This is a genomic window from Rhodoferax sp., from assembly GCF_018780565.1.
Taxonomy (GTDB): Bacteria; Pseudomonadota; Gammaproteobacteria; order Burkholderiales; family Burkholderiaceae_C; genus Rhodoferax.
Genome location: NZ_JADMJN010000001.1, coordinates 1 through 57671 on the forward strand (window position 1 = coordinate 1; position 57671 = coordinate 57671).

The 57671-nt window shown below is 55.4% G+C and carries 51 protein-coding genes, 1 pseudogene and 1 riboswitch (1 of these 53 running past the window's edge); of the genes and pseudogenes, 28 read left to right on the forward strand and 24 right to left on the reverse strand.

Going from position 1 to position 57671, the window contains the following annotated elements; translation table 11 throughout:
* Positions 1 to 192 (forward strand): hypothetical protein (locus IV109_RS00005; RefSeq protein WP_296690598.1); only part of this gene is annotated, 192 nt, incomplete at its 5' end.
* Between the two features lie 22 nt (positions 193 to 214).
* On the opposite strand, the gene IV109_RS00010 is transcribed toward IV109_RS00005, so the two are convergent.
* Complete coding sequence (locus IV109_RS00010) at positions 215 to 526, reverse strand: histone protein (protein ID WP_296690600.1); 312 nt, start codon at positions 524 to 526, stop codon at positions 215 to 217.
* A 527-nt stretch (positions 527 to 1053) separates the two neighbouring features.
* Positions 1054 to 2049, reverse strand: a complete 996-nt coding sequence (locus IV109_RS00015; protein ID WP_296690602.1) for a diguanylate cyclase — start codon at positions 2047 to 2049, stop codon at positions 1054 to 1056.
* Between the two features lie 664 nt (positions 2050 to 2713).
* Between IV109_RS00015 and IV109_RS00020 the strand changes: the two genes are divergently transcribed.
* Positions 2714 to 5260 carry an EAL domain-containing protein gene (locus tag IV109_RS00020; RefSeq protein ID WP_296690603.1) on the forward strand — a complete coding sequence of 849 codons (2547 nt, stop codon included), beginning with the start codon at positions 2714 to 2716 and terminating at the stop codon, positions 5258 to 5260.
* A gap of 201 nt (positions 5261 to 5461) precedes the next feature.
* On the opposite strand, the gene cheY is transcribed toward IV109_RS00020, so the two are convergent.
* A complete protein-coding gene (cheY, locus tag IV109_RS00025; protein WP_296690604.1) occupies positions 5462 to 5848 on the reverse strand; it encodes a chemotaxis response regulator CheY in 387 nt (128 codons plus the stop codon).
* A 268-nt stretch (positions 5849 to 6116) separates the two neighbouring features.
* On the opposite strand from cheY, the gene IV109_RS00030 reads away from it, so the two are divergent.
* Entirely contained in the window at positions 6117 to 6755 is a 639-nt protein-coding gene (locus tag IV109_RS00030; protein WP_296690605.1) for a protein phosphatase CheZ, read from the forward strand.
* Between the two features lie 277 nt (positions 6756 to 7032).
* On the opposite strand, the gene IV109_RS00035 is transcribed toward IV109_RS00030, so the two are convergent.
* Positions 7033 to 8694 (reverse strand): methyl-accepting chemotaxis protein, encoded by a 1662-nt coding sequence (locus tag IV109_RS00035; protein ID WP_296690802.1) that lies wholly within the window; start codon positions 8692 to 8694, stop codon positions 7033 to 7035.
* Between the two features lie 340 nt (positions 8695 to 9034).
* Between IV109_RS00035 and IV109_RS00040 the strand changes: the two genes are divergently transcribed.
* Positions 9035 to 9301, forward strand: coding sequence for a DUF2934 domain-containing protein (locus tag IV109_RS00040; RefSeq protein WP_296690607.1), 267 nt, complete (start codon positions 9035 to 9037; stop codon positions 9299 to 9301).
* 46 nt (positions 9302 to 9347) lie between these two features.
* On the forward strand, positions 9348 to 9884 hold the full coding sequence (locus IV109_RS00045) for a flavin reductase family protein (RefSeq protein WP_296690608.1): 537 nt from the start codon (positions 9348 to 9350) through the stop codon (positions 9882 to 9884).
* A gap of 38 nt (positions 9885 to 9922) precedes the next feature.
* On the opposite strand, the gene IV109_RS00050 is transcribed toward IV109_RS00045, so the two are convergent.
* From IV109_RS00050 to IV109_RS00060, 3 genes are all read right to left on the reverse strand, one after another.
* Positions 9923 to 10630: an RES family NAD+ phosphorylase gene (locus IV109_RS00050; protein ID WP_296690609.1), complete on the reverse strand. Its 708-nt coding sequence runs from the start codon at positions 10628 to 10630 to the stop codon at positions 9923 to 9925.
* Positions 10631 to 10632: 2 nt separating this feature from the next.
* On the reverse strand, positions 10633 to 11013 hold the full coding sequence (locus tag IV109_RS00055) for an MbcA/ParS/Xre antitoxin family protein (RefSeq protein ID WP_296690610.1): 381 nt from the start codon (positions 11011 to 11013) through the stop codon (positions 10633 to 10635).
* 167 nt (positions 11014 to 11180) lie between these two features.
* Positions 11181 to 11639, reverse strand: a complete 459-nt coding sequence (locus IV109_RS00060) for a hypothetical protein (protein ID WP_296690612.1) — start codon at positions 11637 to 11639, stop codon at positions 11181 to 11183.
* Positions 11640 to 12018: 379 nt separating this feature from the next.
* Between IV109_RS00060 and IV109_RS00065 the strand changes: the two genes are divergently transcribed.
* The 3 genes from IV109_RS00065 to IV109_RS00075 are packed head-to-tail and all read left to right on the forward strand — an operon-like array spanning position 12019 to position 14426.
* Positions 12019 to 12642 (forward strand): hypothetical protein, encoded by a 624-nt coding sequence (locus tag IV109_RS00065; RefSeq protein WP_296690613.1) that lies wholly within the window; start codon positions 12019 to 12021, stop codon positions 12640 to 12642.
* Positions 12643 to 12648: 6 nt separating this feature from the next.
* On the forward strand, positions 12649 to 13857 hold the full coding sequence (locus IV109_RS00070) for a zeta toxin family protein (RefSeq protein WP_296690614.1): 1209 nt from the start codon (positions 12649 to 12651) through the stop codon (positions 13855 to 13857).
* A 32-nt stretch (positions 13858 to 13889) separates the two neighbouring features.
* Entirely contained in the window at positions 13890 to 14426 is a 537-nt protein-coding gene (locus IV109_RS00075; protein WP_296690807.1) for a thermonuclease family protein, read from the forward strand.
* A 404-nt stretch (positions 14427 to 14830) separates the two neighbouring features.
* On the opposite strand, the gene IV109_RS00080 is transcribed toward IV109_RS00075, so the two are convergent.
* The 9 genes from IV109_RS00080 to IV109_RS00120 form a co-directional block, all read right to left on the reverse strand.
* Positions 14831 to 15451 carry a class I SAM-dependent methyltransferase gene (locus IV109_RS00080; protein ID WP_296690615.1) on the reverse strand — a complete coding sequence of 207 codons (621 nt, stop codon included), beginning with the start codon at positions 15449 to 15451 and terminating at the stop codon, positions 14831 to 14833.
* A 53-nt stretch (positions 15452 to 15504) separates the two neighbouring features.
* Positions 15505 to 16545, reverse strand: coding sequence for a DMT family transporter (locus IV109_RS00085; RefSeq protein WP_296690616.1), 1041 nt, complete (start codon positions 16543 to 16545; stop codon positions 15505 to 15507).
* Positions 16546 to 16566: 21 nt separating this feature from the next.
* Positions 16567 to 17142, reverse strand: coding sequence for a TMEM165/GDT1 family protein (locus IV109_RS00090; RefSeq protein ID WP_296690618.1), 576 nt, complete (start codon positions 17140 to 17142; stop codon positions 16567 to 16569).
* 4 nt (positions 17143 to 17146) lie between these two features.
* Positions 17147 to 17326: riboswitch (yybP-ykoY riboswitch) on the reverse strand.
* A 238-nt stretch (positions 17327 to 17564) separates the two neighbouring features.
* A complete protein-coding gene (locus IV109_RS00095) occupies positions 17565 to 17855 on the reverse strand; it encodes a hypothetical protein (protein ID WP_296690619.1) in 291 nt (96 codons plus the stop codon).
* A 457-nt stretch (positions 17856 to 18312) separates the two neighbouring features.
* Complete coding sequence (locus tag IV109_RS00100) at positions 18313 to 18681, reverse strand: single-stranded DNA-binding protein (protein WP_296690620.1); 369 nt, start codon at positions 18679 to 18681, stop codon at positions 18313 to 18315.
* 34 nt (positions 18682 to 18715) lie between these two features.
* Complete coding sequence (locus tag IV109_RS00105; protein WP_296690621.1) at positions 18716 to 19015, reverse strand: hypothetical protein; 300 nt, start codon at positions 19013 to 19015, stop codon at positions 18716 to 18718.
* Positions 19016 to 19050: 35 nt separating this feature from the next.
* Entirely contained in the window at positions 19051 to 19902 is an 852-nt protein-coding gene (locus tag IV109_RS00110; RefSeq protein WP_296690622.1) for an N-6 DNA methylase, read from the reverse strand.
* Between the two features lie 821 nt (positions 19903 to 20723).
* On the reverse strand, positions 20724 to 21563 hold the full coding sequence (locus IV109_RS00115) for a DUF932 domain-containing protein (RefSeq protein ID WP_296690623.1): 840 nt from the start codon (positions 21561 to 21563) through the stop codon (positions 20724 to 20726).
* Positions 21564 to 21619: 56 nt separating this feature from the next.
* Entirely contained in the window at positions 21620 to 21796 is a 177-nt protein-coding gene (locus IV109_RS00120) for a hypothetical protein (RefSeq protein WP_296690624.1), read from the reverse strand.
* A 759-nt stretch (positions 21797 to 22555) separates the two neighbouring features.
* Between IV109_RS00120 and IV109_RS00125 the strand changes: the two genes are divergently transcribed.
* The 7 genes from IV109_RS00125 (at position 22556) to IV109_RS00155 (ending at position 30566) form a co-directional block, all read left to right on the forward strand.
* Positions 22556 to 23047 carry an RDD family protein gene (locus IV109_RS00125; RefSeq protein WP_296690625.1) on the forward strand — a complete coding sequence of 164 codons (492 nt, stop codon included), beginning with the start codon at positions 22556 to 22558 and terminating at the stop codon, positions 23045 to 23047.
* A gap of 388 nt (positions 23048 to 23435) precedes the next feature.
* The gene (locus IV109_RS00130; RefSeq protein WP_296690626.1) at positions 23436 to 24749 is read left to right on the forward strand and encodes a metallophosphoesterase; all 1314 of its coding nucleotides are present in this window, start codon (positions 23436 to 23438) and stop codon (positions 24747 to 24749) included.
* Complete coding sequence (locus IV109_RS00135) at positions 24734 to 25849, forward strand: GTPase-associated system all-helical protein GASH (protein ID WP_296690628.1); 1116 nt, start codon at positions 24734 to 24736, stop codon at positions 25847 to 25849. Before IV109_RS00130 ends, IV109_RS00135 begins: the two co-directional genes overlap by 16 nt.
* Before the next feature lie 5 nt (positions 25850 to 25854).
* On the forward strand, positions 25855 to 26871 hold the full coding sequence (locus tag IV109_RS00140) for a hypothetical protein (protein WP_296690630.1): 1017 nt from the start codon (positions 25855 to 25857) through the stop codon (positions 26869 to 26871).
* Positions 26868 to 27731 (forward strand): hypothetical protein, encoded by an 864-nt coding sequence (locus IV109_RS00145; protein WP_296690632.1) that lies wholly within the window; start codon positions 26868 to 26870, stop codon positions 27729 to 27731. The genes IV109_RS00140 and IV109_RS00145 overlap by 4 nt, the downstream gene beginning before the upstream one ends.
* Positions 27731 to 29821: a hypothetical protein gene (locus tag IV109_RS00150; RefSeq protein WP_296690654.1), complete on the forward strand. Its 2091-nt coding sequence runs from the start codon at positions 27731 to 27733 to the stop codon at positions 29819 to 29821. The genes IV109_RS00145 and IV109_RS00150 overlap by 1 nt, the downstream gene beginning before the upstream one ends.
* A 460-nt stretch (positions 29822 to 30281) precedes the next feature.
* Complete coding sequence (locus tag IV109_RS00155) at positions 30282 to 30566, forward strand: transposase (protein ID WP_296690656.1); 285 nt, start codon at positions 30282 to 30284, stop codon at positions 30564 to 30566.
* Positions 30567 to 30595: 29 nt separating this feature from the next.
* Here the strand turns inward: IV109_RS00155 and IV109_RS00160 are convergent, their stop codons facing one another.
* The 4 genes from IV109_RS00160 to IV109_RS00175 are packed head-to-tail and all read right to left on the reverse strand — an operon-like array spanning position 30596 to position 37209.
* Positions 30596 to 31465 (reverse strand): hypothetical protein, encoded by an 870-nt coding sequence (locus IV109_RS00160; RefSeq protein WP_296690658.1) that lies wholly within the window; start codon positions 31463 to 31465, stop codon positions 30596 to 30598.
* A gap of 42 nt (positions 31466 to 31507) precedes the next feature.
* Positions 31508 to 34546 carry a Tn3 family transposase gene (locus tag IV109_RS00165; RefSeq protein ID WP_296690662.1) on the reverse strand — a complete coding sequence of 1013 codons (3039 nt, stop codon included), beginning with the start codon at positions 34544 to 34546 and terminating at the stop codon, positions 31508 to 31510.
* A gap of 9 nt (positions 34547 to 34555) precedes the next feature.
* On the reverse strand, positions 34556 to 36385 hold the full coding sequence (locus IV109_RS00170) for a tyrosine-type recombinase/integrase (protein ID WP_296690665.1): 1830 nt from the start codon (positions 36383 to 36385) through the stop codon (positions 34556 to 34558).
* A complete protein-coding gene (locus IV109_RS00175; protein WP_296690668.1) occupies positions 36382 to 37209 on the reverse strand; it encodes a KilA-N domain-containing protein in 828 nt (275 codons plus the stop codon). Before IV109_RS00175 ends, IV109_RS00170 begins: the two co-directional genes overlap by 4 nt.
* 685 nt (positions 37210 to 37894) lie before the next feature.
* Here IV109_RS00175 and IV109_RS00180 point away from each other — a divergent pair.
* From IV109_RS00180 to IV109_RS00205, 6 genes and pseudogenes are all read left to right on the forward strand, one after another.
* On the forward strand, positions 37895 to 38671 hold the full coding sequence (locus tag IV109_RS00180) for a hypothetical protein (RefSeq protein ID WP_296690671.1): 777 nt from the start codon (positions 37895 to 37897) through the stop codon (positions 38669 to 38671).
* Between the two features lie 758 nt (positions 38672 to 39429).
* On the forward strand, positions 39430 to 39867 hold the full coding sequence (locus IV109_RS00185) for a DUF6431 domain-containing protein (RefSeq protein WP_296690673.1): 438 nt from the start codon (positions 39430 to 39432) through the stop codon (positions 39865 to 39867).
* 229 nt (positions 39868 to 40096) lie between these two features.
* Entirely contained in the window at positions 40097 to 41500 is a 1404-nt protein-coding gene (locus IV109_RS00190) for a DDE-type integrase/transposase/recombinase (RefSeq protein WP_296690675.1), read from the forward strand.
* A 1-nt stretch (position 41501) separates the two neighbouring features.
* Complete coding sequence (locus IV109_RS00195; RefSeq protein ID WP_296690677.1) at positions 41502 to 42296, forward strand: ATP-binding protein; 795 nt, start codon at positions 41502 to 41504, stop codon at positions 42294 to 42296.
* Positions 42297 to 42669: 373 nt separating this feature from the next.
* Positions 42670 to 43788 (forward strand): transposase, encoded by a 1119-nt coding sequence (locus tag IV109_RS00200; protein ID WP_296690680.1) that lies wholly within the window; start codon positions 42670 to 42672, stop codon positions 43786 to 43788.
* A pseudogene (locus IV109_RS00205) lies at positions 43706 to 44074 on the forward strand (DDE-type integrase/transposase/recombinase); the annotation flags it as partial. The gene IV109_RS00200 and the pseudogene IV109_RS00205, both read left to right, overlap by 83 nt.
* Positions 44075 to 44462: 388 nt before the next feature.
* On the opposite strand, the gene IV109_RS00210 reads toward IV109_RS00205, so the two are convergent.
* The 3 genes from IV109_RS00210 to IV109_RS00220 form a co-directional block, all read right to left on the reverse strand.
* Entirely contained in the window at positions 44463 to 46400 is a 1938-nt protein-coding gene (locus tag IV109_RS00210) for a caspase family protein (RefSeq protein ID WP_296690685.1), read from the reverse strand.
* A 190-nt stretch (positions 46401 to 46590) separates the two neighbouring features.
* Positions 46591 to 47778, reverse strand: a complete 1188-nt coding sequence (locus IV109_RS00215; RefSeq protein WP_366834189.1) for a Y-family DNA polymerase — start codon at positions 47776 to 47778, stop codon at positions 46591 to 46593.
* Between the two features lie 98 nt (positions 47779 to 47876).
* Positions 47877 to 48272, reverse strand: coding sequence for a MerR family DNA-binding protein (locus tag IV109_RS00220; protein ID WP_296690688.1), 396 nt, complete (start codon positions 48270 to 48272; stop codon positions 47877 to 47879).
* An 83-nt stretch (positions 48273 to 48355) separates the two neighbouring features.
* On the opposite strand from IV109_RS00220, the gene IV109_RS00225 reads away from it, so the two are divergent.
* The 3 genes from IV109_RS00225 to IV109_RS00235 are packed head-to-tail and all read left to right on the forward strand — an operon-like array spanning position 48356 to position 49204.
* Positions 48356 to 48697 carry a mercuric transporter MerT family protein gene (locus IV109_RS00225; protein ID WP_296690689.1) on the forward strand — a complete coding sequence of 114 codons (342 nt, stop codon included), beginning with the start codon at positions 48356 to 48358 and terminating at the stop codon, positions 48695 to 48697.
* Positions 48698 to 48707: 10 nt separating this feature from the next.
* The gene (gene merP / locus IV109_RS00230; protein ID WP_296690691.1) at positions 48708 to 48989 is read left to right on the forward strand and encodes a mercury resistance system periplasmic binding protein MerP; all 282 of its coding nucleotides are present in this window, start codon (positions 48708 to 48710) and stop codon (positions 48987 to 48989) included.
* 8 nt (positions 48990 to 48997) lie between these two features.
* Positions 48998 to 49204 carry a GDCCVxC domain-containing (seleno)protein gene (locus IV109_RS00235; protein ID WP_296690808.1) on the forward strand — a complete coding sequence of 69 codons (207 nt, stop codon included), beginning with the start codon at positions 48998 to 49000 and terminating at the stop codon, positions 49202 to 49204.
* An 18-nt stretch (positions 49205 to 49222) separates the two neighbouring features.
* On the opposite strand, the gene cadR is transcribed toward IV109_RS00235, so the two are convergent.
* Positions 49223 to 49705, reverse strand: a complete 483-nt coding sequence (gene cadR, locus IV109_RS00240; protein ID WP_296690693.1) for a Cd(II)/Pb(II)-responsive transcriptional regulator — start codon at positions 49703 to 49705, stop codon at positions 49223 to 49225.
* An 85-nt stretch (positions 49706 to 49790) separates the two neighbouring features.
* On the opposite strand from cadR, the gene IV109_RS00245 reads away from it, so the two are divergent.
* The 4 genes from IV109_RS00245 to IV109_RS00260 form a co-directional block, all read left to right on the forward strand.
* A complete protein-coding gene (locus tag IV109_RS00245) occupies positions 49791 to 52076 on the forward strand; it encodes a heavy metal translocating P-type ATPase (RefSeq protein WP_296690697.1) in 2286 nt (761 codons plus the stop codon).
* Between the two features lie 630 nt (positions 52077 to 52706).
* Positions 52707 to 53984: a TolC family protein gene (locus IV109_RS00250; protein ID WP_296690700.1), complete on the forward strand. Its 1278-nt coding sequence runs from the start codon at positions 52707 to 52709 to the stop codon at positions 53982 to 53984.
* Between the two features lie 2 nt (positions 53985 to 53986).
* The gene (locus tag IV109_RS00255) at positions 53987 to 55585 is read left to right on the forward strand and encodes an efflux RND transporter periplasmic adaptor subunit (protein ID WP_296690703.1); all 1599 of its coding nucleotides are present in this window, start codon (positions 53987 to 53989) and stop codon (positions 55583 to 55585) included.
* A 16-nt stretch (positions 55586 to 55601) separates the two neighbouring features.
* A protein-coding gene (locus tag IV109_RS00260; RefSeq protein ID WP_296690705.1) for a CusA/CzcA family heavy metal efflux RND transporter crosses the window boundary here: on the forward strand, positions 55602 to 57671 show its 5' portion. The gene runs 1125 nt beyond the window's last position; only the first 2070 of its 3195 coding nucleotides appear in the window; the start codon lies at positions 55602 to 55604; the stop codon falls past the right edge of the window.

Below are 57671 nucleotides of genomic sequence, written 5' to 3' on the forward strand. Positions count from 1 at the left end.
AAAATCGCTTGGATTTCCACTTATCCTACTGTTCAAATTTGTCGGACCACTTCTATACGCCGCTTTGATGAAAGCCGGGAAGTGTTGCGTTCTGATGGAATACTTCCCCGCTTCGCCAACGCTTGGGATATCACTGCAGAAGTCTCCGAGAGACTAAACAAAAAAAGACCCCGAAGGGTCTTTTCTAATTAGCGCACGATGCCGCTAAAGAAGTTCACTTCTTGGCAGCGGGCTTTGCAGCTTTCTTTGGAGCTGCTTTTGGAGCGGACGGTGCAGCAGCGACAGGTGCAGCTTTCAGCGTTGCGCGCTGATCACGCAACGCGTTGATTTCTGCATTAATTTTGTCTTTGCGTTCGGTCAGCTTCGCGATTTTTTCACTGAGCTTGGCAATTGCCTTGGCTGCCTTGGAAACAGGAGCTTTTTTTACCGATGCCTTGGCGACAGGTTTCACCGCTTTGGCAGAAGTTGTCGCTTTCTTTGACGTTGTTGCAGCCTTGGGAGCAGCTTTCTTTTTCGCAGTTGCCATTTTTAAATTTCTTTTTTGTATTTCACTGGTTTAAAAATCAAACCAGTGCGGTATTGTCTCAAGTATTTCCCGTTTACCAAATTCACCCGCGATCGCAACGGGAAACGTCGAGTACGCGTTGAAGAGGCATTCAACTTCAGCGCACGCCTCCCCTGTTCACCGTGACCGAGGCATTGGATACACCTGATCAACGCCGTGAAGAACTATGCCATCACAATTCCTCGCTGAGGATCTGATCGCAATCCATCCCTGTTTGCAAACGACTCAAAAGGAAAGCCGAGCCAATGGCACTTCTCGTTTAGATTGAGCCCCGCGTGCTTCCCGCGAAAGTTACCCCCATTTGCTGTGGTTTAACCTGTGGATAAACTGGTGGATAGCTGGAATATTTGGCGTCGACATTGGATATTCCGGGGTTGCTCATGAAACAAGCAAGAGATCAATATTGATGGCACGCCAAAGTTCAAATTGCGTCTAAAGCGGTCAAGCCTGCGCATGCCTATCAACCGACGCAATGCGGTGCCAATCGACTAGCTCGCGGAAAGCGCAGCGACACGATTGCGTCCAGCGTGCTTGGCTTGGTAGAGAGCGCGATCCGCCCATGCGATGAGGTCCTGATGTTTCATACTAGGCTCAGGGGTGACAGTTGCCACGCCTAGGCTGACAGTTACGATACCGCCTGCTTCACCACCGCCATGAGGGATGGCCAGCTTAGCGACACCCTCACGGATTCTGGAGGCGACAACGGCGGCACCCTGCTCGTCAATGGAGGGCAGAATGAGTGCAAACTCTTCTCCGCCGTATCGCGCCGCCAAGTCATTTGGGCGAAGCGCTGCCTGGGACAGGACTGCTGCTATTCTCTTGAGGCAATCATCCCCGGCCAAATGTCCGTAGGTATCGTTGTAGCGCTTGAAATGATCGACATCAATCATGATCAGAGCCAACGACTGCTTTTCTCGAGATGCGCTGCTCCACTCAACTTGCAGTCGTTCATCAAAGCCACGGCGGTTGACGATGCCAGTTAGACCGTCATGCGTAGCTCTCTCTTCAAGTTCAATTTGCGTCTTCTTTTGGGCGGACATGTCACGCAGGGTTTCGACCACGGCCAATAGCTTGCCCGCCGCATCATAGATAGGGCCGGCGTCGATAGCCAGATAAAGCTGCGTCCCCATGCGGGGCATGACACACCAGTTCTGGGCATGGAGTCCAAAGGACTGCCCAGATGGGTCGTCATGTGTGACATAGAGCGCCGCCATCTCCGCCTCGCGCTTCTGAACAATCAGGTCAGCCAGGCATAAGCGAGGAGTGTCATAGAAGCCTCTCCAGTGTTCAGTGGTGCCAACCACCTCGGCGGCGGGCATACCCGTCAGACGCTCACAGGCCTTGTTCCATATCAGCACCTTTCCATCGGGGTCGAGCACAAACGTCGGCACCACAAGGAACTGCATGAGATTGACGGCGAAACTATAGTCAGCATCAGTCACGCCCCTACCTTCACGGTTGACGGCGCCCTCTTTTCTGCCCATATCCTCATTCCTCTTGTTAGGCGCACGCGATTTGTCTCATCGATGGCGTTAGGCGCACGCGATTTGTCTCATCGATGGCCAGATCTCTTGGGCTATTTTAGTGAACTAGAAAAACTGCGCCATTATGGACGCGCGGTCATCTCCATGCAACAATGTCTGGCTGTCTGCTATTCATAGCGCATATCAGAAGGGTGCGTTGAATGTCTGCCTTGAAAGACTGGATGCGTGAGTTTCAAAGTCTCTACAAAAATCAATGGTCGCGTTGGTTTTCCCACCATTTCGACAGAACCCTTGCAGCAACCAATCTTCACGACAATCAGGGCAATTCAGCTGTCGCTTAGAGGTCTGCTCGATTTGGCATTACCCAGGATATCTGGCCTCGACAACCGCATCACAAGAAACTACACTGAACGAGCCGTTATTGTTGCGCAGTTCCGGCTAAAGACTGACTCTGTGGGCATCATTCTCGGGTGTTGGAACCGCCGTCTCAAGATGCGTCTTGAGAGTTGCCCATCACGTTGAGTGTTCCACTGGACAAAGTTTTTGAGGGTGTGCCGGGACGGTATTTAGATGCCCTATTCCCTCTGGTTTTGCGTTGCCATGGACTAAGCCCATGTTTATGGATTACATCGCAGCGTGGAAACGCTACATGAGAGATAGCTAAATGCGAAACATCTACCGAAATAGAACATTGGTGACTGCAGCATTTGTCGTTATCGCCTTGTGGCTCGGCATGACAGCGCCCCCTTTTATCCAACTGACTCGGCTTGATACCAGCATGCTGACTGTGCATTTGCTGATGGAGCTTTTCGCCATCATCATTGCTTCACTGATCGTAGTGGTGTCCTGGCACACCTTTGATGCCCGCGAGGCCCGCTCTGTCAATGTCCTGATCTTCGGATTCATGGTGGTGGCGGTGTGTGACACAGTCCATGCCCTGACTTACGAGGGGATGCCATCCTTCCTGGCTCCGAGTAGCACCGTGCGCGCGATTTTCTTCTGGTTGATGGGTCGCACTTTTGAGGTATTCACGCTGGCTTTAGTCGCTGCTCAATGGACGCCACCATTTTCGCGTCGGTTTTGGTTCCTGGCGGGGTTGGTCGTCTCTGGCTTTCTGATTTGGTTTGGTTCCTTTGCCTTGGATGCATTCCCTGTCACCTTCATCAAAGGCAAAGGCGTCACTGCGTTCAAGGCTGACTTCGAGTACGGGCTGTGTGTACTCAATCTCTTGGTAGCCAGTCTGTTTTATATGCGCGCGCAAAAATCGGGCTTGGCACGTGACTATCTGCTGGCACTATCCAGTTTCGTGATGGGTGCCGGCGAGATCATGTTCACTGCCTATGTTGCGCCTTCGGACTTTCAGAACATTTATGGCCATAGCTTTAAGCTTGTGGCCTATGCATTGCTTTACTGGGCCACTTTCGTAACCAGTGTGCGCACACCGTTCGAGGATGTGCGAACTTCTGAGAGTCGCCTTCGCTCAAGCGAAGAGCGCATTCGCTCCCTCAGCAACAATCTGCCCAGTTCGGTCGTTTATCAAATACTTCAGGAGAAGGACGGGGCCCTGCGTTTTTTGCATATCAGCGAAGCAGCAGAGAAGATTTATGGAGTCAAATCAGAAGATATCCTGCAAGACCCAAATCGGCTGTATGAGCTTTTCGATCCGGATGATCGCGAGGTATTAACGACCGCAAAAATAGCGTCAGCCGAAAATATGACCTGCATCGACGTGCAGCTCAGACTAAGGCCGGTTGGCGGGGGAATGCGCTGGATTCACATTAATTCGGCCCCGCGCCGCATGGCGGACGGCCGCTTGATTTGGGACGGAGTACACACTGATGTCACCGAGCGAAAACTTGCCGAAGAGGAGATCGCGCGACTGGGCTTTTACGATAGCCTCACCGGGCTACCCAATCGTCGTTTGCTGATGGATCGCCTGGTTCAGACGCTGAACGCCAGCAGCCGCTCCACCCGCTGTGGAGCCCTGCTTTTTCTGGATCTTGACAACTTCAAGGATTTCAATGACACGCTGGGGCATGACAAAGGCGACGAATTGCTCAAGCAGGTGGCGGGCCGACTTAAAGAGAATGTAAGGGGGCTCGACACCGTTTCCCGTTTCGGCGGTGATGAGTTCGTAGTCATGCTGGTGGATCTGAGTGAAAACATCAACGACGCAGCGACGGAGGCCAAGACGGTCGCCGAAAAATTCCTGAATGACCTGAGGGTTCCTTTTTCGCTTGGCGGCCAACAGCGCTTTATCACGCTGAGCATCGGCATCCGCATGTTTGGAGACAAACCGACCAGCATTGATGAACTAATGAAGAGCGCGGACCTGGCCATGTATCGCGCCAAAGCAGCAGGCCGAAATTCACTACAGTTCTTTGATCCGGAAATGCAAATTACTGCCTCGGATCGAGCTGCATTGGAAACTGATTTGCGCCGTGCTATCGAGGACAAGCAGTTCAATTTATATTATCAACCGCTGATTGAAGCGAACGAGATTGTTGGGGCAGAGGCACTGGTGCGCTGGCTGCATCCCGAAAAAGGAATGATCCCGCCGTTGAAGTTTATTGATATTGCGGAGAAAACCGGCATGATCGTTCCGCTGGGTAAGTGGGTAATGGAAACGGCTTGTGAGCAGTTGAATCTTTGGGCGCAAGACCCAGTCACCGAAAGGTTGACGATTTCCGTGAACGTCAGTGCACGCGAGTTCCGTCAACCTGAATTTTCTGCGCAGGCACTTGAAATTCTGGAGCGTACCGGAGTCGATCCGCATAAGCTCAAGATCGAACTCACCGAGAGTGTTTTGGTGGACGATGTGGAATCCATCATCACTAAAATGATGGTGTTGCAGGTGCGCGGCGTGAAATTTTCTCTTGATGACTTCGGCACCGGATACTCATCGTTAACTTACCTGAAGCGGTTACCTCTATCCGTCCTCAAGATCGACCAGTCTTTTGTGCGCGATATTCTGATCGACCCGGACGATGCCGCTATTGCCTGTACGGTAATTGCATTGGGGCAAGCTCTGCGGTTGGCAATCGTCGCCGAAGGCGTCGAAACAGAAAGTCAAATGAGTTTCTTGGTGGAGCATGGTTGCACCGCATTTCAAGGCTACCTTTTCTGTCGACCTCTACCAATCCGTGAATTCGAAGATTATTTGCTGAGATGCAGCAATCGAAATTCAGCGATTGATTTCACTAATGCGTAAATTGATTATCAGAACAATATCGACTGAACTGCGCTTACGTAGCGTCTTTCGCATAGACGCATTACTTTGAGTGATCTAACGAGCCCTTTCCACAAGCTGAAAGGGCAAATCCGAGGCCTGCCGCGAAACAGAACTGACACGTCGACAACACAACTAGTCCAGGTTTCGCCACATTTAAATTGTTGACTGCCATCAGAAAAGTTAGAGTCCAAGCCTCTTGAGAATATTCAAGACCTTGTCTTCGAGCGTCGCCTTGGTGAAGGGTTTGACAATGTAGCCTGAAGCACCTTGTTGCGCCGCAAGAACAATGTCCTCTTTCCGGGCTTCCGCCGTCACCATGAGAAATGGCAAATGTTTCAGAGACGCGTCGGCTTTAACGGCCGCCAGCAATTGAAAGCCATTCATGTTTGGCATATTGATGTCGCTAACCACAAAATCGAACTTGCTGTTTTTTAGTTTCTGCAACGCGACTACCCCATCCTCCGCTTCCTCCGTATTCGAGAAACCGCTTTCCTTGAGTAGATTGCAGATGATCCGCCGCATCGTTGAAAAATCGTCGACGACCAGAAATTTAAGCTCAGTTGTCATGGGAAGTAGGTAAAAATCTTGAGGCTCTAGTCGTGAAATTAAAAACCGCTTATGTGCCCATATTGCCCCCCAATTCGCCAGGTCAATAGTTTGATCCTAGTTCCCTTTAGAAGGCTGCACAGTCACGCGACAACTATGCAACTCTTAAGCGACGGCTAATGTTCATTCTATGGCGCAAAACCCATTAAACTGAAGCTACAGCGAGCAGGCGCAAATATTTAAGAAATGCATCACACGCACACTGCACCAATTGAGATTAGAAGGTCAAATGACAACAGCAATCAGCAAAGAAGAAGCCTACTCACGACTAGGCGCCATCACTCGGGAAATGCATGAAGCCTTGACCGTACTCGGTGGGAATCAGTTGCATTCCATTGTGGGCGAAATGCCCGATGCACGCGATAGACTGGCCTACGTCGGAAAAATGACCGAAGATGCGGCGAACAAGGTATTGACCCTGGTTGAAACGGCAAAACCGGAATGTGATGACCTTGCCAAGCGGGGTCTGGAATTGGGACAGTCATTGGCACGAATGGCGGCCTCCAACGATCTGAGCGTTGAGCGTGCGAAAGCTTTGTTGATGGTTTGCGGAAAATACGCCGAACGCTCAGCCAAATTCGCCGATGGGCAAGCTTCAGTGTTGAGTGACATCATGATGGCTCAAGACTTTCAAGATCTATCCGGTCAAGTAATCAAGAAGGTGATCGACATCATCTCCCGAACCGAATTGCAGTTGGTGCACTTGCTCTTGGACAGTGCCCCGCAGGTTGTGAAGTCTAAAGAGGAGGCAACTGCTGAGGCCATGGCAGTGACCGTCGACAATCACAAGCTGGAGGGACCTCAAACGGCTGATGTCGCGTTGAAGCAAAACGATGTAGACGATTTGCTGGCTTCTTTGGGGTTTTGAATAATTCGACTTCCCCATGGCGTGACCCATGGAAGCCAGCCATTCTTCCGCCCTGCAGTGGAAGGACTCATGAAAGAAAAGTCAAATATCGCGCATGAGCCAGACTAGCTCGAAGGGGAGCGAATCTACTCGAACTCTGCGTCAGCACAACAACATCCTTGCCCGAGGGCTGATTGCGAGGTCGATTTAACCAGACACCGGGCCAATTCAACAGAAACTTGCAAAGATGTCGCGTGATCAAAAGACTTTTTTAACCCCTCACTTGGCTCTGTCCCGACTACGTTGAGCCCGGATTGCGAGCGGGCAGCAGGGCCAACTCGCTCTGCCTGCTCTTCGGCTTTTCTTTTGAAGCAATGGCGGCGTCATGCGGACGATCATTGCTGGAGTCGATCGTGAAGGCGGTCACCACCTGCACCAAATCTTGAGCCTGACTCTTGAGACTGCTGGCCGCCGCCGCCATCTCCTCCACCAATGCCGCGTTCTGCTGCGTCGCATGGTCCATCTGACTCACCGCCTGACCGACCTGCGCGACACCGTTGGCCTGCTCAAGAGTGGCAGAACTGATTTCACCCATGATGTCGGTTACGCGCTTGATGCTGTCTACGACCTCAGTCATGGTTGTGCCAGCCTGGTCGACAAGCGCGCTGCCGTGTGCAACCCGTTCAACACTTGCGCTAATAAGCGACTTGATTTCTTTGGCAGCGTCCGCAGATCGTCCTGCCAGTGAGCGCACTTCGCTGGCAACGACGGCAAACCCACGTCCCTGCTCGCCAGCACGGGCTGCTTCCACTGCTGCGTTCAGTGCCAAGATGTTGGTCTGAAAAGCGATGCCATCAATCACACTGATGATGTCTGATATTTTTCGACTGGAGTCGTTGATCCCCTTCATGGTCTCGACCACTTGATCAACCACTCTCCCAGCCTGCAATGCCACTGAGGAAGCACTTTTCGCCAATTGGTCGGCCTGACGAGCGCTGTCGGCATTTTGCTTCACCGTCGAACTCAACTCGTCCATTGAGGCCGCAGTCTCTTGCAGAGCACTGGCCTGTTGCTCAGTGCGCGCGGACAGATCGTTGTTACCCTGTGCTATTTCAGCGCTGGCTGTGGCCACTCTTTCAGAACCTAGCCGAACTCTGCTGACCAGCCCCGAAAGGTTGGTTTGCATTTCATGAAGTGATTGCATCATCATGGCGCACTCATCTTTACCCTGCAACACTATCGGCACCGCTAAGTTGCCATCAGCCACTTGTTTGGCAACCTCAACCGCCTGTGCCATGGAGGTGACGATCTGGCGACTCAACCAGAAGGCGCCCCCCATGCCGATCATGGTGATAACGACCATCACAAGCAGGGCTAACATGGTGCTGCGATCAGCCTCTTTCGTGGCGGCGCTAGATGTGTCTAACTCGGCCTTGGACAGTTTTTCTTTCAATTCCACAAGGAGAATGCCGGACTCACGGTCTTTGCCCCGCGCCACTTTATCCCCGACAGTTGGATCAAAGCCGGCCGCCTTGAACTCCTCAAAGGCTTTTTTATACGCGTCACCGACGATGGGAATAGCTTGTTCAATTTTTTGAAGCGTAGCCTTGGCCTCGCGATCCATGTCCATTTTGTCGAGTTCCCGCAGACCTTCTCGCACTTCCCTCATGGCGCTGAGGTGTGCGGTCCAATATTTCTCAAGGTCTTTTGGTTCTTTGCCACGCAGTAGCACATTCTTCCATTCCTGAATAGCTACGGAAAACCGCGCATCAATCTGTGCTACTTTTTTGTGGGCTCCAACGGAACCCAACACCTGGTGTTCATACACATCCAGGGCGCTATTGAGTCTGGCAATGCCAAAAAGTGCACCTAAAAACAGGAGCCCGAGTGCAACGGCAAATGCCAACGGGAGTTTTAAACTGAGTTTCATTCGCAACCTTTTTGAGGATTGGTAATTCACGCGCAAGACCCTAACTCTAGTCAAATTTTGGTCGTTTGTCTGATGCAGCCACTACTGCACCAGAACGATGTAAAAAAATACCAACACCCTGCGTTTTGCACTAACTCACGCACGAAGATGGTGCGCGATTTGAAAATGTTTGATGCAGTTTTCTCCTTTGAATTTCTGATTTCATATTCAGCAACCATTTTGGAAGAACCTACAGGGGCAGGGAACACCCGGTGCCAGCACCAGTGATATTTGCGAATACGCAAGCCTGCCTATCACTGTCTCTTCAATCATTCCTATTCTTGGCAATAGTTATTGTCCAATACGATTTCTATTTCGTCGGAGGGATCAAATGGCAACGCAATCAAGTACATCTTCTGCACAGGCAGGCCCACCGCAAGCGAAGGTGGCGGCTCTTGTAAGCACCGACGATGTTGAAGATATTGCCCTCTCCGACGATGACATCGAAGGCCCTAGTGACGACCAGATTCGACAGATCGCCTATGGTTTATACGAAGCACGTAACGGGCAAACCGGCTCTGCATTAGACGATTGGCTTCAAGCTGAAAATCAACTGATCAAGCAATCGGTCGAAGTTCTTGGCGCGATTGAGCAGTAGAGTTTTGGTCACGTCGCGGCCAGATGTAAAGACAGCCTAAGCCAAAATGGCAAAGCGCACATACCCTCTGTCCAAGGTTTATGGTCTTCTTGAGCCCGGACCTGTACTGCTGCTAACAACGGCGCATAGAGAACGCATCAACGTCATGCCAATGTCGTGGCACACCATGATGGAATTCGAGCCACCGCTTGTAGGATGCATTGTCAGTATTCAGGACCTTACTTTTACAGCGTTGAAGAAGACACGTCAATGTGTGCTCAATATTCCAACGGTGGAACTGGCGAAGCAAGTGGTTGAGTGCGGCAACTCATCTGGCCGGGAAACGGATAAATTCAAAGCATTTGGGTTAACAACCGCGCCTGCAGCTATGGTTGAAGCACCACTCATCGTAGAGTGCTACGCGAACCTAGAGTGTCGTGTCATCGACACCCGTCTGGTGAACCGCTACAACTTCTTCGTACTGGAAGTCCTTAAGGCCTGGATAGATCCGACGCGCAAAGACCCACGCACCTTGCACCATGAAGGCCGCGGTATTTTCATGATCGCAGGCGAGAGAATCAAATTGCCTTCGAAGATGAAATGACCAGCCATCTGCGTAAATGACTGGAGAGCATGGTCAACTTAAGCCGTGTCCACTTCTGGCTCAAATGAGAACCCATCACCTCTGTGCCTAAAGATGACTGTCGATGCCGTGATCTTGCAAACCCAAGTTTCCTGATGGTTCGGCTCGTACAAACTCAGACACGCAGCATCCAGCACAGCGGCACACTGACCCTCCGGATGGCGTGCCGATCCATATTGAATCCATTGCAGCCCTTGGGCTCTGGCGGCATCCGCCAAGGCTTGGCAACTTGAATAATCGGCAGAATGTCTCCACTGCGCACTGAGCGCCTTCCAGGGTGCCTTGGTCAAATCGATCTGTCGACCCAAAACCTTGGCCTGAAACAAGGTGCTCTCAAATCTCAGTTCCCCTGCTTTGAGGCCTTCACTGTCCATCAGAAACCGCCAACGCCAGTAGCCGACTTCTGCACATGCCGTTTGACGATCCATGGCTCCGTACCAAATCCCCGGCGCATCAGAGCGCCTAAATCTGGAGGCATAGGCCGAGGTATATCGGAATGGCGTAAAGATCAAAAAATCGAATTGCCGGTAGTCAGGGGGAATGGGCGGCTTATTGGCCTCCAAAATCTGCTCCAACACATGTTGCTCATCGAGTGAATCCACCAGGCTCATGGTCGCAGCCACGTGTTGCGCCTCGACAGCACGCCACAGAATTGAGTTTGCTTTCTTACTGGACTGGGCGATCCAGTCCTCTTCACGCCATTGCATATTCAGACGACTGCGCGCATGCCATCAAGATACGTCGCCACCCGCACCAGTCCTTGTGCAGTTTGAATCAACTCTTTGGGCACACCATTCACACCTTGGTTGTAGGTGTTGAGCCATTCCAAACGACGTTTCTCATCATTTCCAACCAGCGCATCCAAGGAACGGTACACGCGCACCAAAAGCGTGGCCAACTCTCCCTCTTTCGTATCGGTTTGAAGTGGTCGCTCCCCGCGGGTCAGACGTGACACGCTGGCCTCACTCATGCCAATGATCTTACCCAGCGTCACGCCCGTGAGGCCAAGCAAAGCCGATGCCCGAACTGTGGCCTTGGCCAACACAGCGCCAGGATCCAGATGAACAGCAGATGCAATGGCAGTTTTCATGTGAATCTCCATTTGAAAGATTATATCTATTTTCTTTCAAATGAAAGAATAATGTGCGCCCAATGAAACACTGCAGGTCTTCGAGCCTGATCGGAGAACTTTAGTCCAGATCGTCAGCATCGGCACGAAAACAACCACAGACCCGCTGACCGACGCGACAAACCCATTCACGCTTTGAGGTTCAAACGCAGGAGCGCATTTTCTTCCCGTAGTTGCGAAATTCGCTCTTCAGCAAGGGCAAGCTGCTCTTGTGCCTCCTGGTAGGCGAGGGTCAACCGTCCGACTTCAGCAGCGAGGTTGTCAGCCACAGCCGTCACTCGCTCACGTGTGCCATCACGGGTCTGGGCTAACTTTTCATTTAGCTGGTCAAGCCAAGCCATGATCGCAACGCGAGTCGTGTCTTTGTGAACCGCATTCTGAAGAGTGGCTTTCTTGACATCGGCTCGCCGGCAAAGCTCTGACTGAGTCACACGTCCAAAATTGAACGGGTAAACACCTTGATTGTTTTCAATTTCAGCCTCGATGTCACGCATTGCCTTGTGAAGCCTTTGCAGAGCTGCCTCCGTTCTAGGGTTCGGCTTTTCAGCGTCATTCTCCAGCGGTGACTGAGGGGGCGTGATGTTCATGATGAAAGTGTAATTGGGCCCCCTCATGTTTTGTCGTCTCACGCCCGTGCGCCGGGAATGACAGGTAGCAACGGCAAGCTCACAGTGGGAAAGAATGCGCAAACAGCGGCGCACGTCAGCGCTCTTTAGGCATGGTGGAGTCAAAACCGACACCCAACATCAAACTGTCAAATTTGCTGTGACTCGAAGTATTGGCATAGAACTTCCAACAGCAGTTGATTCCAAAAAAGCATGAACAGTTTCAACCGAAAAACAATGCCGTTGAAGCCAATTTGATATCACTTATAAATGGCAATTAATTGTGTTACCTGTTGTAAATCGACTAATTCGAAGGAGATAGTGATATCTAATATTTGAAAAAATGAAAAGGGAGCTCAAAGTGCATTTCAAAATCTGTCACACACTGAAACGCCACACATCCAAGCTGCTCGTGCCCTCGGCATTGGCACTGGCATGCGCGGCCACCGCTCAGGCTCAAAGCAACTACGGATGCACCGTGTTGCTGTGCCTGGCCAACCCGGCAGGCCCGACGGCAGCGCCTGCCTGCGTCCCCTCCATCACGCAGCTGTGGTGGGATCTCTCCCATTTCCGGGGATTTCCTTCGTGTGCGATGGCCGGCAACGCCGCCACCCACACCGGCTCCTATGCCCTGCAGCGCAGCGACCCCTACCTGGACTGCCCGACAGGAACCAGAATGCTCCCCAGTGGCACCTACTCCCAGGGAATTGGGACCTTACAGGGACAGCTTGACTACGCAGCTGCTGCTGGATTCATGGCAACAAGCGTTGGCGACCCCAATACGATTTTTGTAAATCCGGGCGACCCCATTCCTCTTAAAACCTGCGGAGGGAACTACCAGGGACAAGGTGGCTATTGGGATTGGAACTACGGCTGGGCAACCCGACCCATCTACGGAACACTGACGCAAGTCGGATTGGCGGCTACGCCCAATGTCATAGACGTGTACCTCAACGGTACGATTTCCAAAAACATCCGCTGGTAAAGCGCCATGGCCTTGGAAACCATTCGCCGCAACGGCTACCGCCACGAGGACCGCACACGGATTGAAGAAACTGTCGCCACAGCCGTTGAAGCGAATCCTGACCTATTCATTGAAAAATACAAGAACGATGAACGGTCATTGGGGGGCCGATATATCGCTGCAGATCTGTTCAAAGAAACCTTCGAGCAATACACGGTCTCCAAAGACAGCAGGAACCGATACAACGGGCCCGTACATAACGCGGCCGCGGTTCTGTCTGCGGAACTGTTCAGGCGCAACCTTGCCGACAAGAACCAAGCTGAACGGGACACCGTTGTCTTTCTCACCGGCACGCCCGGTGCAGGCAAAACATCTTCTGTCCTCAGTGCCGGTGAGCTGCCATCAAGCTACCGAGTCGTCTTCGAAGGCCAGCTATCCAACCCGCAGACAACCCTTGAGAAAATCCAACAAGTTCTCGACGCCGGACTCAAGCCCGTGATCATCGCGGTTCACGCTCGTCCCGAAAACGCCTTAGACAATACCCTCAAGAGGTTTGCCGAACAGGGACGCGGCGCCAGCATCCACGTTATGAGCAGCATACAGGGAGGTCTACCAGCTAGTCTTCGCGAAGTGCAGGCGCAATTCGGCAACGCCGTCGAATTGCATGTTGTGGACTATCGGGACAGAATGAAGCCTGCAACCCACACCGGCTGGAACTATCTGCCCCTGCTTGAATCAGAAGGAAACCATGACCACATCAAACAACGGCTCTCAATCGCCCTCGAAGAAATCAGAAGCACAGGATCCATCTCTGAGCCAGCCTACCGACAAGCCATCGGAGACCCTCCCCTTGACCGAGACACCCGCATGGTTGGGCCGAGCCATGGAAGGCGCGAAGAGCATGACAGTGGACGAGGAATACCGCCTCCAGATCGCGAAAAAGCTGTCCTGAGCGAAACTCAATCAACCCCGCTTCGAGCAAAAGAACTGGCTTATGAGCGGGCCCACGCATTTCTTCACCTCCCTGAAGCTCAGGCCCTAGAGCAACACCCTGAGTTAACTCATGCCTTTGCCGCCTGCAAAAACGCAGAGCAACAATTCAAAGCCAAAAACCCCGCAACAGAACTCTGGGTGAAGCACGCAGTGATGCAAGGCTTTCGCGACCAGCTGGCAGACAAACTGCGCGCAGGTGAGCTCATCAAACCCCCAGAGCTAGAACGAGATCGGCAACATTGATCATGTACCGAATTACATCAAGATCAATTGTCATGAGGTCGTCCATTGCCATCCTGTTGACCACAACGCTCACAGTGCCCGCTTGGTCAAAGCCTTTCAATACCAGCGGCAAAGTTGTGTACGTCGATGACGGAGATACCGTCGTCCTCCTGGTAGACCACAAGACACAACTCACAGTCCGCCTCGCCTCCATCGACGCGCCAGAGTCATCGCACACGAAAAATCAAAAGCGTCGCATAGGTCAACCCTATTCCGACCATTCCGGAAAATATCTGGCATCCTTGGTCAAAGGAAAGTCCGTAGAGGCCCATTGCTTTGAGTCAGACCACTATGGCCGAGAGGTGTGTGAGCTCTTTGCAAATGGTCAGTCTGTCAACCGTGAAATGGTGAGACAGGGCTGGGCCTGGGCAAACGCGGCAGCACATGGCAGATACCTGCGCGACAAGACCCTCCCAGGTTTGGAAGCGGCAGCGCGAAGCAGCCGTACCGGGTTGTGGTCTGGACACCAGCCTGTCCCGCCGTGGGAATGGCGGGAGCTTTGCTGGAAGCAGGGCCGGTGCACTCAATAGGTGACGGCAAGCAGCTGCACCTAGTCCGAAAAAAGCACAGGCAGTCGCAGGACTACGACCTCTGATGCTGCGGTTCAAAAGGCGCGGGGGGGGTAAAGCAAGAACCGACCCCAGGTGATGCTCCGAACAGAAGGTATCCCGGACAACTAAAGTCGTAAACTCATTCAATTCACAGGATGTCAATTCGGTCTCAAGGCTGAAAACGTATGCCCGTCTTAGACCCTGGATTCAAAGCTGGCATTCAATTGTGAGTGACTGGTATGGAAAAACGGATCGCCTTCAGCAGGCCTTCGATTCAAAGCTGACGTTTAATTTTGAGTGACTGCTTCGGAGAAAACGGATCGACTCTAGCAGGCCCATTGCGGCTCCTTGGGCAATGAATTTGGACCACAAGAAGCGGTGGCTCAATGAGGCCTTAAGCAGTGACAGTAAACAAAATTTTGTACTGAACCCCAAGGGGTTTCGTGTTGTTCACTCATGTGCTCGATCAACTCAAACGCAGGCCCGAACTCTTGATGAAGCTCGCCAGGGGCATACCGGGCGACTGGCAGTCCACTGCATTGCTCTGGGCCGTCGGGCGCGAAAGTCGCAACAATTACATGGCCGCCGGGTCTTACCGACTTCATAACCTGCTGTACATACGCAGCGCGGTCGACTGGATTGGTCAGGAAGTGAAAAACGGCACGGTCATGCCAGATGTCATACGCCTGGACTGGCAGGTCCACAGTGCAAATGTCTCCGGCAATCCAGGTGACACGGTCGCCGGCGGACCCCAGACGTTTGCGGGCAACCGCCAATGCACTGGCCGACAAGTCCAATACCGATACGTTTATGAAACCGTTGCTCAACAGGTCATCCACTAGGGTTGAAGCACCGCCCCCGACATCAATCACCGTTGCGTCCAACGAGGTTCCAACCGAACGGATGAGTTCGAGTGAGCGCGTCGCGTGTTTCTGAAACCAGCTCACAGCATCTGATTGCTTGGTCTGATAGACCTTTTCCCAGTGCTCCTTTGGGTCCTGCATGGCCTGTCTCCTTACGTTGAGTATCAACTTAACACGGATGGTATTACCGAAATTCAGTGTACATGGCGATGATGAACATCCGGGTAGTGCGGGTGAGAGTGCTTCAGGGCGAAGTGTGTGTGACGGTGACTATGTTTTTTGCTGTCATGACCTTCAGAACCATGCACGTGTTGGTGGTGATCGTCATGTACGTGTTCGTGCTCATGTTCAAGAACCTCATGCAGGTGCTCGTGGACATGCTGCTCAGTGAGGTGCAGCCATACGCCCCATCCCATCAACGCCGCAGCTATCCAGAATGCCAGAGAGGTAGTTTCTGGGGAGACAAACAATGCCACCGCTGCCCCAATGAACGGTGCAGTTGAAAAGTAAGCCCCCGTTCGGGCTGTACCCAAGCCACGCAATGCCAGCACAAACAGAACAAGACTAACTCCATAGCCCAGCAGACCAACTACCATGGTCGCAGACAGTATCGCAAAGTTGGGCAATTTGGCATTCATGCTGATGGCCAGCGCTGTATTCACTGACCCGGCAATCAGACCTTTGATACCCGCAATAAAAAGCGCATCAGATGCAGACACCTTGCGGGTGAGGTTGTTATCCACGGCCCAGCAGAAACAAGCAACGCCGACCAGCACTGGACCAATTGCGCTTGATTGGCCCACAGAATCAGTCTGCCAACACAATGTGACACCGCCGGCCACGATTGCGAGCATGCCCCACACGATACGCCGGTCAGCATTTTCTTTGAACACAAGCCAGGCAATGACTGCGGTAAGGACGGCCTCTAGATTCAACAAAAGCGAAGCAGTGGTTCCGCGGGTGGATAGCAACCCAAACATCAGTGCCACTGGGCCAATCACGCCACCGAACAAAATGGCGCCTAAAAGCCACGGCCATTCATTTCGTTGAAGACCTGAGGGTTCGTAGCCGCCATCACGGACAAAACGCGCTAGGGTCAAACCGACCCCACTGCCTAGATAAAGAAGTCCGGCCAACAGCACGGGGGGCATGTCACTGGTCAACAGCTTCGCAAACGGGGTACTCGCTCCAAACAGTGCAGCCGCACCCAGCGCGTAAAGAACACTTCTATTCATATTGGCATTGTTTGCATTGATCTATTGGAAGAACTTGTCCGCCTGGAGCAAAGTGAGCAAGCCCATGACAGCAAAGATTGCCGCTGCAATTGAGTGAACAAGCTTCATTGGGATTTTTGCAGCAAACTTGTTGCCTACGAACACCGCCGGAACGTCCGCGATGAGCATGCCGAGGGTCGTTCCAGCGATGACCATCAAAGGGGTTGCGTAGTGTGCCGCCAAAGCCACGGTTGCAATTTGTGTCTTGTCACCCATTTCAGCCAAGAAGAACGTCACCAAAGTGGCTCCAAACACGCCTAGATGTTTGGCCACTTGTGTCTCCTCCTCTTCAATCTTGTCAGGAATCAGGGTCCAGATGGCCATGCCAATGAATGAGCCACCTAATACCCATCGCATGATGTCCGGGCTGATCATGGAAGTTATCCATGCGCCAAAGGCACCTGCGAGGCCATGGTTGACCAGTGTAGCTACCAAGATACCAGCAATGATTGGCAAGGGCCTTTTGAACCGCGCTGCCAGTATGAATGCGAGGAGTTGAGTTTTATCGCCGATTTCAGCGAGGGCTACAACGCCAGTTGAGAGAAGGAGAGCTTCCATGATTGATTCCAAGGCCAGACATAAAACAATGACCACAGCGCCTCCCCGGCCGAACCGGAGGCAATGTGGTCAAAGGTCTTGTCAAGTTAGAAACCGCTTGCACCATGGTCAAACGATGACCAAGTGTGTTGATGCAAGCCCCTTCGAATGACTCGAAAGGAGACTACTCCCCAGTGACCGTTGAAGTCTAGCAGAAGCGTGTTGATGCATTCCAGATAGCAGTCGTTCGCAGATCGTTGCTGAGCCTATGTGTACGACATTGCTAAATCATCTCCAAAATCCAACGCCCCGCAAACCCGCATGAAGGCTATCGCGCTGTTTACGACTTTATTTACCCAGAACAGAAGGAAAATCGCTGGGAGTCGACCGTCACAAAAAACAAGCTGATGACAATCAAAGCTAGAGGAATTCCCCAGGCTTCCTTAGTCTTTGCCAACGGCGAGGCGTACGAGTTGCCAGATGGAATACCCCAGAATCAGCACCCCCATCAGCAGCACCATCCATCCGGGCAGCTCCAACATGTCCTTGCGAAAGAACACCCATTTGCCGGATTGCATTGAGTCAATGCCGCTGTAAATCAGATTGGCCGAGATCACCAGAAAGATAGTCGTGCCGATAAAGCTGCGTCGACGCCTGTGCCGGCGATGCTCAGGCGTTTCCAGTCGCAGAACTTCTGAGCCAAAAGCAGCTGGCTCTTTTTTCGGTTCACTCATAGAGTTTGTTCACACATGAATAGTGACCATTGCTTTTGAATTTCATTCTACTGGTCTGCCCAGGTGATGCCAAACTGTCGAATTGAAACAGCATGCCAGCGCGCGACTGTGCGACCGATTTCGGCATGCCCCCCCCCCGGACACAACAAACACACGGCGCACCGCGCCTCCAGATCCGCCACAGGCGGGCCAGGCCCCGCACTGGCAGTCGCAGGGCGACGGACTCCTGGGCAGGGTGCAGCAGCACCGTGCAACCCCAAAGGGATAAGCCCAGCGGCTAAGGGGTGTTGCGCCTGGCGTGGTCAAGCAACAAAGGCGCGCCGACCACAAAAGGCGCAATGTCCCTTATTGAGCCCAGCCACCCAGCCCAAAGGCTCACTCGTTTCCCATCGGAAACGCTGACCAGGGACTAGGCCGAAGCGCCTCCAACGACGCCCACACCGCAAAGCACCCCAGCCTATGGGGTGCCGGGCACGTCTGGATTTGGCTCAGTTAAATAGCGAGGCCGGCCCAAGTAAATGACGTCTTCCCCAACAAAATTGAAACCGCCCTTCCCTGCGTCTTTGTCGTACCAGCTTTCAATGCGACCGTGAACAATCACTTCTGAACCTTTGCCCAAATAGGCAATGTCGTTTTGCGCTTGTTTGCCATAGGTCGTAACTGGAATCCAATGGCACGCTTGCACCAGGTTGTCATTGCGGTCATGTGAGAAGACATTGCATGCCACCGTATAGCGCGCAACGATCGCCCCAGTGGATGTCGTTTGCATTTCCACAGCGCCACCCAGATTGCCGACAGCTTCAAATTTACTAAGTCCATTACGCATTAAAACCACCCTAATTTTTCTAATATCCGCAGCATTAAATCAAACTTCCACGTCCAGCCTCCACGGTTGGCTCATGCGGACCAGTGGCCAGCCTTAAAGGAATAGACACCGCATCTAAAGACGCTTCGCGCTGCAAGCGAGATGCTGCCAACTCATGCGACAAAGCCAGGTCAAGGTACCTTTCTTCCAGGCAAGACCAGCCTTGTCTGCCAACACGAGCCGCGGCGGCGCGAATTCGTTGCCCCTCGCTCAGGTGCTGAAGCACCAAACCGGCCACGGTTTCAGGCTGGTTCAGGAACGTTTGTACACCTACACCGTTGATGATTTCGTTCATTTTGGAGGCTCCTTCTAGGTGAATGTGTGAACGCTTCAAAAAAGCGTCATCTGATCGCGCACATTGATTGATGCCGTCGCATAGGCGCGCAAAACTAACACCGCGGACACGCGCTCCTCAACCGCGTCGGGATCGACCAGCGGCATTTCCCCCGGCTCACCAATACCCGATTCACGAAACTCGGCACAACTGGCCTCCGTGCGATGCAACTTGGCATCCCAAAAACCCAAGGTGTGGGCCGGGGTGCGCCACACTGACCACACCTCCAAGGACAGGGAATTGCCGTGGTAGATCACTGCCGGAATGTGCAACAGTGACAACTGGATATAGGCCATGTGGACAGAAACCATGTCAATGTCCACCGCCACGGCGTGCATGTGTTGCTGGTAATTGATCTTCGCATCAAGCAGTGCGTGCGCTGCCGCAATGACCATGGCGCCACCACCGACGCAAGGGTCACAGACCGTCACAAAACCCTTCTTTTCCACCTCCTGCGAAGCCTGCTCGCCCAAAGTCACGGCCGCCATCAGGCGGCAGACCTCGTAAGGCGTGAAATACTGCCCCTTCCAGGCGTCGCCCAGCTCCAGCCTCATGTACAGAGCCCCCAAGAAATCACACATCCCCGCCTCAAGTGCCATGACCACATGGGCAAACCCACGCGCCAGCTCGCTGGCTTCAACTTTGGAATAGCGGGCGACAATTTTGAGGTACTCGGCCTCACGTTCTGGTTGCTGAATGAGGTCTGTGGCATTGCTCAATGCAATGGCCCCCATCGCCACAAAATCACGAAACACCTGCCACGGGCCGTGACGGTACCCAACCGCACGCAGAATTTTGACAAGCGCCGCCTGGTGGTTGTCCGTATATTGGATTTGCGCTTTGCTCATGGATGGCCCCCGTTCATCGCATTGCAAGTGGCCTCGCCGATCGTGAGGGTTGTTTGGGTGTTGCTTGTGTCCATGGTGTCCATCTCCTTTACTGGGTTAAATCTGTCATCGCCTCGCTGAGCTACCTACGCCGTAACTGGGGAAATGGAATTCGACAAAGGACTAGGGACTGGTGACTCGCCTGACTGGTGCCCGCACACGAAGTGGCTGGCACTCGTACTGGCGAGACTGCAATCCCGGTGATGTGCGGGATCGAGCATTAAAAAGAGAGTGGGGAGCGCAGAGCCGACACGAACGGCTTTAAGGCACAGAGCCCGCGCAACAAGTCCGACTCGAATTAAAGTACCCCAAGGCGTAAGTAGTTCAGGGTGAAGCGATGACACCCAGCAATGAGACCCCCATGGGCGCAACAAACACACGGCGCACCCGCGCCTCCAGACCCGCCACAGGCGTGCCAGGCCCAGCACTGGCAGTCGCAGGGCGACGGACTCCTGGGCAGGGTGCAGCAGCACCGTGCAACCCCAAAGGGATAAGCCCAGCGGCTAAGGGGTGTTGCGCCTGGCGTGGTCAAGCAACAAAGGCGCGCCGACCACAAAAGGCGCAATGTCCCTTATTGAGCCCAGCCACCCAGCCCAAAGGCTCACCCGTTTCCCATCGGAAACGCTGACCAGGGACAAGGCGCACAGCGCCTCTGACCAGCACCCACCAAATGCCCGACCATTGGCCAGGCATTGCACGCTACGGATTCAGCAGCGCGTCGCACCGCTTAGAGACATCAAGCGGCGATCACCACCACTTTGAGTTGCCTCCAAGATCAATGTTCAGGCTTTGAGCTTGCGCATTTCCTCAGCCAGTACCCACAAGGCGCGGTTGAGCTTGATGTTTTGGTCAATGCCTTTGACCTCGCGTGTCGTCACCCGTTGCCCGGTTGGTCCCCTGCCCTGCAACCCACCGCGCATGATGTTTTCTTGAACGCGATTGAACGTGGTCCACAAATCCCCCGCGCGGTCGGCCATGCGCTTGGGCTGTAGCAGTTGGCTTTCGGTGATTGGCGCGGGCGTCAAATCGGTTTCATATTTCAGCGCCAATGCGGCATGCGCGAAGGCGGTTTGTTCACCCTGGTTCAAGGTCAGCGCCTTCATGCCATCTCTCTGGGTGTCGATCAACTCGAAACCTTCCAACACGCGGAACGCGCCCTCAATCACGTTGTCAACAATGTTGCCTGTGTGGCGGACCCGAATATCGCTCTGTGTCTCCCCGCACACCATGCCATTCGCGCAAACAAACCGAAACACGCCGGACAGCATCTGATAGGACGAACTACCGTCATGGCTGTTCAGCAACACCACCTCATTGGCTTCGCTGGCGTTGATCTGGCTGGCATGACGCAATCGGATCATGTGCTTGGTGTGATCGCGCTTGGCATCGTCACGGGTGCGCGTCTGGCACACCATAAACGGGCTGAACCCTTCTTTGCGCAAGCCTCGCAAAACATCAATGGTTGGGATATAGGTGTAGCGGGAGGATCGGCTGGCGTGCTTTTCTTCTGCAAATATGGAAGGAACGACCGTCATCATCTGCTCGTCGGTCAATGGATCAGCGGACCGCAATACGGATTGATTGCGGCCAAAGCGGGAGGACAGGGTGTAACGTGAATTCATGGTGTGGTCTTTCAAGTAGTGGATAAAAGTTAATTGGGTTTGGTGTGTTCTGTGGCCTATGCGGCGGATACCTGGACGCTCCACAACTTGATGGCATCTTTTTTCATCAAAATTCGGCTGCCGTTCATGACGACGGTTTTGGTGTGACCGTGTTCGGGAACTGCCTGCTTCTTGGATATCGTGTTGCAAGATTCAGAGCCGGTAGTGGAAGTTGTTTGGTTTGCTGTTGTCATGGTGGTGTCTCCTTGGTAGGTTAAATTGCCATCGCCTCGCTGAGTTCTTTCGCCGTAACTGGTGGCATGGAGTTCAACCAAGGAAGAGGTTCTGGTGACTTGCCAGACTGGGGCGCGGCAAGCGCCCTCGTACGGGCAAGACTGCAGAGCCGGTGATGAGCGGGAGCGTGGAATAAAAAGGGAGTGACTGGCCCTCGCACACGAAGTGGCTAGGGCGTGACACGAACGGCTTTATGCCGCGAAAGCCAGCGCAGCACTGCCGACTTGAACTAGAGTGCAACCAGGCGAAAGAACTCAGCGAGGCAATGGCAACCCAGCAACCACCACGACAACTGCAAACCCCACAGGCGCACAGCGCCTCCAGATCCGCCCGGGCGGGCCAGAGCACGGCACTGGCAGTCGCAAGGCGACGGGCTTCAGGTGCAGGGTGCAGCAGCACCGTGCAAGCCAACGGGATAAGCCCTGCGGCTAAGGGGTGTTGCGCCTGGCGTGGCCGAGGTTGTGACGAAGGAGCGTTCCGGCTGCAGAGGGGGCAATGTCCCTTATTGAGCATCCCACCTCAGACCAATGCTTGTGCTGCTTCCCAAAAGAAGCCTGGTTGAGTCCCGGATCCAAAGTGATCCTAGTTGCAATGCGCAGTGTTGCGAGGCAAGAAGGCTTTGGCCGAACTGCTGGCCGGAGAAAGTGGAGCACCAACACCACGACACTCCCAGCTATAGTGGGTACGACAGTCAAAAAAATCAAATGGGAGTGATTGGTATGCGTTCAACAGAACTTGAGTATGTAGGTTTTTGGGCCCGCGTCGGTGCATCAGTCATTGACATGCTGCTGCAACTTGTCGTCGTGTTGCCTCTGACCTTCGCCCTTTATGGCCGGATATCCCAGCCTGATCGGATGTTCATGGGCATCGGCGATTTCATCATCAATCTGATATTGCCAGCTGCAGCAGTAATTGCTTTCTGGGTCTACAAAGGTGCGACTCCCGGCAAGATGGCCATGTCGGCTCGAATTGTTGATGCTGATACTGGCAGATCCTTAACTGCAATGCAATCTTTGATCCGATACCTGGGGTACTTTGTATCCCTTATCCCTTTGGGAGTTGGATTTTTCTGGATTGGATTTGATCGGCGAAAGCAAGGTTGGCACGACAAGATGGCGAATTCCGTTGTGGTGCGGCCCAGTGGTGACGAGCCCGTCAAGTTTCAGGGCAACGCTGATTGGCGCGTTGCGCCACGCGAACCAGGACTTTGAATTAAGCGATAGTGCCTGCTACAGATTGAAGCTGCATCGCTGAACAAGGTGTTGAGCAAACTGACATTTCGTCGATCTGGGACTAAGTCCCAATTCGGATTTGGCTTCTCACAGTCTTGGCGGCTGACGACCCACTGCAGACATAGCGACCGATCAAGTGGTCGCCTGACAGCGGTCATTCAAGGGCCTTCGAATTCAGGCCAGCAATGTCAGCTTCTGGGAAGCTCAATCTACATAGTGAACTTCGCGTGATGGCCAAAAGGTCGGGCACGAATGACAGCTTTCCGGCAGCCGAAAAACTCTCTGCTAAGCTTCCCCCGGCACGCCCATTGGAGAATAGGTTCCGGTGGCGACCGTGCACTCTAAGATGACCTACCCAAGCGAGACTATGCTGCTGCTGCACATCTCTGATATTCACTTTCGTGCTCCCGAGTGCACGCAGGAGAACGACCCGAACCGGGCTTACCGCACGCGCATGATCCATGACGCAAAGGTTCGGGCTCGCGCCCTAGGCGGCGTTGATGCAATCTTGGTCGGTGGTGATATCGCGTTTCGCGGCGTGCAGAGCGAATACGCGGCTGCTTCGATGTGGCTCGAACAGCTGGCACACGAGTCGGGTTGCCCACTTGAACGCATCTTCGTCGTACCGGGCAACCACGACATTGACCGAAGCCGCATTAGTGGAAGCCGCCAGATACGCAACATCCACAAGGCCGTCAAGGACGCGGCACCCGCGTACCGCTATCGCGAACTGCAAGCGCAATTGGCCGAGTCCGCGACGGGCCGCGCGCTGTTTGAGCCACTTGCTGCGTACAACGAGTTCGCGGCCCGCTTTAACTGCCAGGTCTTTCATGAGCGGCTCGCGTGGAAGCAAGACCTTTCCTTAGCGCCGGGAATGACTCTGCGTATCCACGGATTCACCTCCACTTTGCTATCTGGAGCGGTGACCGAAGATGGGCAGGATGACAAGCAGCTCTCGCTCTATCTCAGCCCATGGCAAACCGGCCTGCTTGATCCTGACCCCAATATTGTGAACCTCGTGATGGCTCATCACCCACCTGACTGGCTCATGGACCAGGATGAAGTCGAGGATGCCGTCCATGGACGTGCTGCCATTCACTTGTGGGGTCACAAGCATCGGCAGCGAATCAACAAGGACGACCAGTACATTCGCCTGGCTGCTGGCGCAGTTAATCCGGACGCCAGTGAGCTGGGGTGGCACCCGGCATACAACCTCATTGAACTCTCCGTGCAGGGTTCCGGGCCAACACGAGCGCTGGAAGTCACCGCGCACCTCCTTGAATGGCAAACTAATCCGGAGCGTTACCGCGCCCGCCAAGATGCCCAAGGGCGAGAAGTCTTTCAGCATTTGATCCGCTGTCCTGGCGACGACCACCCGACGCCCCCCGCCCCCGTCGCGGCAAGCGCCGGTCCGGCGCTTGAGGGTGCGGCGGTGGTTGCTGCGCAAGAACCTGATGTGGAGGCGGCTATGGGTGCACAATCAACGCGAAATCTTGTCATCCGGTGGTGGGGATTGCCTATGGCCGCGCGCCGTGAAATCGCACTGCGCCTCGGCCTGATTTCTGACGATGAAGTCAGCCTGCCCGAGCCCGAGCGTTATGCGCGGGCCCTCATGCGGGCAAAAGAACGAAATCAACTTGAACAAATAGCTGAGGAGATCAACAAATGGCAGACACAGTGACGGAAGACGATACGGAAGAGATCAAGCCAAGCCCATGGTTCTACACATGGACAAAGGAGTTTCAGCTCGGCGAAGGCAGCGAACTGCTAAAACAGCGTTGGCAAGCCATTGGCAGCTTTGCGGATACCGCCAAAAGTCTTGATGTGGAACCCTTAGTGCGCCTGGCGATTGGAAGTCGCCAAGCGCCGTCGCCTGAATGGATCGCCACCCTGGAGGAGACCTTTCGCGAGGAGTACCCAGCGTTCACGGCGAGCAGCAACACACGCGAGTTGCAGGTGCTCGCGGCGTGCTGCCTCTTGCATATCAGTCAAGATCCAAACAATGAGGCGGCCAACCTCGCGGCACTGGCCAGCGCCACCACGTCGGTCGCAGGTCAGCGCAAGTTTTCCCTCCCCGGAGATTTACCCCAAGCTGCCGACGAGGCACTGCGATCGCTATATCTGAGCGCTGCACGTCGCCCTAAGCTGTCGGCAGGGGTCCAGTACAAGCCATTGTTCGAGGCGGCAGTGCAAAAGGCCAGAGGGCAACAAGATATCGCCACACTCATCGACGCATTGGCGCTGGCCGGTGCGGCGGCGACATCGGCAGTCAATCAAAACCAGTCAAAAACGCAGGTAGTCGTCGAAGCGCTCGCACATCGACTTGATCAGCAAGATGAAGAGCTGCAGATGCTTTGGTGGTTGATTGCCGAACGCAGTGAGGACCTTGCGTGCAGTTTCGGTGACCTAGCCGACGCTGCGCGACCCTTGGTGTTGGCCAAGGAACTGGCTAGCCATACGCTGCTGCCGCCGGGACCGCCGACGGTACGCGCCCTCCTGTCGCGCGCTAAGTTGGCGGGCAACGGAAAGGTTGCGTTGGTCGAAGCAGTTGCCGCCGCTCCCTTTGAGTGGTTGAAGGCGCACGTGTCGTCGCAGGCAGCATCGCCTGTTACACAGCCCCTGCACTTTGCGATCGCGCGTCAGTTGGAGACCGGCCCAGGCACGGCATGGGTTGCGGGCTGGGCGGCGGCGACGGATCTGCCTCAAGATGCAGCCCTGTCCCACTTGACACTCGCTGAACTCTTCTATCGCGAGCGCCTGCTTACTCGCCTGTTAGGGTGATCGCTATGAATGCGCCAAGTGGGGTCATTCAATGCAGCAACCCAGACTGCAAGATCGCTGAAACGGGCACTTGCGTCGAGGGACTTGATCCCTCGGCGTGCGGCAACTATGGTAAACCGCTTCCGCCCTTGGATGATGCTCCGGAGGCGGAAGACGGTGCAGCTCGCGAGATGGTCTCCTTGCCGCATGCGGATCGCCTCACCCCCGACGAAGCACGAGACCTGCTTCCACGAGCCCGCGCGCGCGTCATCGCGATTGTGGGCCCGCATGACTCAGGCAAGACAAGCCTGATTGCAGGCCTCTACGACCAGTTGCAGGACGGACCAATCGCGCCGTTCGCCTTCCGCGATTCTCAAACATTGCACGCCTTCGAGAAAGCCTGTCACGATGCGCGGGTCGCATCGCAGCGCGGCACTCCGCACAGTGAGCGCACCAAGCGAGGCGAGGTGCGCTTCTTTCACATTGCGCTGCTCCATCAAGTAGCTGGCGAAGCGCTGAATCTCCTGCTCGGCGATCGGGCAGGGGAGGAGTATCGCGAGGCCGGCGATGACACGACATTTGCAGCCGAGTTCGTCGAAGTCGAGCGGGCTGATGTTGTGACACTATTGGTTGACGGCAGGCGCTTGGCTCATGACGGCCATCGGCACAACGCGCGGGAGGAGATGCTGCTAATTTTGCAGGCGCTAAATGATGCTGAGATCGTCCCCATCGGTGCTCGATTAGCGATAGTGCTGACTAAGATCGATGCGGTAAGAGCATCACCGAACGCAAAGCGCGTGGAGGCCGATCTCGAGACCGTAGTGACCAGGCTCAACGCGCATTTCACCGATCGCTTCGCGAAGATTGAAGTATTTCGCGTTGCCGCTTCACCCACTGAACCTGGCGTGGACCGAGGCGCCGGTATCCCCGAGTTGCTCAAATTTTGGCTTGAGGACGTATCGCCGACAAACCAGGCGCAAACCTCGCAAGTACTGCCAGAGCGGGTCATCGCGCGTCTCGCCGAGGTTGGAGTCTCGCCATGACGCAGCAATCCATTGTGGTCCTTGGCCTGCCCGGGAGTGGCAAGACAACCTTCTTGGCGGCGTTGTGGCACCTCGTTTTCAGTCGTGAAACCGATACTAAGTTGCGTTTTGGCGGCCTAAAAAGTGGCAACCGCAAGCATTTGAACTCCATAGCAGCACGATGGCGGAATGCGCAAATGCAAGAGCGAACGCTGCTGGGAGGAAATCAGTTCGTCAGTATCAACTTGGTGACGGATGACAAACAAGCGGTCACCGTCACGTTCCCGGACATCGCCGGGGAGTCATACCGGCAGATGTGGGAAGAGCGCGAGTGCGAGAAGGTAGTAGCCGAGACGCTGACGCAAGGCAGCGTGCTGCTCTTCGTGCACGCAGACGGCATCAAGCGTCCGCTGTGGATCGTGGATGTCGCCGCCATGGCGCGCGCTCTGGACTTGCCAGCTAACGAGGCTGCCCAGCCTGTGCCGTGGAAGCCGAGCATGGCGCCTACACAGGTGCAATTGGTTGGACTGCTCGGCCTCCTCGGCGCGACGCCGCTGGACATTGGGCCGCGGCGCCTTGTTGTCATGCTGTCGGCATGGGACAAAGCGAAGGGCGAACGTCTGACGCCACGTGAGTTTCTTCGAGCAAAGTTGCCTTTGCTCTCGCAGTATCTGGACACGAATCCGAAGCTCTGGCAGTGGACTGTCTATGGCGTTAGCGCCCAGGGCGGCGAATATGACGACACACAGCCCGGAGCCCAACGGAAGCAAGAGGCGCAGGACCTCCGCGCGGCTGACGAACCTTCGAGGCGCATTGAGCTGACGGATGGCGTCAGCACGTCCCACGACCTCACAGTCCCTCTTGTGTGGTTGATGCAGTGATGACGCGGCAGCAGATCGTCATACGACAGGCTGTTCATGGCTATGTCGAAGGGCACCGGGAGTTGTGGAACTCTGCTCAGCTGACGCAGAGGGACAGCAAGGCCGTTCTCATTTCCAGCGACACGTCAAGCTCGGGACTGCCCATTGGTGAAGGCGGCTATCTGACTGGCTACCCACTACCGGAGTCCGGCTACTACGCGTTTGCCCGCACTTGGCCGGCGCCCGAAATGCAGCGTCCGGGCGCTGTGTGGACCCATACGCTGTTCATTGAGTTTGCTGACGTTGCCAAGCTACGAGATGCGACAACCTTGTTGACGCTATTCCGGCGCCCTGAGGGCGTGCAGGGCGCAAAGAGTGAACCGAGCCGAGAAGGGGCGCTTGAACTCACCATCACTGATTTGGAACCACTCAACTTCGCCATCGAAAGTGATGAGTACTGGTATCGGCAGCTGCTTTTTGCTCTATATGGGGCACCGGATGCAAAGGTCATCGCTGTCTGCGGTAGTGACGACGCAGCTCGCGTTGAGCGAAATGTGTTGACACTCTGGTCACAGCAATGGCCGCGTCTGCGCCGTGGGTTTCGATTCTGCACACTGACAACTGCAGATCGGTCGACCCCAAAAATCGCCTTTGACCTGCAAGTAGTCCCGGAGTCCGAGCGCGGAATTCGTAGCAAGTTTCCCTCTGCAACGTTTGCGCAAGATGCAACAGTTGTCGCGGCCGACTGGCTTGACCACTTGGTTCTTGACTCAAAGCATCCAAGGACCTCGGGGCTTCGCGACTTCTTGCAGCAAGCCGGGGCTGACCTAACAACAGGGCGGCGAGCCTTCGTTCCGCTAACACGCCTGCACATGGCGCTGACCATTCGCCCCTCTGGCCGAAATACGTGGAATGAGGCTCTGAGCTTGGTACGCGAGGTATCAAGTGGTGAGCCGTCAACTGCCGCCCAGCTGATGCTTACAGCTGCTATCGGCAGTGCCTCAGATCTTGATGCTTCGAGCCTGGAGTTTTTGCTGAGCAACCTCGCACTTGTTGACCATCAACAATTGGTCGAGAATGCGCGTGCGCTTGGTGTCGCCGTATGGCGCTTCGCACCGATCCGTCTAGCGCAACTCTGGGAATCCGGTGGCCGGGGTCGTGATGTTGCGAGTTCCGGACTGAATGCGGTTGAGCTGGACTTGTTGCTTGAAGGTCTGCCGCTCACGGGGGAGTTTGCCGATACTGCATTCGACCTGCGCCCTGAACTGCTCACCAACGCTGCGACTTGGCGTGCCGATCCAGCGCTCGCAACGCGAGCTATCCGCGCAGCGGCGCGCAACGTTGAGATTGCGCCGCGAGCGCTCGACCAGTTGATCGCCTCACAGTCAACTGCGTTGATACCGATCGCATTCGAGGCGTTTGGGAATGAGAATGTTTGGCGGAAACTCGCTACGGCTTTGACTTCGCGAGAGCAGCCTGCGCCTGCATTGCAGGATTGGCTCCAGGCCGGTACAAAGTATCCGGGAACGGTTGCGCAAGTATTGGCAACTACTCGAGGTCTGGATCGCTCGGCACTGGCGGCTATCGCACGCGCGAGTCATCCTGATCTCGTGCCAAACGATTTCGGCGATGACCCCTGGGTGATTGCAGCCCAACTGACTGATACAGGCGCAATTCCCGAAGATGACGCATACCTTTGCAGTTTTTTGCTGGCTCGCGCCTTCGGACCGCGATCGCGGAATATTGTTGCGCTGGTAGCACTCGCACTCAATACCGTAAGCGCGGCAGCGGCGGCAAATTTACTATCGCAAAGCGCATGGCAATTACTTGTCCACCAACTGCCAGAGGCGCATGACCTGCAATCTTGGGATCGCTGCCAACGCCTGCTCGCCGGAATTGCTCAGTTGTACGTTCGGAAAGGCCTTTCGGTCGCTTCGTTCGGGCGCCTTGGACGCGACGATTCCGATTTCGCGTGTATTGTGTCGGCTGCCAGCAAGGTGTGGGGTGGACGTGGCTACCTGCGGGACGTGAGGCAGGCGTTCAAGACCTCCCACGACTTTTCTAGTCAAAGGCGTCGCATCATCGAAGACGCGATTGGCTCGTGGTTCTAGTGCCCATAGAAATTAACGTTTGCATGTGCCGCTAGCTATGGCAATCACTGCCGCAATTTTTCTGCGAAAGAGTCCCTGCTTATAGGTAATCCCGGCAAAAGTCGGCCGACTAAAAGACTCCGAATGGCAGCTTCCAGACGACAACATCGAACTCGCGTCCGGGCGCCCTGGGCACGTATGAGTCGCAGGCTCCTGTCAGGTTTCGAGCAAGTCCACTTGGCAAATTTCGATATCGAGATAGCTGACATTCGTGAGTGTCGGCAGATGGCCCGAAGCCGATCAGCGTCCGAAATCGTCAGACCCGTTCTTCGATTTGACGATTAGATTCGAGGGGCTCTTTTTTCACCCAACTTTTTTGCTTACATCACATACAAATTGTGCATGCAATCAAACATAGCTATGGACTTCACCCGCTTCAATAGACACCTGTTAAGGTCGAAATTGAACTGGAGAGTTAGTCATGAAGAGAGTCAGATACCCGGCGGAATTTAAAGCCGAGGCGGTAAAGCAAGTGACCGAGCGTGGTCATGGGGTTGTGGATGTGGCCAAGCGACTGGGCATGTCTGACAAAAGCCTGTATCTGTGGGTACGCCTTGCCAAAGAGCAGCCAGGGGTTGGCACTGGCGAAAACGCTTCCCTCAAAGCAGAGGTCGCCCGGCTTAAGGCTGAACTCAAAAGGGCCAACGAGGAGGGGGTTCTAAGCCCAAACCGGCGGAAATTTCAGACGGCTGCCAAAACAGGATGAATTTGAGTGATGCATGTGGGCATGCGTAGTTAACGCGGCACGGTGATTGCCCCCGACTGGATACCTTGGGCAATACGCGCCAACAGTTGGACAAAGCGATCCAGCGCCGGGTGCGCCTCGCACAGGACGTTCATCTCTTCTTTCTGCGCCGACTGCATCAATTGTTGAAACAGCTCCATATAGGGGGCCATCTGGGCCAACAACTCCAACTGGTTGCCATTGTCGGTGCGTTCAAACTCACGCATTTTGGCATCCAGCAATTGGGCGATGGCCAGGCGCTCGTCACGATTCTTGTCTTGCGGCGCCTGGGCACCTCTGGACGTTAACTCCAAGGGGTCTTTTCGAGGGTCCAGGCAGTCCACATGGTCACGGCACACCCATGTCAGCAAAGCGTCGGGGGCCTGCGTCTGTTTCTGGATGGTCCTAACCGCTTTTTGGTACTGCAAATCGTTGGTGCGGGAGTTTTGCAGACGGGGCCAATGCTCACGCAAGTCAGCCAAGCGGTCGGCCCCGAACTCCGCACGAAAGGCAGTCACCGTCGCATCGGGCGCAATGGCGAGAAAAAAATACTGCTTGCTGGTCAGCATATGGGACAACACCTTCTGGACCAAGGGGTTGCTGGGGTTGAGCAGCACGCTGTAGGTGGCAAAACCATAGAACTCAAAGAAGAGCTGCACTACTTCAAAGTCTGCATTGCCCACCAGAGCGTGGCCGAAATTGAAGCCCAAGGCCATGGCTTCCTTCGGCATGGCCTTGGGTGGACGCAGTGCCAACAGGCCCATCGGCTCTTGGCGCTCCTCCACCATGCCCAATGCAAAGCAGGGTGCCTTGGCCGCCCAAAGGTCTTCGGCAAACTGACGGTGAAGCGTTAACCTTGGCAGTAGATGCTGGACATTCATAGGCGGGGTATGTTGGTAGGTCGGACGAATTGCGGACGCAGTTTAAGCCCAGTTAATTTCCGTCAGGATGGCATCCAGGTCAATCGGTTTCCCCTTATCGCGAAATGCATAGTGTCCAAGGAAATGCAGATGCTGCCACGCCGCTGGTGAGATGCGCCTGAGCAACGCCAGCTCTCTCTCACTGCCCGCAGTCAGACTGCGGCTCAGTAGCCCAGACAACAGCATGGAATTGTAGGCAATCACGACGTTTGCGATCAGGCGACCGCAATGGTTACTGACCGCCACGTCCAGGTCGGTGCGCCCAGTCAATTCCTTTTTGCCATTCACCTGGGCGATGGTGGAGCGTAGCTGATGGTAGGACTCGATGCGGTTTTCTGAGCGGTGGACGTCACGCTGCAATTGTGGGTCCCGCAGGTAGCGCAGCGTGTAAATGGTACGGACCAGTTTGTCATATTCGAAGATGGCCTTTCGCGTACGGTGATGCCCGGACAGCGTGCAGATCTTGCGCATCAACACGCTTTGGCTCATTTCTTTGAGTGCCAGCGTGGCGGAAATCTGGTCCATATTGGCCTTCTCGGAGGTAATCAGGTTGCGGTCAATTTGGCCCACAGGCTGAATCAGGAAGCCTGCGTATTCCTCCTGTCCAGCACCACCGTAGAGGTGTTTCAACTGCGCATGCAAATTGGTGAAGCGCGGGGCCAAATTCATGCCAAACCAGTGCAGGATGGCAAAGTTGGCCATGTTGATGCTGTGCATGTCGCCGGTGATGGTGGTCGGCTTGATATCAGACGTGTTGTTGTAGCAGATGTCAAACACCCAATAGCTCTCATGCTGGTTGGCACCCAGCATCTCCGTTTGCAACGCCACATGGTTGGCAAGCAGCGTGTAGGCGACCACCCCGCGATCCTTGCCGAAGTATTTGCGTGAATGCCGGGCTTTGAGCGTTGGGGTGGCGGCAGAAAACTTCTGTCCGTCAACGCTGCCGTACAGCACATCCATGTCGATGGAGTAGTAAGGAAAAATAGGCAGCGTGGCGATGAAGTTGCTGATTTTGTTGTTCGCCTCGATCAACGTTGCCGGGCGCAGATGCTGCTGATGTGTGGCATCCAGCACGTGGTACGGGATATCACAGGTTTCGGCCATTTTGAAGTTGCCGTGGTTCATGGCTTGGGCAATAAGCACCGCCATCAGGCTGTCTTCGTCGGCTATTCTTTTTGCGTAGCGCGGCTGCAAAGGCGTCATTGCCGACAGAAAGTGGCACCTCTCATTGACAAACCGGAAGACATCGGCAATATCGCGTGCTTGGAGCTTGGCATAGAAGTCCTTTTGCAGCTGCTTGTCCTTGTCGGCCTTGGGGCGGTGCCAGATGAGCGTTTTCTTGTCAACGTCAAAATCCAGATGTTTAAGTTTGCCCGCGCGCAGTTCGCTATCAAACGCACGCCATTGCGCGTCGAGCTCAACAAAAAGGGCGTCCAGTGTTTCATCAACCGGCTTGCGCATCCATGGAACGTCGAGCGCCTTGAGCGCTTCGGACTTGGCCTCCATGGACACCAGATCATCAGAAAAACGCCTGTGCTGCACGCTGTCGTCAAGATAGATGTCGCCCGCATCAAGGCGTTTACGCAGTTGCCGGTAGACCATAAATTCGTACCGCTCGCCCTGCAGGCCAAGTGGCTTGCCATTCTGATCAAAGGTCTGCAAGAAGTCGCGCAGGCGTTTGGGAAGTGTGCCTGGTGGCACCTCAGCGAGGGGCTGTTTGGCAAGGGATTGCTGGCGGGCAAAGACATCCTTCATCCATTTCAGTGCTGCCAGCCAGACTTTTCCACCGGCGCTGCTGCTGGCAAAGTCCAAGGCGGTGGCCAGTGGGCGCAAATTTTTGGTGCAAAGTCCGCTCTGCTTGTCCACGGCCTGCCAGCGCAAATCCATCTGGCTGACGGGCTTTTCTGTCAGGAGTTTGCCGGTCGAGCGCAGCGTATCTTCCGGCATGATGCGAAATGCTTTGTGGCGCACGGTGCCGAACGGGGTGACATCGGTGAGCGAGTCATCCACGTACAGCAAGAGCAGTTCGCCCACCCGTGGCGTGGCTTGTTGGCGCTCAATGTGTATTTGGGCGGCCTGCTGGGTGGCAACCGCCTTGGTTTCATCTTCCAGCTGGCGGGTTTGGTAGCCAAAGGCCTCCACCACATTGTCTGTGAGCTGGCGGTAGCGCTGCCATGCATAGCAGAGCAAATACAGGTTGGTTTGCGCAGGCTTGAACCGCCGTAAGTCGTAGACGGTATAAAAATTGGCCAGACTGGCGTAGTAGGCGATGTTGCGCTGGGAGACTGCAAGACCGGGGAGCAGTTTCTTTGCAATTGCATACAAGGGCTCCAGCGTGAGGCGCTTTTGGCGCTCCATGCCCATCTGGCGGTAGCGAAAGCTCTTGGCATCTTGTTTGAGGGCGGCCAATTCCGACAATGTGCTCTCATTGGCTAGCAGTAGCTGCAGCGTCTCGCGAGTCTCATCGGTCATGGCCGCTTCGACCAATTGCTCCAGGCGGCCCCGCTCAGCAACGAGGGCATCTCGGATGATGGTCTGTAGCGTTGAGTAGCCTGGCCGCACGATGCGCTGGCCGATCAAAAAGACCATCAGTTCGGCCAGCAAAAAGGTGGCCGTTACATCCGTGCGCGCCAGGAGCCTGGCCTTTTCTTGCAGTGTTGGCAAGTCGCCCGCACAGTACATCCGGTAGCCAAATAGTTGCGCAATTTTATTGCGCTGCACATAGTATTCACTGGTGTGCAGTGCGGTCTTTACAAGCGCTTGGCCAGGGAAATACCGCTGCAAAATGAACTCTACGTCTTCCTTCGGGAGGTCATCAAGAGAGAATAGAAAAAAGGCCTGTTTGGCTTTGAAGTAGCCGATTTGCAGCAGGCAATAGACTTGTGCCAGGACGCTTTTTCGCCCCAGCGCAAGGGCCAGTTCTGCCTCTGTCAGCGCAAAAAACTCAATGCGCTGGAAGTCATCAAAGTGGGGAATGCCGTAGAGGGCCGTTTTTTCAGCATTTGACAGGATGGTCAGCCGCTCGTTATTGTCACCGCGCATGCTGGAAGTTTATTTAAATGCCCGGTCCAGCTCATCAATGCGCCGGCGCATGGGGGCGCGTCCGTAGATTGCTGTGGTGGTCTGGATGCTGGCATGCCCCATCTGAGCCTGGATCACATCCAGGGGAACGTCCTTGGCAATAGCCCGGGTGCCAAAGGTATGGCGCAACCAATGTGTGGAAGCCTGGCTCATCCGGTGTCGCTCAGATGCGGGCAGGTCAGCCACGTCAATGGCCTTGGATAACCAGGACTTAACGTGCTCGTACAGTGCCTGGTAGCCCACACCTTGCAAAGGATCATGCAAACTGGCCAGTACCGGCGCAGCAGAATCCGCGCGCGTGATGTCACCCAGGCCCCGCGCTTGCAGGTAGGTGTTGAGTGCCTGCAAGGCGGATGGGGGAATAGCCACGATACGGTTCTTGGAGCCTTTGCCATGCACTTGCATGACCCAGCCTTCCTCTTCGTGCTGAATGTCAGACAGTTTGACTGCCAGCAATTCGGCGCTGCGCAAACCCACACTGGCGACGAATTGGACGATAAACACCATGCGATGTGCGGCCGGCGCGGGCAGCTTAGTTTTGCAGTACGCAATGACCTGTTGCGTGGCCACTTCACTGAGCGCCTTGGATTGCAGCACCCGTTCTTCTTTGTCGTCGCCAATTTTCTGATTCACCAATAACCATGGGTTCTTGCCGATATAACCGGTTGCCTGGAGCCAGTGAAACATCGACACAACGATGGTGATTGCCTGGCGCACGCTGCGTGTGCTCAAGGGGCCGCGAAAGGGGGCCCACCCAGGGGCTCCGGGCTTGGCGCGGGCGCGTGAGATCCACTGTACTGGCACATGCTGCAAAAAAGCCATGTAATCGCGGCAGTCCAACAGTGTCATACGCCCCAGCGCGGCTGCGTGGCGTTCATAGTGCAGCCATAGCAAAAGACGTGTCGCCTCGCGTGTATAGGCTTTGAGCGTTGCCGCAGAGCCCGCCTTGGCCGCAACCCACGCGTCGATTGCCTTTTTGTCGTCGTCCGCGAGAAGTAAGGGGTACTCCGAGTATGTGGGCAAGTCCGGGTCGAGAGGTCGTGGTGGAGAGGGTAACGCGAATACGGGTCGGCATGGTTGTGGCTGATTGATCAGCAGTATGGCCAGGTATGCGGATATGCGTTGCGCTTTGGTGCGCCCAATCCCAGGCAGTAAGCGCCACCACCGCCCGCCCGCGGCAATGTGCTCCTGCAGCTGCGCCAAAATCACCACGTCGATACGCAGCAATTTGACGGCTGTGGTGCTGTCAAACCAACCCGCAATGGCGTCAGAAGGTTGTGGCTGCTCGGCGGCAAGGGTCTCTAGCTCATGAAGGGTGCACAGCAATCGCTCCCGCAAGCGGGAACGCACACGCTGGCGGCGCAATGCTCTGGCATTGGCCGGATAGATTTCATGGTGCATCTGCAGCACCTCGGACTCAGACCAATCCTCCAAGGCGCTTGCCGCAATGAACTCGTCCAGACTGGGGGCGATGCAGGTAGCGCCCTGATAGGTCGTCACATCAGTCTGCATTGCGCTAAAACTCAGTCCAATTAAGCGCCAGGCGCTCAAACCCCGCCGGCGTGCCACCGCGCGCACTGCATCACGGGTTTGCAGGTGGGCGACTTTTGCTTGGTGGCCATGTTCCACCCCCAGATAGCGTTTGGCAGCTTCTACGATGGGCAGGCCTTCGGATACCGCGCGCAGATACGCAAAATGGTGCAGTCCCAGACGATGCACGTAAACGGCGCTGCCACCAGGGGTTGCCTGGCGCAACACATGCGACCCCGTGGCCAGATCCTTTGACGCCGGCCCAATCACGGGGGATTTGCCTTGCCCAAACGTTTGACCGCCCCCATTCCAACGAGTGAGCGCATTTGGGTAATGGCAATGGCGTTGAGTTGGCCCAAGCGTTCAGGCGCGCCGATGCCTTGGTGAATCAACACCGAATTGATGCTCTCCATGTTGGACAGTACCACCAGTTGTTCCAATGTGGCCGCGTCCCGCATGTTGCCGCCGTCCTTGGGGTTGGCCTCGCGCCACTGAGCAGCGGTCATGCCAAACAGCGCCACGTTCAGCAGATCGGCTTCGCTGGCGTAGAGTGTGGCCGTTTGGGTCCGGGTCAACTGGCGTGGGACGAGGTGTTCCTTGATGGCATCGGTATGAATGCGGTAGTTGACCTTGGCCAGGGTGCGTTGGAAATTCCATTCCAGGGAAGTCGCACGGGCTTCCTCGTCCTTGAGGCGCTGGAATTCCTTGATGAGATAGAGTTTGAATTCGGGACTGAGCCATGAACCGAATTCAAAGGCGATGTCGCGGTGGGCGTAGGTGCCACCGCCCCGGCCGGATTTGGCGTACAGGCCGATGGCCCCGGTAGCCTCCACCCACTTGGAGGGAGACAGCGAGAAACTGTTGAGGCCCGCTTGGGCTTTAAACCTCTCGAATTCGACAGGTTTGAAGTCCGGATTGTTGATCTGCTCCCAAATCCCCAGAAACTCAACGGTGTTGCGATTGCGCAGCCACCCGTAGAGAACGGTCTCGTCGCCGAAGCGTTTGACCATGTCGGTGAGCGAGATGTAATCCTGGTCGTGCCGCGTGGTGTAGCCAACCGGGGTGCCCTGGACTGTAATGCTGCGGTTTTTCATGAAGAAAGGCTGCCCAAGAGTGGTTTTGACGCAAAAAATTTAGCCTAAGATAAATAGAGTTATCTTAGGGCATTGTATTAAACTTTCGCCGCCATTTCATCAACATGTACCCAAAATGGGCTATAGGCAAAAGCTGGTAAGAAACCAGCAAGTCCAGCGCAGTTCGTAGCTAGATGCCTGCTGACTGATCGGTTGGCGGCCACCTCTATCCCGATTCTCCATCACCATTCGCCGGGTTCATGCAAGGGCGGGGATAATAGACCGCTTACCAGTCAACAGTAACGCGACAGAGCCTGATGGTCTTCTGTTGCAGCGCCTCGAGCTTGAAATGCGCAGCGGATTTTGACCTTATGCTGGTTCATCTTTGTGAAATAGTGCACCATGCTTTCTTGGCAGCAAGTATTGAGGGGCGGATATGGAGAATAGTTCGTGCAACGAAAATTTGCGACCCCTCCGCGTAGCCGCGTCGTCGAGTATGGCAATCGACTTGGAATCAATGATACGGCCGCTGGCCCAGTCTTTCCTACGTTATACACCGCAGCGCACGACGCAGGATCGACTAGTGGCAAACGAGTTTGACGCGTGTCCTGTGACGAGTGGTAGAAGGTGAATCGGCTGTGTCGAAGACATCCGGGGAATCGATTATTTTGGCAAGGCCCACCTTCAAATGCTGCAGTTTCCTCGTATGAAAGCTTGGATCTCCAAGCAGCAAATCTTCGTTCGGAGCCTGGCGTGGCTCGCGTTGGTGCTCGGGCTGAAGCTTGTCGTTCACTTGCTTGGTTTGGAGGCGCTGGTCTTGAGCCCCCTGCATGCCACTGCCGTCGCCGGTGGGTTTTTCATCCTCGGATTCATCCTGTCAGCCACCATCGCAGACTACAAGGAAAGCGAGCGGCTTCCCGCGGAATTCACGGCTATCGTCGAGAATATGTACGAGGACGCGCTCTTGATCAGTCGCCGCCACCCCTTCGACATTGCCGGGTTCCGCGAGGGACTGCTCGCGGCGCTGGACAGCTTGCGCGACGACATGGTGTCAGGCAACAGGGAGACTCACCATCATGTGTTTGCGCTGGGGGAGTTTTTCGCGCAGATGGAAAAGGCCGAAGTGCCGCCCAACTACATCGTCAAGCTCAAGCAGGAGCAAGCGCAACTGGTTCGAAATCTGTTCCGTGTCAACTACATCCAGACGATCCGCTTCATCCCGTCGGCGTTCTTTCTGGCGAAGTCTGTGCTGCACGGCACCATCGGTCTTCTGCTCCTTACGGCTCTTGAACCATTTTCGACGTCCTTCGTCGCCGTAGGACTGATCGCCTTCATCTTCATTTACATCTTAAGACTGATTGAGGTCATCAGTACTCCTTTCCACCCAAAAGGGAGTACGCAAGACGACATCAGCCTGTTCCAAGTTGATCTGACCGCTGAGCACCTAAAGCGGCACACGGGCCATGCAGAAAATGGCCATTAGCTCAGGCAGCGCATCCGTTTGAAGGATGCCAACGAACAGGAAATCGATTCCGCTTTGGAGCGAAATATACCTGAATCTGTATTGCAGAATCTGCAGCAAAGCAGGAACCCGTGATTAAGCATGTCACGCCATGCAGAATGTCGTTCGATTACATCGAGATATTTTACAACCCGAGACGGCGTCACGGTCAAAATAATCGGCTTTCACCGGGAAACTATACATCGCGGCATTTGCAAATCATAGATCAGAATTGCCTGCCGGGGTGGGGTAGTCCATGCAGCCTGTTTGCATGTATGTACAAAGATATAGAACTGCCAAACAATAATCTTTCACACGCCTTCCAAATTTTGGTCATGTCAAAAGAGGGACTTGCAGAATTCCGAAAGTCAGTCGAATTAGCTGTAATCAGAGGCAAAAAAATTGAGGGTAGCCCTGTCCAAGTGCGGGAAAATCCAAGCACTGAATTGTTACGTCCGTCGACACCTGAGGATCAGCCCCTCTGTTTTGTCCCAGGTCTTTTTAAAGCCTTTGCAGTACCGCGCCCGAATGTATTGCGGGACTGAACGGTGACTGGGGTTTTGGTTTTGATGATTTTGGTTGATTTTGGTTGATTTTCATCCGGCCCCCGCCAGGCCGCCGGAGGCACCCCCTGGCAGCAGAATTCTTGCGCCCCCCTGTTTGCAAACAAGATAGGCCGGTCATCCTTTGGTTAATGTTTGTGGTGCCTAAACCCAAACCCAACAACAGAAGACCAGCCTATGCACAGAATTCTAGCGAGCATCACCACTCTTGCGTCACACGCTGCTGCGCTCGCATCCAGCAGTGATGCCTACCGGCCTCGCAACTGTCCGCATTGCAACGGCTGCAAGCTCTGGGGTCACGGCTACTACGCGCGCAAGGCCGACCGCGAACCCGGTTCCGACGGCTCATTCAACCCTGTGGCCATAGCGCGCTTCCTGTGCGCCGCATGTCTTCGCACCTGTTCTCGACTACCACTGTGCATCGCGCCCAGGCGTTGGTACAACTGGGCGGTGCAGCAATTCGTGCTCATGCTCACACTCATGGGATTTTCCGTACGCCGCTGCAGTGTCTGCGCAGACGTTGGGTGGCACACCGTGCGGCGCTGGCGGGACTGGCTTTGCCAACGCAGCGAGGAATTCGTGTTTCACCTGCGCAGCCGCTTTGCCGAGTTGTGACGAGCGCCTGATACGCCAATGCTGTGGTACCGGGTCATGCATGAGATGACGCTGGGTGTGGCCATGGCCTGGCTCGATCAGGACCAGATCGTCCCATGATGGGCTGATCCTGAAGTGAGCGCAGACAGCGCATTTGTCACCGTTTGGAGTACCCCACACACTTTGCCCACTTACGTAAAGGCGCGATCCGCGGTCTCATCGGCACCTCTTTAACTCAAGGTGTACGTTCATGAAACAGATCGATTCCATAGCATTGTTCCGGCTCTCCGTGCTGGGCCAACTGGTCAGTCGCGAGCGCTTGGAGCGCGGCGAACTTCAACAAGTAATCCGCGAATTGGCCCAGCGCGAGTACGCCATTCCCGGCTCAGAACGTAGTCGCCTGGGTGAGAAGACCATAGAGGCGTGGTACTACGTCTGGCGCAAAGACGGCATTGATGGCCTAATTCCCAAGGTTCGCATAGACCGCGGTCAGTCCAAGCTCACTCCTGCGCTGCAAGAAGCGGTGCTGGCGGCCAAGCGCGAGAACCCCAAGCGCTCGATTCGCCAGATTCTGCGGCTGCTTGAAGTCGCCGGTCTACAGGCCAACCACAACCTCTCCAGATCGGCCATCCATCGACTGCTGCAACAACACGGCCTCTCCAACATCACCGGCACGCCCAGCTTGCCCGAAGAGAAGCGCAGCTTTGGCGCCGAGTTCGCTGGCTCCATCTGGTACGGCGATGTGATGCATGGCCCGCGCTTAGCCCTCAATGGGCAACTGCGCAAGACCTACCTGGTCTCGCTCTTTGACGATGCCTCGCGTCTGGTCACCCACAGCGCCTTCTGCCTGGGCGAGACGGCGCTGGACATCGAAGGCGTGCTCAAACAGGCATTGCTCAGGCGTGGCATACCCATCAAACTGGTGGTCGACAATGGGGCGGCCTACCGGGCCGCCACCTTGCAGGCTCTGTGCGCGCGCTTAGGCATTCACCTGATCTTTTGCCGCCCGTACGCACCCGAAGGTAAGGGCAAGCTGGAGCGCTGGCACCGCACTTTTCGTGACCAGTTCCTGAGCGAGCTCGACGAGCGCCACATCACCGACCTAGCCGATCTGAACGCGCGGCTGTGGGCCTGGCTGGAGCAGGTCTATCACCGCACCGGCCACACCAGCCTGGGTGGCATGACCCCCTTGGCGCGCTATCAGCAAGACCTCCCTCGCATCCGCAACCTGGGTGCCAAAGCGGCCACACTGGATTCGCTCTTTTATCACCGCGTCACCCGCTTCGTGAAGAAGAACGGCACCGTGTCTTATCTGGGCCAGCAGTTTGAGGTGCCCTATGAGCTGTCGGGCAAGACCGTCGAACTGGTCGTGGACCCACACGGCGAACGGGTCATAGGGGTTGAGAACGATGCGGGCGAGTCGCTGGGAGAGGCCACGGCGCTGGACTTGGTGGCTAATTTGCATCGGGTGCGCCGCAAACCTGAACCACCGCTTGATGATGGTGACGCCAGTGTGCTCGCCAGCAATCCCAAGCGCGGCCCCGGCGGCGGCGGTGGCGGCCCCAATCTGGTGGAGCTCGCCCATCAGCAGTATTACGCTGGTGCACCGGTATCGTCAGCGGCAACGCCCGCAACCGTTGCACGGGAGGCTTGAGATGTACCTTCAACACTTTGGCTTGACGCACGCTCCATTGGGCAAAGAGCTCACTGAGCCATGGGATGACGGTACCCTTGCACATCTGACTGAGCGCTTCAACTGGCTGCTGAACTCCCCCGGTGTTGGCCTGATCACCGGCGAGCCCGGCGTGGGCAAGACGGCAGCCCTGCGCAACATCACCAAATCCCTCAATCCGCACCGCTACTTGGTGCTCTACCAGGCGGAGACCGACTTCGGGCGCGTCGATATCTACCGGGGTCTGGCCCGTGCGCTGGGCATCGAGCCCAACTACCGGCGTGCACAACTATGGCGCGACATCAAGCAGCGCATTCATGAACTGGTCGACACCAAACAGACCACGCCCGTGTGGATCATTGACGAGGCGCAGAATCTGCCCCCGGAGTTCTTCCGTGATTTGCCCGCCTTTTTGAACTTTGCCTTTGATTCGCGCGACCTGATTAGTGTCTGGCTGGTGGCGCATCCGGCACTGGCCCATACCCTGGCGCGCGCCCCTTACGCGGCGCTGGCCAGCCGCATTCAGGTGCGCGTCGAACTCAAGCCGGTGCTGCAACGCGAGCGCTTTGCCAAGCTTATTGCGCACGCATTTAAGAGCGCAGGTGCAACGGGCACCTTGCTCAGCGACTCAGGGCTGGAGATCGTGCGTCAGGCCTCCAAGGGGCTACCGCGCAATGCCGCTACCATTCTGTGCACCGCCATGCGATTGGCCGTGCCCAAAGGGCTCAACCATTTGCCTGACGAAATACTGCAGCAGGCCATCGGGGAGCTGCAATGAAGCGCAAGAAAATCCTAAAGCGATTGGCCAGCCTTGAGGCGGGGTTGTTTCCAGATGGACTGTCGGATGAGGCGGCGTGGGCAATGCACGATTGCCTGCAGAGCCTGCACATGGCCTTCGAGAGTCGATACCTGGCCCAGCTGATACGCCATCGTAAAAGTTTGGAGATGCTGTACGACCCAGAGCATCCATGGAGAACGCAACCACGGTTATAGCGCGGCGATTAAACCACCAAGTCCCATGTTAAACAGGGGTCGCGTTTAGCCGAGTTACGGTGGGACACGACCCTTTTTTTACCCTCTAATAGGGTGAGTCTACGAGACCATTTCAATGCGGGACATAACACACTGAATCAAGAGATTGCTGCCCGCCCATGCATACTACCCTGAGTCCCGTCACCGTCCAAAGATTTTCTTCCTTGCAAGGCGAACTCATAGGGCTGGTGGAGCAAGACTACAAGGGCCTGACGCCCAAGCTCGAACAAATCATTCGAGCCTTCGAATTCACGCAAATCGAGCTGGCCGTTTACCGTGATCGGGGCTACGCACAAGGTCGTGGGGTGGGCCAACCTGAGGCGGATCGTTGCGCGCTGGCCTGTGCATTTCTTGCCAAGGCGGTTCTGGATTTGAAAACCACCAGGGCGCTAATGGATCGTTTGCAAGCGGACAGCAAACTGCGCCGACTGTGCGGTTTTGATTTGCGCTTTGCGCTGCCCAGCGAGTCCACATTCAGCCGCGCCTTTGAAGAGTTTGCCACCAGTGAACTGATCCAGCGTGTGCATGCAAGCATGATCAAAGACACATTGGGCGAGCAACTCATCGGCCACATCAGCCGCGACTCCACGGCCATAGAGGTACGCGAGTCGATTGCGAAGAAGGACAAGGCCCAAGTGCTCCCAGCCAAGCCAAAGGGCAAACCTGGGCGTCCCAAAAAAGGCGAAGTTCGTCCACCTCCCGAGCCAAGCCCACTGGAGCGCCAGCGCGGCCAGACGCTGGAGCAAATGCTCTTTGAGCTCGACACCGCTTGCGCCACGGGCACCAAGAAGAATGCACAGGGTTACAAAATCAGCTGGAAGGGCTACAAGCTGCACCTCGATACAGCCTGCTGTGGCGTGCCCATCAGCGCCGTGCTGACGGGCGCGAACGTGCACGACAGCCGGGTCGCATTACCGCTCACGCGCATCAGCGCCAAGCGGGTGGATGCCTGCTACGAACTGATGGACGCTGCCTATTGCAGCACGGTGATTCGCGAGGACATTGAGGCTGCAGGACGCGTGCCCTTGATTGACCACAATCCGCGCAAAGGGGAAAAGCGGGAGTTTGCTCCACATGAAGCCCAGCGCTACAAAATCCGCTCAGGAGCCGAGCGTTGCAATGCAAGGCTCAAGGATGAATTCGGAGCTCGTCACCATGGCCACGGAGTTGGTACTCGATGCGATGATGATGGCGGTATGGCGCAGAAGGCCCAAAACCCCTGTGATGATTCACTCTGACCAAGGCAGCCAATTTGGTAGTGATGACTTCAATCGGTGGTGCAAGGACAACCAACTGGTGCCCAGCATGAGTCGCCGGGGAAACTGTTGGGACAATGCCGTTGCCGAATCATTCTTCAGCAGTCTGAAGAAGGAGCGCATCAAACGCCACATCTACGCTACTCGGCAGGACGCCAAGTCAGACGTGTTTGATTACGTTGAGGGTTTTTACAATCGAGTCCGCAGGCACAGTCACCTAGACCAACTGAGCCCACTGGAATTCGAGCAACTTCGAACTGGAAGTTGATTTATGTCTATTGAAGCGGGTGAAGTCCACTAACGCTGACCACTTTCTGCACATCTGACAGGGGTTGTCGCAAAATCAAGTTTCCTGTTTTCAGGATCCTAGACGCAGAGGATCAAGAGGAATACCACCTTCTTCCAATTACGTGTGAAGTAGAAAATTTTTGCAGCATTGGCCAGGTTCTGCTCCTGGGTCAATCTACCCAGGGCCGTATGCGGGCGGCCGTGTGTGTGACCAAGGCCAATTAGGGGGCACAGATCAGGAACGGGCAAACCCGCGTCCACACGCTTGCGCGCTTGCATGATCTGGCTGCATGAGAACTCGACTTTTCATAAAGAAATTATCACGCCGATGGTTTGATGGTGTGATTCCCTTACCAACCCATTGGACCCTATCGACGGAAATAAAAATCACCAACAACTTGATCATAGATTGCCGGTACTTGCTCGTGGCCAACTGACCTGGCTATGCCAACCACTTCATTTCGGACATTGCGAACAACCTTATCAATACTCACTCCAGACTTCTGCATTTCTTTTAAAAATATGCGCGTAAAAAGTCCGTTCTTACTCTTGTCCGTGGGCCCCAACTTATCCAGAGCTCTCTGGCCGGCACCGGCCGAGAAAATGACCATTTGCCCAGTCGCTGCTGTAGTAGGCGAAAGGCCGCGACCGCCAATATTGCGTCCCACACTTTTAAAGGGATTGTCGCGACAGGCATCAATCATTGCCAACGTGAACTTTGCTTTGCGCTCATTCATGTCGTCCAGTACTCGCTGCAATTGAATGCCATCGTCTTTAATTTCCTCTTCGCTCTCACCAGCAATATCGATCGGCAATAGATAGTTCATAGCGCCAATTTGAACGCCATGTCCCGCGTAAAAAATCATGACCTCGTCACCGCCTCCTACCTGCTCCTTAAAATTGCGCAAGGCCAGTTTCATACCTTTTTCGGTCAAGTCCAGCTTCAACGTCACTTGGTAGCCCAACTGGGTGAGACTCTCGGCAATCGCTCTAGCATCCTCACGGGCATTAACCAACTTGCTCACTTGCATGTAGGAGTCGTTGCCGATGACCAATGCTCGTCGATTCGCAAAAACGATGGTTTGATCGGAGCTGACTTTTTTCTCTTCGAGGCCAGCGAGTTGTTGGCGCAACTTTGCAACTTCTTCATCACGCAGACGGGCCGTCCTCAGTAATTCATCCCTTGCGCGAGTTTCTTCGGCGAATTCCCTGGCTCTGGCTTCTTGAACTCGACGTTCTTGCTCTTTAGCGGCTGCTAGCTGCGCAAGGCGCGTTTTTTCATCGGAAATGGCTGCCTGATCCAAGCGAGCTCGCTCCCTTTGAGCATCCTGAATTTTTCCGTCCCCTACGGAGGTAGAGGGCATCACCTTCTCTTCCTGCTTCAAACTTTCAGAAGTCGACGCTACAAAACCCGAATTCAGTGCCACGACATCGCGATCTCTCGTCGCCTCGATCGACACCATACTGGTGCCACCTAGAACTGCATCAAAGGTACTAGTTTGTTTGGTCTTAAAGATGCGACCGCTTATGATTTCAATGTCATGCAACCCAGCAGTCAGCAGCAGCTCATCATTGATCAAATGCGAAAGAGGTATCTCCGTCTTATTTAGATTTATGACGGTGCCGTCCTTCGGCGAGATTTTCTTATCGACCATAAATTGAACAGGCCCCACATTCATGAGCCGCTTAGTGTCGATCTCTTTTCCCGAAAAAATGCTTTTCAAAACCTCAGCGCGGGATGCAAAACCAACCTGATTCGCTTGAGAGGAATCTGTAAACTGGTCCAAATTTCGTATTCTTGTCAGCCGATCATCCTGAACTCTCAACAAAGTCCACTTGACTGGTATTTCCAAGCTACCACCCTTGGTTATGGCTAGCGTTTGGCCCTTGATGACAGCTGAACCAGTTAATGGATTGGCCGCAGAAGACTCCCAGGGATATCGAGATGAAATAACCGAGAAAAGCCCCTCAGAGTGAGCCAGTACGATCCCGACCTCAAATTCATTTATTGATCCGCTGAAAAGAACAATTCCATCGGACGGTGAAACGATGGGAGTCAGAGGCTTCATCAAAATAGTTGACGAGGCATCCCCTCCTGTGGAGCGGGCAATATAAATCACCTGATTCTCAAATTCCGCGGGCCAACTCCAATTGGCTCGTGTCAATGACACTTTGCCGCTTTGGTCCGGTTGTGCAATCTCTTGCTTATCCGCAACATGAGCCAGATCTGCAGCGAAAACTGTAGTAAGACCGAATATCAACAAATGCAACACAACAAGCATGCCGCTTTTGAATTTTGAATTCATCATCAGTCTCTCCAGTTTCATTAAGCTTACTCGGTTTACGCACCCGCAACGAATGGCAATTGCCGTCTGATGCGGTTTAAGTTTGAGTCGTTGTAAGCCAGCTCATTGCATCGACCGGGTGAATACAGGATCCCGGTCTGTCACATGGTCAATGGAGAAATGGCAGTCAACGCAGAGCCCTCGGATCAATTTAAGCTCTAGCCACCGGAATATCCGCCCACTTAGTCGTGTACCCCGGCGTTCTGCGCTCTTGCTTCATCGACCAAACCCGTCGATCACCCTCCAATCCAGCACTGCCCATCAGCACGGTGCCCTTGCCGTAGCGTTGGTTCAGTCCATCCAGCGCCGTCATCAGCTGGGGGCGGTACTCGCTATGGTCATCTTCCAGGTCGAGTTCACCCTGTTGTTGGTGGTCCGGCTGCAGGTCCAGCAACATGACACCCGCCTTGGCGTACTTGAACCCATCTCTATAGATGCTCTTCAAGGCATCCAGGGCTGCATGGACGATGGCTGCGCTGTCAGCACTGGGGCGTCGCAGCGGTAGCACCGCCGAGCGGCTGTATTGCGGTTCAGACCTGAATGGACTCGTTCGGATAAATACCAATACCTGGCCGGTCTGGCTGTGCTGTTTACGGACCTTCTCTGCCGCTCGGGACGCAAACTCGGTGACCGCCTCGCTGAGATGGCTCAGGCTGGTCACCGGATGCCCAAAGGACCGCGTACAAGCGATCTCCTTCTTGGGGGCCGGATGGTTCTCCAGATCAATGCAAGGCGTGCCTTGAAGTTCTCTGACGGTGCGTTCCAAAATCACCGACCAGTTGCCCCGGACGGTGGCGGGGTCCAATCGAGTTAAGTCCAGGACCGTATGAATCCCGGCTGCGATGAGTTGTTTGCTGATCTGCCTGCCAACGCCCCATACCTCATTGACCGCGGTTGCGGCCAGGACCGCATCAAGCGCGGCTGGCGTCAGTGATTCCAGGTCGCAGACCTGTGCCAGGTGGTCCGGGTAGCTGCCAAGCTTGCGTTCAGCTGTCTTGGCGATGTGGTTGGCCAACTTGGCCAGGGTCTTGGTCTTACCGATGCCAATGCCACAGGGTATCCCCACCCACTGCAAGATGCGAGAACGAATCTTGTGACTGCGCTCCACCAGGTCACCCCGAACGCCGGTGAGGTCGATGAAGCTTTCGTCGATCGAGTACACCTCCTGCGCTGCGCCCAAACCAGCGGCCAGATTCATCATCCGATCCGACATGTCGCCGTACAAGGCGAAGTTGGCCGACAGGGCCACCAGCCCAGACGATTCAGCCAGGTGCTTGATCTTGAACCACGGTGCCCCCATGGCAATGCCCAGGGCCTTGGCTTCGTTCGAGCGGGCCACCGCACAGCCGTCATTGTTTCTGAATGACCCTAACTGTTAGTAGGCTATATACGCCTATGCTCTATCGTCAATTTGACGACTAACAATTTTTGCAGGAATTAAGTGCCAGCCAAAGTGTCAATGATGGGGCATGGTCCAGATTCGACTCCGTTTTCGCAGCGCTTAGACAAGTCAGTAAGGGTCTTCTTCATGCGGCGCAGGTCAGCAATGCGGGCATCAATCTCCTTGATCTTGTGCTCAGCCAGTTCCTTGGTTTCGCAACAGTTTTTTGCTTCTTCAAAGCTGAGAAGACTGCTGGCCTCACCCAACGTGAATCCCAATGTTTGTGCGCGCTTGATGAATTTGACTCGTCGGACGACCTCTTCGCCATACTTGCGCTGCCCGCCCTGCGGGAGTAAGGGCTCAGCAATCAGACCAATGCGCTGGTAATAGCGGATCGTGTCGATCTTTACACCCGCCGCATTGGCCGCTCGGCCAATTGTCATCTCGTTCATGGCATTTCCAAATAGTGCTTGACTCTGGACTCTAGTCCAGACTTTACATTAGCCTATCCCTTGTTGGGTTGGAAGGATTTGTGATGGACATTAAAGTCAAATCTTCAATGGCCGCGGCTGCGCTGGCAGCCATTGGCGCCTCTGCGTGTTGCGCTGGACCTCTCATCCTTTTGTCGCTCGGCATTGGCGGGGCCTGGATTGGCAACCTGACCGCGCTCGAGCCCTACCGACCCATCTTCGTGGCCTTGGTTGCGGTGTTCATGGTCATGGCTTGGCGACGGCTTTACCGCGAGTCGACGTGCGCCACCGGAGATGCCTGCGCCATCCCTGAGGTGGTCGCGCGGCAACGAACCATCTTTTGGGTCGTGTTGGCAATGGTCTGCCTCATGGCGGCATCACCCTGGCTTCTTCCCTTCATCTTTTAAGGACACCACCATGCGTTCATATCTTTTGGCCCTCTCGATTTTCCTTTCAATCAACGCTTTCGCTGGAACGCCAAAGACAGTCACCCTCGACATAAAGAACATGACTTGTGATCTTTGTCCCGTGACGGTCAAGAAGGCTTTGGAGAAGACGCCTGGCGTCGCAAAAGCCCAAATCGACTTCGCGAAGAAGACCGCCACGGTCACCTTTGACCCCGATGTCGCCACCGTGGCGGCTTTGACCCAGGCCACAACCAATGCTGGATACCCCTCCACTGCGCGGGAGGTCAAGTGAGCAACCCGATTCAAACCACATCGGCCCTGACATGTCCCGAATGCGGCCATGCCATCAAGCTTGAGATGCCGACGGACGCCTGTCAGTTTTTTTACGAATGCGAAGGATGCAAGGCAGTGATGCGCCCACTGCCTGGAGACTGCTGTGTTTTTTGCAGTTATGGAGATGTGAAGTGCCCGCCCATTCAAGCGGAGGCCGCCTGCTGCGCGCGTTAGTCAAACCGTAGTGGGTTGTCAGTGCTTGTGATGCGACTTGTGCGCGCCGCTGGCTGCGTGAGAACCATGAACATGCCCCTCCCGCCCATGGCCTGATACAGGCGATTTTGCAATCTCTGTCAATTCATTGAGAATGCCGCAGTGCTGGGCTTGCTGGCCACCCAGGCAGGTCTCGCGCAGGCTTTTGAGCTGCTTTTCCAAGTTGCGCAGCTCCTTGATCCGCTCGGCCACGTGTCCAATGTGTTCATCAAGCAGCTCATTGACTTCCAGACAGTTTTCAGTCGGCGCGTCCTTGAATCGCAACAGAACACGAATCTCATCCAGCGTCATGTCCAGTCCACGGCAATGGCGGATGAAGGACAAGCGCTCTGCGTGGGCTTCACCGTAAATGCGGTAATTGCCTTCACTGCGACCGGGTTCGGCCAGTAAGTTCTCGCGTTCGTAGAAACGGATGGTTTCGACTTGCGTGTTCGTGAGAGCGGCCAGTTCGCCAATTTTCATGGGATTTCCTCGAGGGCTTGACTCTGTAGCGGCTACAGGGTTTTTAATACTGTATCGCCTCGAATGCCGTTAAGCAAGGACAACCATGAGCCTCCCAAACACCGAAGAACCCAATGTCAGCCCATCCTGCGGTTGTGGGAGCGTCTGCGGGTCCGAACCCATTTCGCTAGCCCCACCTAAGCAGGAGCCAGAAGGCATCCCCGTATTTCACATTCCATCCATGGACTGCGCGTCGGAGGAAGGAGAGATTCGCCATGCCTTGGCAAAGCTTCCAGGACTGCGCAGCTTGAGTTTTCAACTGGGTGCGAGAACGGTTGCCATCGACGCGCCTGCTGAATCCATACCGCAAGCACTGGATGCCATCCGTAAGGCAGGATTCAAACCGGTTCCATTGTCAACATCCAATGTGAACGGCGATGGTGAAGAAGCTCGTGTCGACAAAATCCAAGCCCATGATCTTCAAGTCGTGCACAAAAAAGGCGGCTTCGCGCTTCCCGAAGGCTTGCCCCGATACGCCTTGGCATTGGTCCTGGCCTTTGGCGCCGAATCGATTTCCTTCTTTGCACCCGATTCATTGATCTATTCGGGCGTCGGCATGGCTCTCTCAGCCGCCGCCATTGGCTTGGCCGGATTTTCGACTTATGTGAAGGGTTTGGCAGCACTGCGCAATCTGCGTTTGAACATCAATGCCTTGATGACCGTCGCCGTTACGGGCGCCTTCCTCATTGGTCAATGGCCGGAAGCCGCCATGGTGATGGCCTTGTATGCGATTGCCGAACTGATCGAGGCCCGCTCCGTGGACCGCGCCCGCAATGCCATCAAGGGACTGCTGGACATGACCCCTGAGAAGGCCGAAGTCAAGCAAGTCGATGGTTCATGGGTGGAGAGTCTGGTCAAAGCCGTCGCCATAGGCGCAATCGTTCGGGTCAAACCTGGCGCGCGTATTCCGCTGGACGGAGTGATTGTTGCTGGGACCACTTCCGTAGACCAATCCCCAGTGACTGGCGAAAGCATTCCTGTTGACAAGGCCATCGGAGACCCCGTGTTTGCGGGCACTATCAACACCACGGGCATGATTGAGGCCAGAGTTAACGTTGCGGCCAATGGCACTTTGCTGGCCCGCATCATCCATGCGGTCGAACAGGCCCAAGGATCGCGCGCGCCCACGCAGCAGTTTGTGGACCGCTTTGCCTCCATCTACACGCCCGCCGTTTTCGCGCTGGCCTTGGCCGTGTGCCTGCTGACGCCTTGGTTGCTGGACTGGACATGGATGCAGGCCATCTACAAAGCCTTAGTGCTTTTGGTCATTGCTTGCCCCTGTGCGTTGGTGATCTCCACGCCCGTGACGGTGGTGAGCGGACTGGCCGCTGCCGCGCGACGCGGCATCTTGATCAAGGGTGGCATCCACTTGGAGGGCGCCCGCAAGATCAAGGCCATCGCGCTGGACAAGACCGGCACCATCACGCAGGGCAAGCCCAAGCTGGTGGCGACCGAAGTTCTTCCTACCGACCAGAAGGATTCGCAAGTCTTGCGTTGGGCATCGGACTTGGCAGGGCACTCTGACCATCCCGTGTCCAAAGCCATTGCCCAAGGCCTGGGGAATCGAGGCAGCGGCCCTATCGAGGGATTCACAGCCATTCCGGGACGCGGCGTCGAGGCCAAAGCCGATGGTCTGACATTGATTATGGGGAATCACCGCCTGATCGAAGAACGCGGCCTTTGCAGCCCACAGATCGAAGCGCGCTTGGAGGAGAATGAAGCGCGGGGCCGCACGGTCACGATGTTGGCGTCATCAACCCAGGTGCTGGCGATCTTCGCGGTTGCCGACACCATCAAGGAGAGTTCGCGCGAGGCCATCGCCGATCTCCATGCCCTTGGCGTGGCTTCGGTCATTCTCACGGGCGACAATGTCGCCACCGCCAAGGCCATTGCCAAGGTGGCTGGCATTGACGACGCGCGTGGCAATTTGCTGCCCGAGGACAAGCTCGCCGCCATTGAGGCGTTGCAAAAGCAATATGGCTACGTCGCGATGACCGGAGACGGCATCAACGACGCCCCTGCACTCGCCCGCTCCAACATTGGCTTTGCCATGGGCGGAGCTGGAACCGACACCGCCATGGAGGCAGCAGACGTGGTGATCATGAACGACGATCTGCGACGCATTCCCGAAGCCATCAGGCTTTCGCGCAAGACCCAAGCCATTCTGTGGCAGAACATTGCCTTGGCTTTGGGCATCAAGGCGGTGTTCTTGCTACTGGCTTTGTTTGGTGGGGCGACGATGTGGATGGCGGTGTTTGCAGACATGGGTGCAAGCCTGCTGGTCGTTTTCAATGGGTTGAGGGTACTTCAAAAGCAAGCAAATACGTTATAAATCTATAGATGCTAAGATCATCGATATATGCATAAATGGTTGGCAATCCTTTTGTTGGTATTTATGCCGCTACAGCTTAGCTGGGCGGCTGCAGCTAGCTATTGCCAACACGAAACCAGTGCAACAGCCAAACACTTTGGTCACCACGAACATCAGCACAAGACTGTGGATGGCAAAGACGCATCCTCCGATCCAGCCAAGTCCATTGGTGGTGATCCTGATTGCGCGTCCTGTCACGCGGGATGTTTCTCTGCCTTGCCCGGGGCAGTAACGGTAGCATCGCTCACCGACCCAACTCTGGGTAGAGCAGATTATCGTGCTCGTCTCTCGCCGCCCCCTTCCGAACGCCTCGAACGCCCGCAGTGGCGTGTCCTCGCCTGATCGGCGGGGAGCGCGTTCCTTTCCTTTCGTCATCACTAATTCGCGGATACGCCTAGCGCGTGTCCGTGTCAAGCCGACTCGTTCGGTAGACGTGATGACGTCGTAGGCGATCATTTGGATCGCTCTCCGCCGATTCCCTCGTGTATTTGAATATCACTGGAGAATCGGATGTTGAAGAGTCATTGCAATCACAAACGACGGGTGTCAGTTTCCGTCCTTCGCACCTCAAAAGTTGCGGCTGCGACGAGCTTGCTCGTTGCGTTCACTGCAGGGGCAGTTTTCGCTCAGGCGCTGCCAGCAGCACAAGACAATCATCCAGCCGTCAAAAGCGGCTTGCAGATCGAAACAGCGACGATCCTGACGCTGCAAAAGGCCGTCGCGCTAGCCTTGGATGGCAATCTAGACCTGGCTGTCGCAAGGCGGGAAATCGAGGCAACGCAAGGTCAGGTGATCCAGGGGCAAGCTCGCCCCAATCCCGAACTGGCGTACTCGCTGGAAGACCAGCGGGCAGCAACCCGCACACAAAGTGTGCAGATCAATCTGCCCGTCGAAATGGGTGGCAAGCGCGCGGCTCGTATCACTGCGGCAGAGCGAGGACGCGACATTGCGGTCGAAGAACTGAACTTGCGCCGCGTCGAAATTCGTGCCGCCGTGGTCGCTGCCTTCTTCGAGACTTTGGCGGCACAGGAACGTGCAGCATTGGCTCAAGCCAGTGTCGATCTGGCAAAACGCGCTACTGATGCCGTTGCCAAACGTGTGGCAGCGGGCAAGGTTTCTCCGGTCGAAGAAACCAAGGCACGGGTGGCCGAAGCAGGTGTGCGAGTCGAATTGGCACAGGCCCAGAGCGAGCAACGTAATGCTCGGGCACGCTTGGCCAGTTTGCTAGGGGCCAACCCACCGCGATTTACTCTCGTGTCGGGCAACGTGGAAGAGCTTCCGGCTGTCTCTTCGTTCGACAACGTCCAGCAGCGCCTGTCCGCTTCGCCAACGCTGCGCCGTATGCATCTGGAGGTCGAGCGCCGCAGGTCGTTGGTCGATGTAGAGCGCAGCAAACGGATACCCGACGTCACTTTCAGCCTAGGGGTGAAACGCCCCAACGAACTGCAGCGCGATCAACTGCTGTTTGGTGTTTCCGTCCCCTTGCCGCTGTTTGATCGCAATCAGGGGAACTTGTTGGAAGCGCTGAAGCGCGAAGACAAGGCGCGGGACGAACTCCAAGCTTTGAACATGCGAGTCAGCACGGACGTATTGCAAGCCCGCGAGCGGCTGGAATCCATTCGTGGGGAAGTCGACGTCTTGCAACGGGATGTTTTACCTGGGGCCAAAAGTGCCTACGACGCGGCCACCGTCGGATTTGAAAACGGCAAGTTCAACTTCTTGGAAGTGCTGGACGCACAGCGCACCTACTTTGCTGCCAAGTCTCAATACCTCAAAGCATTGGCTGAGGCGCATCGCACGGCTGCGGACATTGACCGCGTGCTCGGCGAATCTGGCGTAAATGCTACCCAGCCAGCGAATAAGGAATAAACATGAAAATCGATACCAACAAACTGAATGTCAGCAAGAAGCATCTGATCGCCATCGCCGTGATCGTTGCGGCGGGCGCTGTACTGGGCAGCGCCATTCTCGGCGGCAAAGCAACCAAGACAGCCGAAGATGACGGCCACGGTCACGGCAGCCACGTTGAAGCCAAGGCACACAGTGATGGTGAGCATCACGGCAAGGAGAGTGGAGACAAACACGACCACGACAAGGGTCATGCGGACGGCGAACACCACGAGGCCCCTAGCAAGGGGCCGCACGGTGGCAAGCTGTTCAAAGAAGGGGATTTTGGGCTGGAAGCTTTGCTCGCTGAGGAAGGCGGTGAGCCTCGTTTGCGAGTCTGGTTGTATGACAAAGGCAAGCCTCTTCCCACCAGCGCTGCAAAGGTCAGCGCGACCATCACGCGTTTGACCGGAGAGAAACAGACACTCAATTTCGCGCCTGACAAGGACAACCTGCTGAGCCGCGAGGTCGTGCCGGAGCCGCACGCGTTCGAGATCAGCATCGTTGCCCAGACAGCCAACGAACCCTTCATGTTCGTTCTCAACCAAGAAGAAGGGAAGGTCGAACTCAGTGATGCGCAAATCAAAGCGGCATCCATAGGTATCGATACGGCTGGTGCGGCACGAATCAAGTCAGCCCTGCTATTGCCGGGGGAAATTCGCCTGAACGAAGACAGGACGTCGCACGTTGTGCCACGCATTGCGGGGGTAGTCGAGAGCGTGCAGGCCAGCCTGGGACAAGCCGTCAAGAAGGGACAGATCCTGGCCGTCATTGCCAGCCCGGCTGCGTCTGAGCAGCGCAGCGAGTTGCAGACAGCCCAAAAGCGTCTGACGTTGGCCAAGACCACGTTCGAGCGTGAAAAGCGACTCTGGGAGCAGAAAATTTCCGCAGAGCAAGACTATCTGCAAGCAGGGCAAGCGCTGCACGAGGCGGAAGTCGCTGTGGCCAACGCTCAACAGAAGCTCTCCGCTTTGGGCCTAGCCACGGGTTCTCAGGGAGGCCTTAACCGCTTTGAATTGCGTGCGCCCTTCGATGGCTTGGTGATTGAAAAGCATCTCAGCCTCGGCGAAGCCGTCAAGGAAGACGCTGCTGTGTTTACCGTCTCCGATCTGGGGCAGGTTTGGGCTGAGATCAACGTGCCAGCCAAGGACTTGCCGTTGGTCAGAGTCGGCGAAAACGTGAGCATCAAGGCCACTGCATTCGATGCCAGCGCTACTGGCGTCATCACCTTTGTTGGGTCGCTGATTGGCGAACAAACCCGTATGGCCAAAGCCCGAGTGGTCTTGGCCAACCCCAAAGGTGCTTGGCGTCCTGGACTGTTCGTCAATGTGGAAGTGACCTCCTCTGAGGCCGACGTGCCCGTGACAGTGGCCAGCGATGCCATTCAGACCGTCGGCGACAAGCCGGTCGTGTTCCTGAAGGTGAATGGGGGATTCATTGCCCAGCCCGTGCAGTTGGGCCGCAGTGATGCCAAGCGCGTCGAGGTGTTGCAAGGGCTCAGAGCCGGGGCACCGTATGCGTCGGCGGGCAGTTTTGTCGTGAAGTCAGAGCTTGGCAAAGCCTCTGCCGAACACACCCATTGATGCCGGAGCTACGCACATGTTTGAAAAACTCATTCGCGCAGCCATCGAGCACCGATGGTTGGTGTTGCTGGCAGTCATCGGCATGGCTGCTATCGGCGTGTTCAACTACCAGAAGCTCCCCATCGATGCCGTACCGGACATCACCAACGTCCAGGTACAGATCAATACCCAAGCGCCGGGATATTCCCCGCTCGAGACCGAGCAACGGGTGACTTACCCGATTGAAACCGTGATGGCGGGTCTTCCTAACTTGGAGCAGACCCGCTCCCTGTCACGCTATGGGCTGTCGCAAGTGACCGTGATCTTCAAGGACGGCACGGACATTTACTTCGCGCGTCAACTGGTTAATGAGCGCATCCAAGGAGCACGCGACAAAATGCCAGCCGGTATCACGCCTGCGCTGGGGCCAATCTCCACCGGCTTGGGCGAAATTTACCTGTGGACGGTCGAGGCCAAAGATGGTGCAAAGAAGCCCGATGGCATGCCCTACACGGCCACCGATCTACGCGAGATTCAGGACTGGATCATCAAACCGCAATTGCGCAATGTGCCCGGCGTGACGGAAATCAACTCGATTGGTGGCTATGCCAAGGAATACCAGATCGCGCCGATACCCGAGCGCCTAGCCTCGTTGGGCGTCACCCTGCAGGACATCGTGACGGCGTTAGATCGCAACAACGGTAACGTGGGCGCAGGCTACATCGAAAGGCGTGGCGAGCAGTACCTGATCCGGGCACCTGGACAGGTCAAGACGCTGGAGGACATTGGAAACGTCATTCTCAGCAGTGCGGGTGGCGTACCGATCCGGGTGCGTGACGTGGCAGACGTGGGTCTGGGACGCGAACTGCGAACTGGCGCTGCCACGGACAACGGGCGTGAAGTGGTACTTGGCACGGTCTTCATGCTCATCGGCCAGAACAGCCGCACGGTGTCGCAGGCCGTTGACAAGAAAATGGTGGAGATTAACCGCAGCCTGCCCGAAGGCGTCCACGCGGTGACGGTCTACGACCGCACCGTGTTAGTGGACAAAGCGATCAACACGGTCAAGAAGAACCTGCTGGAAGGCGCGATCCTCGTGATCGTGATCCTATTCCTGTTTCTGGGCAACATCCGTGCGGCCATCATCACGGCAACGGTGATTCCGCTGTCCATGCTGTTCACCTTCACGGGCATGGTGCATTACAAGGTCAGCGCCAATTTGATGAGCCTCGGGGCACTGGACTTTGGCATCATCATCGATGGCGCGGTGGTGATCGTCGAGAACTGCGTCCGACGTCTCGCCCATGCGCAAGCTCAATTCGGCAGACCATTGACCAGATCAGAACGCTTTCACGAGGTGTTTCTTGCATCCAAGGAATCACGTCGCCCGCTCCTGTTTGGACAGCTGATCATCATGGTGGTATACCTGCCCATCTTCGCTCTCACTGGCGTCGAAGGGAAGATGTTTCATCCGATGGCGTTCACAGTGGTGGCGGCGCTCGTGGGAGCCATGATTTTGTCGGTGACCTTCATTCCGGCTGCGGTCGCGCTGTTCATTGGCAACCGTGTCAGCGAGAAGGAAAACTTCTTGATGCTGCAAGCCAAGCGCTGGTACGGCCCTCTGCTGGACCGCGTGATGGCGGCCAAGGCTGTTGTGCTGGCTACCGCCGCCGTGGCGGTGGTGTTGTGCGGTTTGATCGCAACACGTATGGGCAGTGAGTTCGTGCCCAGCTTGAACGAAGGAGACTTCGCCATTCAGGCCTTGCGCATTCCTGGCACCAGTTTGTCGCAATCGGTAGCGATGCAGCAGCAACTTGAAGCAACGCTGAAAGCCAAGTTCCCCGAGATAGACCGCATCTTCGCGCGCACAGGAACGGCGGAAATTGCCTCCGACCCTATGCCGCCGAACATTTCTGACGGCTACATCATGCTCAAGCCAATGTCAGAGTGGCCTGAGCCGCGTAAGTCACGCGACGAGTTGCTGGCCGCCGTGCAGGAGGTCGTGGGCAAGATACCGGGTAACAACTACGAGTTCTCCCAGCCGATCCAACTCCGATTCAACGAACTCATCTCGGGGGTGCGAAGCGACGTGGCGGTGAAGATCTTC

What these genes read in the sequence shown, in the direction of transcription:
- IV109_RS00010 (WP_296690600.1), bottom strand. Translation starts at nt 526, where the DNA reads ATGGCAACTGCGAAAAAGAAAGCTGCTCCCAAGGCTGCAACAACGTCA.
- IV109_RS00015 (WP_296690602.1), bottom strand. Translation starts at nt 2,049, where the DNA reads ATGGGCAGAAAAGAGGGCGCCGTCAACCGTGAAGGTAGGGGCGTGACT.
- IV109_RS00020 (WP_296690603.1), top strand. Translation starts at nt 2,714, where the DNA reads ATGCGAAACATCTACCGAAATAGAACATTGGTGACTGCAGCATTTGTC.
- cheY (WP_296690604.1), bottom strand. Translation starts at nt 5,848, where the DNA reads ATGACAACTGAGCTTAAATTTCTGGTCGTCGACGATTTTTCAACGATG.
- IV109_RS00030 (WP_296690605.1), top strand. Translation starts at nt 6,117, where the DNA reads ATGACAACAGCAATCAGCAAAGAAGAAGCCTACTCACGACTAGGCGCC.
- IV109_RS00040 (WP_296690607.1), top strand. Translation starts at nt 9,035, where the DNA reads ATGGCAACGCAATCAAGTACATCTTCTGCACAGGCAGGCCCACCGCAA.
- IV109_RS00045 (WP_296690608.1), top strand. Translation starts at nt 9,348, where the DNA reads ATGGCAAAGCGCACATACCCTCTGTCCAAGGTTTATGGTCTTCTTGAG.
- IV109_RS00050 (WP_296690609.1), bottom strand. Translation starts at nt 10,630, where the DNA reads ATGCAATGGCGTGAAGAGGACTGGATCGCCCAGTCCAGTAAGAAAGCA.
- IV109_RS00055 (WP_296690610.1), bottom strand. Translation starts at nt 11,013, where the DNA reads ATGAAAACTGCCATTGCATCTGCTGTTCATCTGGATCCTGGCGCTGTG.
- IV109_RS00060 (WP_296690612.1), bottom strand. Translation starts at nt 11,639, where the DNA reads ATGAACATCACGCCCCCTCAGTCACCGCTGGAGAATGACGCTGAAAAG.
- IV109_RS00070 (WP_296690614.1), top strand. Translation starts at nt 12,649, where the DNA reads ATGGCCTTGGAAACCATTCGCCGCAACGGCTACCGCCACGAGGACCGC.
- IV109_RS00075 (WP_296690807.1), top strand. Translation starts at nt 13,890, where the DNA reads ATGAGGTCGTCCATTGCCATCCTGTTGACCACAACGCTCACAGTGCCC.
- IV109_RS00080 (WP_296690615.1), bottom strand. Translation starts at nt 15,451, where the DNA reads ATGCAGGACCCAAAGGAGCACTGGGAAAAGGTCTATCAGACCAAGCAA.
- IV109_RS00085 (WP_296690616.1), bottom strand. Translation starts at nt 16,545, where the DNA reads ATGAATAGAAGTGTTCTTTACGCGCTGGGTGCGGCTGCACTGTTTGGA.
- IV109_RS00090 (WP_296690618.1), bottom strand. Translation starts at nt 17,142, where the DNA reads ATGGAAGCTCTCCTTCTCTCAACTGGCGTTGTAGCCCTCGCTGAAATC.
- IV109_RS00095 (WP_296690619.1), bottom strand. Translation starts at nt 17,855, where the DNA reads ATGAGTGAACCGAAAAAAGAGCCAGCTGCTTTTGGCTCAGAAGTTCTG.
- IV109_RS00100 (WP_296690620.1), bottom strand. Translation starts at nt 18,681, where the DNA reads ATGCGTAATGGACTTAGTAAATTTGAAGCTGTCGGCAATCTGGGTGGC.
- IV109_RS00105 (WP_296690621.1), bottom strand. Translation starts at nt 19,015, where the DNA reads ATGAACGAAATCATCAACGGTGTAGGTGTACAAACGTTCCTGAACCAG.
- IV109_RS00110 (WP_296690622.1), bottom strand. Translation starts at nt 19,902, where the DNA reads ATGAGCAAAGCGCAAATCCAATATACGGACAACCACCAGGCGGCGCTT.
- IV109_RS00115 (WP_296690623.1), bottom strand. Translation starts at nt 21,563, where the DNA reads ATGAATTCACGTTACACCCTGTCCTCCCGCTTTGGCCGCAATCAATCC.
- IV109_RS00120 (WP_296690624.1), bottom strand. Translation starts at nt 21,796, where the DNA reads ATGACAACAGCAAACCAAACAACTTCCACTACCGGCTCTGAATCTTGC.
- IV109_RS00125 (WP_296690625.1), top strand. Translation starts at nt 22,556, where the DNA reads ATGCGTTCAACAGAACTTGAGTATGTAGGTTTTTGGGCCCGCGTCGGT.
- IV109_RS00130 (WP_296690626.1), top strand. Translation starts at nt 23,436, where the DNA reads ATGCTGCTGCTGCACATCTCTGATATTCACTTTCGTGCTCCCGAGTGC.
- IV109_RS00135 (WP_296690628.1), top strand. Translation starts at nt 24,734, where the DNA reads ATGGCAGACACAGTGACGGAAGACGATACGGAAGAGATCAAGCCAAGC.
- IV109_RS00140 (WP_296690630.1), top strand. Translation starts at nt 25,855, where the DNA reads ATGAATGCGCCAAGTGGGGTCATTCAATGCAGCAACCCAGACTGCAAG.
- IV109_RS00145 (WP_296690632.1), top strand. Translation starts at nt 26,868, where the DNA reads ATGACGCAGCAATCCATTGTGGTCCTTGGCCTGCCCGGGAGTGGCAAG.
- IV109_RS00150 (WP_296690654.1), top strand. Translation starts at nt 27,731, where the DNA reads ATGACGCGGCAGCAGATCGTCATACGACAGGCTGTTCATGGCTATGTC.
- IV109_RS00155 (WP_296690656.1), top strand. Translation starts at nt 30,282, where the DNA reads ATGAAGAGAGTCAGATACCCGGCGGAATTTAAAGCCGAGGCGGTAAAG.
- IV109_RS00160 (WP_296690658.1), bottom strand. Translation starts at nt 31,465, where the DNA reads ATGAATGTCCAGCATCTACTGCCAAGGTTAACGCTTCACCGTCAGTTT.
- IV109_RS00165 (WP_296690662.1), bottom strand. Translation starts at nt 34,546, where the DNA reads ATGCGCGGTGACAATAACGAGCGGCTGACCATCCTGTCAAATGCTGAA.
- IV109_RS00175 (WP_296690668.1), bottom strand. Translation starts at nt 37,209, where the DNA reads ATGAAAAACCGCAGCATTACAGTCCAGGGCACCCCGGTTGGCTACACC.
- IV109_RS00180 (WP_296690671.1), top strand. Translation starts at nt 37,895, where the DNA reads ATGAAAGCTTGGATCTCCAAGCAGCAAATCTTCGTTCGGAGCCTGGCG.
- IV109_RS00185 (WP_296690673.1), top strand. Translation starts at nt 39,430, where the DNA reads ATGCACAGAATTCTAGCGAGCATCACCACTCTTGCGTCACACGCTGCT.
- IV109_RS00190 (WP_296690675.1), top strand. Translation starts at nt 40,097, where the DNA reads ATGAAACAGATCGATTCCATAGCATTGTTCCGGCTCTCCGTGCTGGGC.
- IV109_RS00195 (WP_296690677.1), top strand. Translation starts at nt 41,502, where the DNA reads ATGTACCTTCAACACTTTGGCTTGACGCACGCTCCATTGGGCAAAGAG.
- IV109_RS00200 (WP_296690680.1), top strand. Translation starts at nt 42,670, where the DNA reads ATGCATACTACCCTGAGTCCCGTCACCGTCCAAAGATTTTCTTCCTTG.
- IV109_RS00210 (WP_296690685.1), bottom strand. Translation starts at nt 46,400, where the DNA reads ATGAATTCAAAATTCAAAAGCGGCATGCTTGTTGTGTTGCATTTGTTG.
- IV109_RS00220 (WP_296690688.1), bottom strand. Translation starts at nt 48,272, where the DNA reads ATGAACGAGATGACAATTGGCCGAGCGGCCAATGCGGCGGGTGTAAAG.
- IV109_RS00225 (WP_296690689.1), top strand. Translation starts at nt 48,356, where the DNA reads ATGGACATTAAAGTCAAATCTTCAATGGCCGCGGCTGCGCTGGCAGCC.
- merP (WP_296690691.1), top strand. Translation starts at nt 48,708, where the DNA reads ATGCGTTCATATCTTTTGGCCCTCTCGATTTTCCTTTCAATCAACGCT.
- cadR (WP_296690693.1), bottom strand. Translation starts at nt 49,705, where the DNA reads ATGAAAATTGGCGAACTGGCCGCTCTCACGAACACGCAAGTCGAAACC.
- IV109_RS00245 (WP_296690697.1), top strand. Translation starts at nt 49,791, where the DNA reads ATGAGCCTCCCAAACACCGAAGAACCCAATGTCAGCCCATCCTGCGGT.
- IV109_RS00255 (WP_296690703.1), top strand. Translation starts at nt 53,987, where the DNA reads ATGAAAATCGATACCAACAAACTGAATGTCAGCAAGAAGCATCTGATC.